Raw genomic sequence first — 56250 nt, 5'->3', positions numbered from 1 at the left:
GATGCCCGGCAGGGACATGATGACGTCGGAGACCCAGTTCGACACCGTCTCGAACCTGCCCCGGTAGAAACCGGCGGCGAGACCGCTCGTCACCCCGAGCGTGACCGAGACGACCAGGACGATCAGGCAGGCGAGCAGCGTCTGGCGCGTGCCCCACATGAGTCTCGACAGGATGTCCCGGCCGGTCGCGTCCCCGCCCAGCGGATGCTCGGACGTGAACGGCGGCGCGTTCACGCTCTGGAGATCGGTGACGTTCGGCCCGGTCGGCGCCAGCCAGGGACTGGCGAGCCCGAGGATCGCCACGGTGATCAGGAAGGCCAGGCAGATCGCCCCCTGCGGGTGGGTCAGCAGCCGCCGCAGGACGGACCGTTTCCGGGCGTCCGGCCGCTCCTCCGGGCCGGTGGCCTCCACGGGAGGAGTCGCGGTCATCGTTTCCTCGCCTTCGGGTTGACGGCGTAGTTCGCCAGGTCGCCCAGCAGGTTGACCGTGAGGACGATGAGGACGGTCACCAGGACGCACCCCATGACGAGCGGCACATCGCCCTGCTGGGCCGAGCCGTTCGCGAGCTGCCCGAGCCCCGGGATCGCGAACACGTCCTCGACGAAGATCGCACCTCCGATGAGCGCGATCGTCTGCAGGCTCAACACGGTGAGCCCGGGACCGGCGGCATTGCGCAGAACGTGCCGGAACACGACCCGCGACTCGGGGATCCCCCGAGCGCGCAGCGTCCGGACGAAGTCCCGGGAGAGGGTGTCCAGGACCGCTCCCCGGAACTGCGAGGCCGCACTGGCGATCGACCCGATGAGCAGGGCGAGGACCGGGAGCGTCACGGACTCGATCCAGCCTGGCAGGCCGTCGCTCATGGGCACGTATCCGGTCGCTGGGAAGATCCGCATGGAGACGGCGAAGGCGAAGATGAGGACGATCGCGGTGATGAACGGTGGGACCGCCGCGCCCAGCACGGCCAGGAACTGGACGACCCGGTCGATCCACCCTCCGTACACGGCCGCGGCGACGCCGGCGAGAACGCTCACCACGAACGTCAGCAGCAGTGTCACGATGATCAGCGTGAGCGTCACGGGTGCACGCGTCGCCAGCGCGGACGTCACGGACTGCCCCGTGAAGAACGAGCTGCCGAGGTCGCCGGTGAGGACTCCGCCCAGCCAGTCGCCGTACTGGACGAGCAACGGCCGGTCGAGACCGAGCCGCACCATTTCCGCCTGGACCTCGGCATCGGTGGCCCGGACGCCCAGGACGCGCGCGCGATGCCCGGCCCGTTCCCGTACATCAGCGCGAAGGTCACGAAGCTGACGAGGAACAGCACCGCCACCGAGCGCCCGAGCTTCAGAAGCACAGAACCGAGCATCCGCGGCTCCAATCGTTCTTCGTCCCCCGTGCGTCTAGCGGAAGTCCCGGAGGAGCGGGTGGAGCGCCGCATAGTCCGTCGCCTTCTGCACGATGATGTCCGGGTTGTACGCATAGAACCCGTCGGGGTAGACCATCGGGACGAACCACGCCTGGTCGATGATGTAGCGGTTGATCTCCTGCTGGGCCTTGGCCGACTCCTGCTCACCCGTGGCCGTGGCGACCTGGTCGTACAGCTTCTCCACCGTCTTGTCGGGCTGGTGCATGACGTTCCAGATGCCGTCGGGAAGGACGTAGTCGTAGATGTCGAGCAGCGAGTCTCCGTAGTTGCCGAGCGGCCACAGGGGTATCGGGTACTTGCCGCTGAGCAGTTCGCTGATGGCGTTCGGCCCGGACAGCGTGACCTGCTTGACTTCGATGTTGAGCAGTCCCAGCTGCTGCTTCACCACCGGCATCAGGGTCTCGAGGCCCTGCCCCTGCATGACGGGGATCTCGACGCTGAACCCGTCGGCGTACCCGGCCTTCGCCATGAGCGCCTTCGCGGCCTCGACGTTGTAGGGGTAGGGGTCCTGCAGCCCCTCGATGTACGCGGCGCTGCCGGGCCGGAAGATCTGGAACGCAGGCTCGGCCCGCCCCTGGTACAGCTGCTGCGCCATGGCCTTCTTGTCGAACACCATGTTCATCGCGCGACGGACGTCGACGTTGCCCAGCGCGGGGACCTTTTTGCCGAGGTGGTCCGTCAGCAGCAGCCGGGTGGTCGCCCCGCGCAGTGTCTGCGTCTTCAGCCCGGCCGACTTGGCCTCGTTGTAGGTCGTGTTCTGGATGAGAGAGCCGTCGATCTGTCCTGTCCGCAGAGCGTTGACCACCGCCGACTCGCTCGTGAGCACCTTGATGACGAGCTTCTTGTACGGGTAGTTCTTCGCGTCCCAGTAGGACTCGTTCTTCGTGAACGCGTACACGGAGCCGCGAGTCGTGCCGGACTGGTCGAGCACGTAGGGGCCGGACCCGACGGGAGCGTTCTCCGTTTTCCCCGAGGCCAGGTACTTCGGGCTGGCGACCAGGAAGTCGCACAGGCGCAGGGACAGCAGCGGGTTCGGCTCCGCGATGTCGATCTTCACTGTTCGCTCGTCCGGCGTGCTGACCTCGAGACCGGCGAGACGGGCGCGCCGGCGGCGTTCTCCTTCGCGTAGTCGTAGGACTTCTTGACGGCCTCCGCGTTCACCGGGGTGCCGTCGGAGAACTTCATCCCGGCGCGCAGCTTGAACGTCCCGCCCGTGTTGTCCTTCTTGAACGTCCAGGATTCGGCGATGTCCGGCAGCGGTGCGCCGCCGGCGTCGCATTCGATCAGTGTGCTGTAGACGGCGTCGGCGGCCCAGCCCTGGTATCTGGGCTGGTCGGCCGGGTCCCAGCCCGGGATGTCCGCCGTCATCCCGAGGGTGAGGGTGCCCGTGCCTCCGGCATCCTCGGCCCCGCCCGAACCACAACCGCCCACCGCCGCCAGTGCGACCAGCGCCGTCGCCATCGCCAGCGCGGCGCGGGCGGGTCGTTGCCTGCTTCGCATTGTTGCTCCTTCGGACCCGAGTGACGCTCAGGGCGAGGACCTGCCCGACCAGCGCGGGAGCGTCCTTTCGGCGCGTCGAACTGTATGCCGATGACTATTGTGAAACGTTCTACACAGTCAGGATGACGATAGGTCGGACAGGTGAGATGTATAACGTTCTACGGAAGAACGTAGAGACTGGACCGCGAAGACGTCAAGAGCATGTCCGGAAACCGCGATGTAACGGTTCCGCAACGTCCCCGCCATGCGCTGGGACGACGGCGGCGCTACGACGGCGACGCGCTCGTGCTGCGGGGGATGAGGCGAGGCGCGACGATGTAGCGCACCGGCTCCCTGCGTCCGTCGATCCGTTCGAGGAGGAGCCTGGCGCTCTTCGAGCCGGTCAGGTGGCCCGACTGGTCGACCGTCGTCAGGGATATCCGGCCGATCGTCGCGATGTAGATGTTGTCGTACCCGACCACCGAAACGTCCTCCGGCACCCGGAGACCGAGTTCTTCCGCCGCCCGCAGCACGCCGAGCGCCGTAATGTCCGCGCCCGCGAAGACGGCGGTCGGCGGCGCGGGCCTGGAGAGCAACTCCAGGCCCGCGCGGTACCCGCCTTCCTCGGTGTAGGACGTCTCGGTGATATCGGGAACAAGGCCGTGCCGCTGCGCGGCCTGGACGTAGCCGTCGCACCGCGCGGTGTGGGAAAGGACGAAGGGCCTCTCCAACCCTCCCGACGAGAGACTCGTGAACGCGATGCGCCGGTGCCCGAGGTCCACGAGGTGTTTGACCACCAGCCGCGCACCCTCGTGATCATCGTCCACGACCGTGTCGTATCTGTCGGCCCCGCCATGTCTCGCGACCACGACCGTGGGCAGACGAGAGCCCAGCCGATCCAGATACGACTTATCCATCCAGGGGGCGATGAGGATGAGACCGTCGACCTGCCGGTCGACGAGCGCCTCGATGCTGCGCTTCTGACGCTCGGGCGACATTCCCCCGGCGACGAGGATCTCCTGGAAGGGGGTCGCGTCCAGCTCGTCGGTGATCCCCTCGACGATCTCCGGCTGGAAGGGCGACGACAGCTCCACGAGCATGACGCCGACGGTGTAGGAGCGACCCCGCATGGCGCGCGCGCCGGCATGCGGCCGGTACCCGAGGTGCTCGATGGCCGCGGTGACCTTCTTCCTCATCTGCGGGCTGACACCGTAGGCGTCGCGGAGCACCTTGGAGACCGCGGAGACCGAGACCTGCGCTTCCCTCGCGACATCCTGGATCGTCACGCGACGCCCGCCGGTGGACCGGGCCGTAAGCGCCCGGTCGGCCTCTGGCACAGTCGCCGCGTCCCCCTGGACGGCGTCGTCCCGGCCGCTCTCCTCATCGTCCACGCATTTCATCCTACAGGTGCGTAGAACGTTGCACTCGACGATCATTACACTATTGACGCCACCCGAGACTCCTCCATACACTTTCTGTAGAACGTTATACATACGGTCCGGCACGCGAGAACCGTCTGGATTCGCGCGCGAAGTTCCGAGCAACGCCTGCCTTTTGCACGCCTCGGTCCGGCCATCCTCAACGAGAAGTTTGGAGACCTGCATGGTCGTGGCCGTCGCTCCCAGCGCGCCCCGTTTCGAGCACCGCACCGACGCCTCGCCGGTTCTCGGCGTGAACGACAGCGCTCCCCGCCTGTCCTGGACGGTCCCCGAAGCGGCCCCGTCATACGAGCAGACCTCCTACGAAGTCGAGATCACCCGGGACGGGCGCAGCGACCGCTACCGCGTCGACAGCGTTGAGCAGGTGCTGGTCCCCTGGCCGGCGGAGCCGCTCGCGTCCCGCGATGCCGCCGCGGTCCGCATCCGGGTCGCCCACAAGGACGAGTGGAGCGGCTGGAGCGAGACTGCCGTGGTCGAGGCGGGACTACTCGACTCCGCGGACTGGACGGCGGACTTCGTGAGCCCCGCCCGCCTCGGCGGCATCAACATGCCCGCTCCGGTACTGCGCGGTTCGCTCATCGTCCCCGGCGAGGTCCGGAAAGCCCGCCTCTACGCCACAGCGCACGGTACGTACGTCCCCACGCTGAACGGACGGCGCGTCGGCGACGACGTTCTCGCACCGGGCTGGACGTCCTACCGGCACCGCCTGCGGTACCAGGTGTACGACGTCACGGACCTGGTGCACGACGGAGAGAACGCGTTGGAGGTCCTTCTGGGGAACGGGTGGTACCGGGGACGCCTCGGCTTTCACGGGCAGCGCGCCCTCTACGGGGACCGGCTGGCGCTGCTGGCGCAACTCGAGGTCACGACCACCGACGGGCGGGTGCACGTGCTGGCCACGGACGGTTCGTGGACCGCGCGCGAGAGCGAGGTCCTCGCCGACGACCTGTACGACGGCCAGCTGACCGACCTGCGCCGCCGCGGCGGCGGGTGGCGCCCGGCGACGGACCGGGTGGAGGTGGTGGGAGGCGACCGCGCTCGCCTGGTCGCTCCCCAGGGCCCGCCCGTTCGCGTCACCGACGTTCTCCCGGCGCGACGAGTGTGGACCTCTCCGACCGGCCGGACCCTGGTCGACTTCGGGCAGAACGTGGTCGGCTGGGTGCGATTGGAAGTCCGCGATCTGTCCCCCGGCGACGAGGTCGTCGTCCGCCACGCGGAGGTCCTGGAGGACGGCGAGCTCAGCACCCGGCCGCTGCGCTCGGCGCAGGCCACCGACACGTATTTCGTCGCGGGCGGGAAGGAGGAGGTCCTCGAGCCGTCGCTGACCTTCCACGGTTTCCGCTACGCGGAGGTGGACGGTGCGACGGGCTGCGCGCCGAGGATCTCGAGGCGGTCGTGATCGGGTCGGACCTGCGGCGCACGGGCTGGTTCTCGTCCTCGCACGAGCTGCTCGACCGTTTCCATGAGAACGTCGTGTGGGGCATGCGCGGCAACTTCGTGGACGTGCCCACCGACTGCCCGCAGCGCGACGAGCGGCTCGGCTGGACCGGCGACATCCAGGTGTTCGCGCCGACGGCGACGTTCCTCTTCGACTCGGCCGGTTTCCTCGGCTCCTGGCTGGCCGACCTCGCGGCAGAGCAGGAACCGGACGGTTCGGTGCCGTTCGTCGTGCCGGACGTGCTGCACGACCCGTCACCCGCGGCCGCGGCGTGGGGAGACGCCGCGACGCTCGTTCCCTGGGTGATGTACCAGCGCACGGGCGACCTCGGCGTGCTGGAACGCCAACTGCCGAGCATGCGGGGCTGGGTGGACAGGATGGAGGCGCTCGCCGGGCCAGAACGGTTGTGGTCGGGTGGCTGGCAGTTCGGCGACTGGCTCGACCCGCAGGCCCCGCCGGAGGCCCCCGGCCGCGCCAAGGCGGATCCCGACGTGGTCGCCACCGCGCATCTGGCCCGCTCGGCCGAAGTCGTGGCCGAGGCCGCGCGGGTCCTGGGCCGTCCCGGCGTCGCGGCCCGGTACGCCTCCCTGGCCGCCGAGGTCCGCGAAGCGTTCGCCCGCGCCTACGTCACCCCCGCGGGCCGGATCCTGTCGGACGCGCAGACCGTCTACGCCCTCGCGATCGAGTGGGCGCTGCTTCCCGGCGAGCGGCAGCGGGCGGCGGCGGGCCGGCGGCTGGCGGACCTCGTCCGCGGCAGCGGTTTCCGGATCGCCACCGGATTCGTGGGCACTCCTCTCGTCAGCGACGCACTGACCTCGACCGGCAACGTCGAGGTCGCCTACCGGCTGCTGCTGCAGACGAAATGTCCCTCGTGGCTGTATCCGGTGACCATGGGCGCGACCACGATCTGGGAGCGCTGGGACAGCATGCTCCCCGACGGGACGATCAATCCCGGCGAGATGACGTCCTTCAACCATTACGCGCTCGGCGCGGTCGCGGACTGGCTGCACCGCTGCGTCGCCGGTCTCGCCCCGGCCGCGCCCGGCTATCGCGAGATCCTCGTCAGGCCGTTGCCGAACGCCGCTCTCACCCGCGCCGCGGCACGGCACGTCACGCCGTACGGTGAGGCGGGCGTGGCCTGGGAGCGGGTGGACGGACGGTTCCGCCTGGACGTCCGCGTCCCGGTCGGGGCCACCGCCCGGGTGCACCTGCCGGGCGGCGACGAACCCGTGGTCGTCGGGCACGGAGTGCACGAATGGGACGTCGCCGTCCCGGACTCGCCCGAGAAACCGGCCCCGGCCACCGTCCGGGAGGTGCTCGACGACCCGGACATCTGGTCCGCGGTGGTCGCAGCGGCCGTCGCGGCGGGGCTGACCCCGGGGGGCGAGGCCCAGGCGGCCGAACGGCTCACCGCGTACTTCGACGCGCCGGTCGCCGGCCTCGTCCGCGCCCTCGCCCCGAATCACGCCGATCCCCTGGCGACGGCACTGCAGCGGAAGGTCGACGCGATCCTCGAGTCCCGCCGCCCCTGACACGATCGCGCCTGACGAAGAGCGGAGGGCACCGAGCATGTCCGAACTTCCCAATCCCCTGATTCCGGGCTTCAACCCGGACCCGAGCTGCGTCCTCGTCAACGGGACGTACTACCTGATCACGTCATCCTTCGAGTACCTGCCCGGCATCCCGATCCATCGCAGCACCGACTTCGTCGACTGGAAGCAGATCGGCAACGTCGTGACTCGGGAGGAACAGGTCGGCCTGGCTCGAACGCCTTCAGGCGCCGGGGTGTGGGCGCCGACGATCCGCCATCACGACGGCCTGTTCCACGTGATCGTCTCGATGGCGGCGAGCTCGCGGAGCTGTGTCGTGTTCACCGCGGCCGACCCCGCCGGTCCCTGGAGCGACGGGCTCTCCATCGCCGGGGTCAACGGCATCGATCCCGATCTCGCCTGGGACGAGGCGGGTGCGGCCTACGTGACCTGGAGCGACCTCAAGTTCGAAGGGACGGCGGTGGTCGCTCACCGGGGCATCCTGCAGTCCCGGGTCGATCTCACCTCTGGAACGCTCCTGGAAGTGCCCCGGCCGCTCTGGTCCGGTACCGGGCTGATCGCGCCCGAAGCGCCGCACCTCTACAAGCGCGACGGTCACTGGTACCTGCTCATCGCGGAGGGCGGGACGGGCTGGGCCCATGCGGTGAGCGTCGCGCGCGGCCCGACCATCGAGGGCCCGTTCGAGGGGGCACCGGGCAATCCCGTGCTGCGTCCTTCGGGCACGGGCAGCCCTGTCACCTGCGTCGGGCACGCCGACCTGGTCCGCGCCCCGGACGGGCGGGACGTGCTGGTCCTGCTCGCCACCCGAAAGGCGGGCGAACACTCTCCACTGGGGCGAGAGACGTTCGTGACCGGCCTGGAATGGATCGACGGATGGCCCATCCCGGCACCCGTCGTGCTCAACCCTCGTCCGGAAGACCTGGAAGAGCACTTTGACTTCGCGGATGGCTCCGCCCTCGCGGATCCCGGCTGGATCTCGGTGGGCCGAACGCCGCACGACGTCGCGTCCCTCGGCGAGAAACCCGGTTACCTCACCATCCGTGCCGAGCACGGTGGCCTCGACGCCTTCCGGCCGGATTTCGTCGGCCGCGCCAGCGCCACCACCGGAGCGTCTTCGAGACCGGCGTCGACGCGTCCGAGGGCAGGGGCGGCCTCGGCCTGCGCTACAACGAGGAGTTCACGATCACCCTGACCGCCGAGAGGGCTCCGTCCGGGAGCGGAACGCGGATCACGGCGGGCGCGAGCCTGCCCACGCTCGAACAGTCGTGGAGTGCCGAGGTCGGTGGCGACAAGGTGCTGCTGCGGATCGAGACCGACCTGCCGCGCGGAACTCCCCCATGGTCGTCATCGGGCGATCGCATCCGGCTGGTCGTCGCGGACGACACCGGCACCGAGCACCGGCTCGCCGAACTCGACGGGCGCTTCTGGTCGGTGGAGACGGCGGCGCCCTTCACCGGGCGGGTCACCGGCATGTTCGCCGAAAAGGGCGTCGTCCGCTTCGCGGAGTTCCGGTATCGCGGGACGGGCCGCTCGTGACGCTCGAAGCCGTCGATCGGCGGTGATCCGGCATGCCTACCGCCGTCTACCGGGAACTCCTCCGCACACCGTCCGTTCCATGGCTCATCACGACGTCCATAGTCGGCCGTTTCAACCAGGGCATGACCGGCCTGGCCGTGCTGATGCTCACCACCGAGCACCAGTCCTACGCGGTGTACAGCGCGGTTTCTGCGGCCGGCGTGCTCGGGGGGTGCATCTCCGGACCGCTCCTCAGCCGGCTGGCCGACGTCCATGGGCACCGCCGGGTGCTCTCCCTCACCGCGATACTGCACGCGCTCGCGATGGGTTCGCTGGCGCTGGCACCGCCGGAGCCGCTGCTGCTCACCACGTTCTCGCTGCTCGCCGGGCTCTGCACACCACCCATGACGGCGTCGGTTCGGGCGGTGCTCCCCGCTCTCGCCGGTCCCGGCAGGCGCCGGAGCGTGTTCGCACTCGAATCGACACTCCAAGAACTGATCTTCGTCGCCGGTCCCCCGACCACGGCGGTCTTCGCCGCACTCGGGGGCCCCCGGCTCGCGGTCGTGGCGTGCGCCGTCCTCGTCCTCATCGGAACCCTGGGCTACGTACGCGACCGCAACGTGGACACCCGCGAGCAGGTGAACGCGCCCGCCAAGGGCGGGCGGGTGCTCCGGTCACCGGGTGTCCCGCGCCTGCTCGTGGCGGGCACCTTGCTGGTCGGCGCGCTGGGCGGCGAGGTCGTCGGAGTAGTGGCCATGGTGAGCGGTCCGCAGGCGTCGGCGAACGCCGGTTTCGTCCTCGCGTGCGGAAGCCTCGGCTCTCTCGTGGGCGGGTTCGTCTACGGTTCGCGCACCCGCCACCGGGCCCAGTTGCGCCACCTGATGCTCTTGGTCGCGGGCGGGCTGGCGATGCTGCTGCTCGCTCCCAACCCGGGTGTACTGACCGCTCTGCTGTTCTGCTGGGGGCTCACGGTCGCCCCGGCCATGTCCAGACTGTTCGAGCGGCTGTCGTCGGTGGCGCCGCACGAGTCCACCACCGTGGCGTTCGGCTGGATGAGCAGCGCGTTCGCCGTCGGCAGCGCCGCCGGATCCGCACTCAGCGGAATATTGGTGACCGCTTACGGCGGCCGAGCGCCGATCGTGGCCGCCTGTTGCCTCGCCGCTCTGGCTGCGCTGCTCTGCGAACCATGGCCGGGCCTCGGGGGACGGCGCGCCGCACCACCTCAAGACACCCGATCGTGAACGGCTCACCGATCCGTCGTCCGCAAGCACTCCGGTGGCTATCCCTCCGCTTCACAGAAAGACAACAACATCTCATGAAGTACAGCCGTGATTCACGCATCCAAGACATCCTCCGCAGCGCCGAAGGCCGAGCCGTGCTAGGGGAAGCGATGCCCGACGTGCTCGAAAATGCGCAAATCGAACTACTCCGCGTCATGCCGGTCGAGTGGGTAGCCGAACGCCATTCCGTCCTCCGAAACGAGGGTGGCAGGGCCGAACGGCTTTGGCGCGATCTCGCCTCGATCGACGTGGTCGCTCCACCGCAGGAGGCGGAGCCGGTTCCCGCGGCGCGACCGGACTACGAGGGTGAGGATGTCGCCGAGGGATCGGCGGTGGTGACCGTTCCGTCGCGGGCGTCGCGCTGGGCAGCAGTGGAGATCCGGCTCGACGGTCCCTCGCACGGCAACCCCTTCACCGACGTCGACCTCACGGCCAGGTTCAGTATCAACGGCGTGGAGAAGACCGCCGGCGGGTTCTACGACGGGGACGGGCAGTGGATCATCCGGTTCCTGCCCGAGGAGACGGGCACGCTGCACTTCACCACCACGTCGACGGCGCGGAGCCTGAACGGCATCTCCGGTGAGGTCGAAGTCGGCGAGGCCCTCGACGGGGAACATGGTCCGGTGCGCGTGGACGGCTTCCACTTCGTCCATGCCGACGGCGCTCGCCACCTGCCGCTGGGCACCACCGCCTACGCGTGGCTCCACCAGCCGCAGGACGTGCGGAAGGCGACCCTGCGCACGCTGAGCGAGGGGCCGTTCAGCAAGATCCGCATGACCGTCTTCCCGAAGTCGATGGTGTACAACTCCAACGACCCCGACCTGTATCCGTTTCCGCAGGCGACGATGGCGCCTTCGACCTCACCCGGTTCGACCCGCGTTTCTTCCAGCGCCTGGAGGATGCCGTCAGGCGGCTCGGAGCGCTGGGCATCGAGGCCGACATCATCCTTTTCCACCCCTATGACCGGTGGGGCTTCGCCGACATGGGGCCGACCGCGGACGACCGCTATCTCTCCTACGTTGTGCGCCGCCTCTGGGCGTTCCCCAACGTCTGGTGGTCGATGGCCAACGAGTACGACTTCGTCGCGTCCAAGACCGAGTCGGATTGGGAGCGGCTGGCGCAGGTCGTCGTCGGCAACGATCCCTGCGGTCACCTGTGCTCCATCCACAACGGCGTCGTCCCCTACGACCATTCGAAGGAGTGGATCACCCACGTCAGCGTGCAGGGCGCCGCGGAGCGCATCGAGGAGTGGCGCCGGACCTGGAAGAAGCCCGTCGTCCTGGACGAATGCGGGTACGAAGGCAACATCGAGTACGGCTGGGGGAACATCACCGGCCAAGAGTTGACCAGGCGCTTCTGGGAAGGGGCCGTCCGCGGCGGATACGTCGGGCACGGCGAGACCTACCACCGCGACGACGAGCGGCTCTGGTGGGCCAAGGGCGGCGAACTCACCGGCGACTCGCCGGAACGCATCGCCTTCCTGCGACGCGTCGTCGAAGAAGGCTCGGGAGTCCTCGAACCGACCGGCCTGGGCATTGACGGGCTGGCGGCGAAGGGAGCGGACGGGAGCGACCTGCTCTACTTCGGAATCGCTCGTCCATTGTTCAGCACCCTGTCGCTGAGTGAAGGCAGGTACCGGGTCGACGTGATCGACACCTGGAACATGACCATCGACTCTCGCGAGGAGGTCTGCCGGGAGGGCACGCTTCGCGTCGCTCTCCCCGGGCGGGAGTACATCGCGCTCCGCGTCACCGCCCACTGACCGCGAAAGCGGCGGAACGAACTCTCCGGAGCAAGCAGGGGCGGCGGACCGACCCGCACCTCGCCGGCGCGCTTCAGGCCGCGTCCGGTCCGGCAGCACAGCACGTCCAGCGCGCCAGGGAGAGGAGATCGACCATGCCCGAGGACAGCCACCGCAACGCCGACCTGCCCGACGACGTCCGAGCCGAACTTCTGCTGCGGGAGATGACTCTCGAAGAGAAATGCGGCCAGCTCAGCTCCGTCTTCCCGTGGGCGCTGGTCCAGGCGGACGGCTCCGCCGCGACGGGCGCGGAGGAAACACTCCGACACCCGCCGGGACACATCGCCGCCCTTTACCTCGACGATCCCGCGCAGCAGGCGCGGCTGATCGGCCGGCTCCAGCGGCAGTTCGTGACGCGGACCAGGCTCGGCGTCCCGGCGCTGGTGCACGGCGAGGCGGTCAACGGACTCCTCGCCGGCGGCCACATGATCTTCCCGACCCCCACGGGGCTCGCGGCGACCTGGAGTCCCGAACTCGTCGAGGAGATGACGGACCTGATCCGGCGGCAGATGCGCCGCGTCGGCGTTCTGCAGGCACTGTCGCCCGTGCTGGACGTGGCGTTCGACCCGAGGTGGGGACGTGTCCACGAGACCTATGGCGAGGACCCGTACCTCACCGCCGCGTTCGGAGTCGCCTTCACCCGGGGCCTTCAGGGAGAGGACCTACGCGAAGGCGTCATCGCCACGGCCAAGCACTTCCTCGGTTACGCCCTGGGCGCGGGAGGCGTCAACCAGTCGGCGTACGAGGGCGGCGCGCGGCGAACCCGCGACCTGTTCGCCTACCCGTTCGAGGCCGCGATCCGGCTCGCCGGTCTGCGGTCGGTCATGAACGCCTACGGTGACGTCGACGGCGTTCCGGCCGGCGTCTCCCACGAGGTGCTGACACGGCTGCTGCGAGAGATCCTCGGATTCGACGGCTTCGTGTCGTCGGACTACGCGACCCTTGAGCAGGTGGTGACGCGGCAGAAGGCGGCGTCCGGGCCCGGCGAGGTGGCGCGGCTGGCGATCACCGCGGGGATGGACGTGGAGCTGCCGACCCCGTACGCCTACGGCGATGTCCTCGCCGAGCAGGTGCAGCTCGGCAACGTGAACGTCCAAGACGTCGACGTCTGCGTCCGACGCGTGCTCAAGGCCAAGTTCGAACTGGGACTGTTCGAAAATCCCTACCCGGCCGAACGCATCGACCTGACCGCGGCGGCCACCGACGGCAAGGCGCTGTCAGAGCGGCTCGCACGGCGGTCGGTCGTGCTGGTCGAGAACGACGGGATCCTCCCGCTGGCCTCGCGGACGCCGTACGGGGCTCTGAACGTCGCCGTGATCGGACCGCACGCGCAGCCCGCCAACCTGCAGTTCCCGGCTTACACCTACCCGGCTTGGCGCGAGGCGTCCCTCCGGATGATGGAAGGCGAGGTCGGCACCATGGTCGGGGCCGAGCGGCCCCAACTCGCGTGGCTCAAAGAACTGGTTCCGCACGTGGACCCCGAGACGTTCGTCCGCGACCGGTACGGCGCCCGTGGCCTCGCCGAGGAGATCGCCGAATTCGCCCGCTGCGTCCGGTCCGAGCAGGGAAGCGGTCTGACCCGGCCGCTCGGTGCGGACACGCTCGAGCGAGCCGTGGCCGCCGCGCGCGAATCCGACGTCGTCGTGCTCGCTCTCGGCGGCGCGAGCATGTGGTTCAACGGGGAACGCACCGAGGGCGAGGGCAGCGACTCGGCCGACATCTCGCTCCCCGCGGCGCAGACGGCCCTGGCCGAGGCGGTGGCGGCCACCGGGAAGCCCATCGTCGCCGTGCTCGTCCAAGGGCGCGCCTACGCGCTCCCAGAGGTGATCAAGAACGCGTCCGCCATCGTGGTGGCCGCCTACGGCGGACCTTTCGGCACCAAGGCCATCGCCGACGTGCTGTTCGGTGCCACGAACCCGAGCGGGAAACTCCCCTACGGCATTCCCCGCCACAGCGGGCAGATCCCGGTGTACCACCACCAGCACGCCGGCACCGGCTTCCGCAACCCGCTGCCCCCGGACACCGACCACCACTACCTCGACATGGAGGCCACGCCGCTGTACCCGTTCGGGCACGGCCTGAGCTACACCGGCTTCACACTCGGTGACCTGTCGGCCGACGCGGAGGTCGACACCGGCGGAGCAGCCGAGATCAGCGTGACCGTCCGCAACGACGGCCCCGTCGACGGCGCCACCGTCGTGCAGTTGTACGTCCGGGTCGACGCCTTCGGCGTCACCCGGCCGGCACAGCAGCTCGCGGGCTTCTGCCGGGTCGACCTGCCGCAGAACGAATCCCGCCGGGTCACTTTCACAGTCGCGGCCGCACAGCTCGGGCACACGGGTCTCGCGCGCGACTTCACGGTCGAGCCTGCGGCCGTCGAATTCTTCGTCGGCCTCAACTCCGACGACCGGTGCCTCACCGGCTCGTTCACGCTGACCGGTGATGCGCGCGTGCTCACGAGCGCGGACCGGTCCTTTCTCTCCGAAGCGGAGATCGACCTAGTCCAAGGGGGGATGTCACCCGGGCATGAGTGAGTGCCCGGTCACCCGCTCGTGAGAAGCGACTTGGCGGTATCGGCGTCGGTGATGAGGACGTTGATCCAGGCACCGCGCGCCGCACCCCGTATCGCGGCGATCTTGGACGCGCCTCCGGCGACGCCGATCCGCCGATCGACCGCTCGTAGCCGCTCGGGGTCGATCCCGATGATGCGGTCCTCGAAATCGGCATTGACGGGCCGCCCGTCGGCGTCGAAGTAACGGGTACAGACGTCCCCGACGGCGCCGAGTTCTTCGAGCCTGCGCTTGTCCTGCGAGGTGATCGCGTTGCCTGACCGGCGCAGCAGCGGGGACGGCTCCAGGGTGCCAATACCGACCAGGGCGAGGGTCAGCCGTGACCACGCCTGCATGACCTCGGCGACGTCCGGTTCCTTCGACAGCAGGTCGCGCAGTTCGCGGCTGTGCACGAGCGCGGCGCTGGGCGCGAACACCGGCCGCGCCCCGGTGAGTTCGGCGAGCCGGCTCGTGAGCCGGGTGGCGTGCAGCTGGACCTCGGGACTGCCCGACCCGCCGACGATCTGGACGACCTCGCGCGCGACCGAGTTCGTCTTCGCGGGCATGACGTTGACGGATTCCAGCAGGGTGGCGCTCCAAGAGGAGATGCCTATGACGTCGCCTCCCTTGAGGGTGGCATCGAGGTAGGTGGCGGTGGCGGACGCGAGTGCGGGGATGACCTCGGGGCCGACGCCGCCCGCGTCGGCGACGACGGCGTCGCGCAGACCGTACTCCTCGATCAGAGCGTCTTCGAGCTCCGCGTGCACGCCCTCGGGAGACACGACCACCGTGCGGACGACGGCCCGGTCGGCGGCCTCTTTGAGCAGGCGGGAAACCCGCGCCTGGGACATGTTGAGCCGCTCGGCGATCTCCGGTTGCCGTAGCCCTCGCTCGTGGTACATGCGCGCCACCTTGACCAGCAGACGCAGATGGTCGGTGCTGGGCGTCGATGCGATCACCACGGATTCAGCTCCTCGTACACGGCGCTGCGGTGCCGAGCGCCCGCTGGCGATGGTAGACGCAGCACGCGTGCGAGGGCGAAGCCGCCACGGGCATCACGCTCGTCCGGGGCGGGACCGGACCTCTCAGGCCGGTGTACCAAGTTCCCGGGCGGCGCGGAGACGCCGCCGCCACCGGGCCACCGCTCGAGCGCGCTCCTCCTCGCTCCACGACGGGCCGAACACCTCGAGGCCGCGGTCCGCCCGTGCCTCCAGATCCGGGATCGTCCACCAGCCCAGCACCAATCCCGCGAGGTCGCCGACACCCCCTGCGGACAGCTGATGATGTCGTGTGCGCGCGACCTCGATGCCCCGGAGGTCGGACTGCAACCGCAGCAGGGCGGTACTGCGGGCCAGCCCGCCGTCGGCCATGACCCGCCGCAGGCCGGGGACCGCGGCGAGGACGTCGTCGACCTGGTGAGCGACCGATTCCAGGGCGGCGCGCGCGAGCTGCGCGCGACCGGTGCCGTAGTCGAACCCGGCCAGGATTGGTACCGCACGCGCGTCCCACCAGGCGCGCCGAGCCCGCCGAACGCGGGAACGAACGCCACGTCGCCCGACTCGGCCTGCGCCGCCATGTCCACGATCTGTTCCGTGGAGACACCGAGCAGTTCGGCCAGCCACGTCAGAGTGCGCCCGCTGGAGCGAATGTTGGCCTCGTTCGCGTACGCTGCCCCCTCGATCGACCAGGCGATGGTGTCGCAGAGCGTCCCGCCCGGCCGGGGGGCGTCGGTGACGCTCATGACGGACGAGCCGGTGCCGTAGGTGACCTTGACGACTCCGCGCCGCCATCCGGCGTGCGCGAACAGCGCGGCGTGAGAGTCGCCCAGCACCGCCAGTACCGGCACGCCCGGGGACAACGGAGCCAGGTCGCCGACCTCGCCGAACGGCCCCGTAGAGGAGACGACGTCCGGCAGCGCCTCCCTGGGAACGTTGAACAGTTCCAGGAGTTCGGCGTCCCAATCGCCGCTGCGCAGATTCAGCAGCTGAGTGCGGGAGGCGTTGCCGATCTCGGTGACGAAGGCGCCTGTCAGCCGGGCGAGCAGCCATGCGTCCACGGTGCCGAGCCGCAGGTCGCCGCGCCTGGAACGAATCCGGGCAGGGTCGTGCTCGTCCAGCAGGGCCGCCATCTTCAGCGCGGAGAACATCGTGTCGAGGGGCAGCCCGGTCCGTTGCCGGACGAGATCGGCATGGCCTTCGTCGGCCAGTTCGGCCGCTCGCGCGGCGCCGCGCCGGTCCTGCCAGCCGACCAGTGGGGCGACCGGCCGGCCGGTCGCGGCCTCCCACAGCACCACCGACTCACGCTGGGTGCTCAGCCCGATTCCCGCGACCGAAGCGGGGTCGATACCGTCCATGCAGGCGGCGACGGCGGCATGGACGCTGCCGAGCACTTCCCCGGCGTCCTGCTCCACCAGTCCGGGCCCCGGATGGCGGGCGCCCACCTGGACGCCCGACTGAGCGGCGACGGCTCCGTCCGAGTCCACGAGCAGCGCCTTGGTGGAACCGGTGCCCTGGTCGATCGCCAGCACGAACGGTCCCATCAGGTCCGTCCCAGCGCCTCGCGCGCGGCCGCGGCGATCCCGGCCGCGTTGAGCCCGAAGTGGTCGAGCAGGAACGCCGCGCCACCCGTCGGTGCGAACTCGGGTACCCCCAGCATGCGCACCGGTAGGGGGCGATGCTCCGCGACGACCTTGGCGACGGCGGCGCCCAGCCCGCCGGAGAGCAGCCCCTCCTCCGCCGTGACGATCGCCCCGGTCTCCTCGGCCGCGGCGAGTGTCTCGCCCACGTCCAGCGGCTGGACGAACGTCATGTTGACCACGCGGGCCGCCAAGCCGTCCCGGCTCAGCAGTGCCGCCGCCTCGAGGGCACGCGAGACCATCGTCCCGATCGCAATCAGGGTGACGTCACCGCCATCGCGCAAGCGCACCGCCCTTCCCTCCTGGAAGGGGGTGCCGACGGGTGTGACCTCGGGAACCTTGAACCGCGGGATCCTCAGGTAGGAGGGGCTTCCGCATCCGGCCGCCCACCGGACGGCGTCCCGGGTCTGCCGGGGATCGGCGGGCACGACGATCCGCAGGCCCGGGATGGCCCGCATCCAGGCCAGGTCCTCGATGGCGTGATGGGTTGGGCCGAGGGCGCCGTACGCCATCCCTGGGCTCTGCCCGCACAGGACGACGTGCCGGTCGCTGTAGACGACGTCGGCCTTGATCTGCTCCAGGGCGCGCCCGGTGAGGAACGGCGCGGCGGCCGATGCGAACGGGACGAACCCGGCGTTGGCCAGGCCCGCGGCGACGCCCACCATGTCCTGCTCGGCGATGCCGACGTTGACGAGCCGACCGGGGAACTCCTCCCGGAACTTCGCCAGGTTGCTGGATCCCACGGAGTCGTTGCAGACGGCCACGATGCGCTCGTCCGCCCGTGCCAGGGCCGCGAGCTCGTCGGCGAAGTCGGCGCGGCAGTCGAAGGTGGGCGCCTGTTCCGCCACGGCGGTCATCCGGCCAGCTCCGCGAGAGCCAACCGGACCTGCTCGTCGGTGGGCACCTTGTGGTGCCACTCAGCGCGATCCTCCATGAACGACACTCCCTTGCCCTTGGTCGTGTTGGCCACGACGGCGACCGGGCGGCCGCTCGTCGACGGTTCCAGTGCCTGCTTGATCGCCGCGTGGTCGTGCCCGTCGATGACGCGGGTCTCCCAGCCGAAGCTCTCCCACTTGGCGTCCAAGGGGTCCAGTGCCTTGGTGTCCTCGGTGCGGGCGCCCTGCTGCAGCCGGTTGCGGTCGACCACGGCCGTGAGATCTGCCAGACCGTGGTGGGCGGCCGTCATCGCCGCCTCCCAATTACTGCCCTCCTGCATCTCCCCGTCGCCGAGCACCACGATCGTGCGCCAGGTCTCGCCGCGCAGCTTCGCTCCCAGCGCGCACCCGGTGGCGACCGGGAACCCGTGGCCGAGAGGCCCGGTGTTGGTCTCCACGCCCGGGACCTTCACCCGGTTGGGGTGCCCGTTCAGCGGCGACAGTGGTGCCATGAACTCGCTCAGCCGCTTGCGCGGAAAAAAGCCGCAAGATGCGAGCGTGGCGTACAGGGCAGCCGCGCAGTGACCCTTGCTTAGCACGAACCGGTCGCGCGACGCGCTGGACGGATCGCGCGGATCGAGCCGTAGGACGGACCACATCGCGGTCACCAGCAGGTCCGTCACCGAAAGGTCACCGCCGACGTGCCCCATCCGGGCCGCCTGAATGGTGGTGAGCACGTCACGGCGGATCCGCTTGGCGATGCCCGCCAGTTCCGGGGCGGCCTGTGCCGGTGTCGCCGACCGCAGCCGTGCGCTGCACTCCGCGTAGGCCAGAGCGGCCGCATCGTCCGGACGCAGTGGAGTTTCCAGCGCCATCACTCGTCCTCGCTTTCCGCGAGAGCCCGGAACAATGCGCGCTTCGCGATCCGCTGGGCCCTGAGGGCGTCCTGCGCGGCCTGCGCCTCGGCGAGTTCCCCGCGGTCGAGGTAACCCAGTGCCCGATGGAACGCCCGCATCGTGCGGATCCCCGTGCGCGCCGCCTCGACCGGATCCTCGCGGAAAGGGAACTGGTCGAGCTGCCACACCCCGTCCCAGCCGGCATCGTGCAAAGCGAAGAAGAACTCGAACGTCTCCAGCAGATGCACCGACCCGACGACCATGTCGTCGTCCCACCCGCGGAAGTTGTCGTTGACGTCGATCGCGAACAGCCTGTTCCGAGCGATCGCCATCCGCGCCGACTCGGCAGGCGTCTCGCCCCCAAACAGCGAGTGGCCGAAGTCCAAGAGCACCCCCACGTTGCCGACGCCCATGTCGTCGATCGCCAGCAATGTGCGCGCGACGGAGGAGAGCACCATCCGGTTGCGCGGTTCACGCGGCTTGTACTCGATCGCGAACCGCAGGTCGGGAAACGCCAGTGCCAACTCCCGGACAGCGCTCACCGACATGTCCCATAGGTCGGCGTAATCGGCCTGGAACGGGTAGTCGTACCCGTCCTGCCCGGGCCACAGCTTCACGTAGTCCGACCCCGAGCTCGCGTCCGGCCTCCGCGGAAGCGGCGACCAGGTCGATGGCGGCGCGCCGCACCTGCGGATCGGGGTTGGTGAAACCTCCTTTGGCGAACACGCCGGTGTAGATCTCCGGCGTGACGGCGATGGCACGCAGGTCCCGCGCCGCGAGCGCCTCCTCGACCTCCACCGTCCGAATCCCGCCTGGCGGGAACGGCCAGTTGAGGTCGACGGCCGAAAGTCCCTCGACCTGCCCGGCGAGCTCGATGGCGTCCAGCACCGTCCTGGCCGGACCGTAGCCGTCCGTGGCATACCGGTCGACATAGCTCGCGAAGTGCCAGATCCCCGCTCCGAACACCGGATCCCGCGTATTGTGAATTTCTATGCGGTCACGATCAGACATGCATTGGAAGGTAAGGGAGTGGCAACCCGGCCGTCAAGGATCAACCTGGACACATCACGCCCACCCCCGCGGGCCGTTCGCAACGCCCGCCGCACCGTGGCCGGAGTCAGGACGGTTCGAGGGACGCGAACGCTTCGTCGAGTGCGGCGTCGAAGTCGAGGGCGCCGTCCGAGTCGGTCCACGCGTCGGTGGCGGCATCCAGGCACCCCAGCGCGGCGGCGGCCAAGGCGGCGGTGGCGAGATGAGAACGCCCTGGGGCGCGGCCCAGCAGCACCGAGGTGAGGGCGTCTCGCCATGAGCGCCGGTGCTGCCATTGGGCTCCGCCGAGCGAGGCGTCGCTTTTGAGCAGCTTGGTGAGATTGAGCGCGGCGGTGTCGTCCTGGTTCTGGGTCTCGGTGATGAGATCCATCGCGCGCCGCAGCGCCTGCCAGTCGTCTTCGGCGGCGGGACGGGCTCCCAGCCGTTCGGCGAGGTCCTCCCCAATGGCCGACAGACCGACCAGGACCGCGTTCTCCTTGGAGCCGAGATAGCGCAGGTACGTGCTGCGGGAGACGCCCGCGGCGGACGCCAGCTCGTGCAGGGTGACGCCGTCGAAGCCGTGCCGCATCACCTCCTGGAGGGTGACGTGCGCCAAGCGGGTCCGGATGGCGTCGTGCGCGATCTCGCGGGTGGACAAGGCGGCCATGGCCCTCATGCTAGTTGAACTCCGGATTCAAAGTCGGAACTGGTGTGCTAAAAATGAAACTCCAGTTCCAACACAGGGAGTGAGCATGACTCAGGTCGAAGGCACGCTGGACGGCAAGATCGCGATCGTGACTGGGGCGGGCCAGGGCCTCGGCAGGGCGATCGCGGTCGAGATGGCGAAGGCGGGCGCACGGGTGGCGGTCGTGGACCTCAACCCCTCTACCGCGGAGAGCGTCGCCGCCGAACTCTCCGAGTACGGCGAGCCCGGTCTCGCGATCACGTGCGATGTCGGCGACAGAGGTCAGGTGAAGTCGGTCGTCGAGCGGACCGTCGCCGAATGGGGCGGCATCGACATCGTCGTCAACAACGCGCAGAACCTCCGTGTGGTCCAGATGCCCTTCATCGAGACCGATGAGGAGCTCCTGCGGCGCCACCTGAACAGCGGGCTGTTCGGCACTTACTACTTCCTCCAGGAGTCCTACGAGCACCTCAAGTCGGGCCGGGGATCGGTGATCAACATCGGTTCGGGCGCCGGGGTGGCCGGGCTGAAGGATCACTTCGCCTACGCCGCGACCAAGGAGGCGATCAGGGCGACGACGCGGGTGGTGGCCCGGGAATGGGGCCCCGACGGGATCAGAGTCAACACGATCTGCCCGGCGGCCTACGACACCCCCTCCATGAACGAGTTCCTGTCGAAGGCCACCGACGAGATGAAGGGCTACATGACCGGCCAGATCCCCCTCGGACGCTTCGGTGGCGCCGACGAGGTGGCCACGGTCGCGGTGTTCCTGGCCGGGAACGCCTCCTCCTACATGACCGGGCACACACTCATGGTCGACGGCGGCTCCAACATGGACGCCGGTCGCTGAGCCCGCCCGGCGGGTCCGGCCGTCCACGGGCGAACCCCGCCGCGCGACCGGGTCGACAACCAGAACGGAGACCGAACATGAGGCTCGAGAGCGGCCAGGTGGCCGTCGTAACGGGTGCCGCCAGAGGCATCGGGCTCGCCCTGGCCGAGGCGTTCGCCACCCGCGGCATGCGGGTGGTCCTGTCGGATCTGCGCACCGAGGAGGTGACCGCCGGTGCGAGCCGGGTGGCGGACGGCCACGGGGTCGAGACGCTCGCGGTCACCACCGACGTCCGCGCCCCGACGCCGTCGAAGCCCTCGCTTAAGCGACCTTATCCAACTCCGACAGACCCGCCAGCGACGGTAGCCTCGGGTCCGCATGCAGGCGTTTCGGCCTGCATGGCGGGATCGATACGACGGCGGTTGCCCGACTATGCGCCAACCGGGATGCGGTACGGCGCACCGATCGGGGTGCCGGTGGGCCATGTGCTGTCGGTGCGTGTCGCCCCGCCGATATGAACCCCCATGGACGCCTACACGGTCGCGCTTGCCCTGCCGCGCGGCGCTATGGGGCTCCGACTGTGAACGAGCCGGTGATAGTCAGGGTGCCGCTGGAGGGTGTGGGGCGTTCCCCTGTGTGTGGGGTCCCCCAGGGGGCACCTCCACCGGACCAGCGGAGCCACCTCGCTGACCAGCACAGGCACCACGAAACCAGGCGGGTACTCAGTCCAACTGAGTCCCGCCCGTTCTCACTGTCTAGCAGTGCTCACGAGAGAGCCTCTCGCGGGTGGGCGTCCTAGGCGTCGGCCTCCAGCTCAGCGGTGCTTTCGCGGTGCTTTGCGACCAGGGCGCGCAGTTCGTCGGGCGTCGGCCAAGGGGAAGCCCGATGGATCATCCGATGGCAGTTCGCGCATAGTAGGGCCAGATCCTGCAGGCGCGTCTTGGTCTCGCCGGAGACATGGAGCGGGACTACGTGATGGCACTCGATGTAATCGGCCCCGCGAGGGCCGTAGGTCCGTTCGAAATCGAAGCTGCAGACCTCACAGGCGAGGTCTCCGTGTTGCTTACGTGCCTGCTCAATCCGCTTCTTGCGGAGCTTCGGGTCACGCTCCCGCACGAAGTGCTTGCGAAGCAGAAGGCTCCCATCGGGCGCGCTGACGTCCTCGTCGACCACGGCATCAGGCCAAGCGACGTCGAAGAGGCCCCTGATTTGACTCCCGTTCGGATCAGCGCTGCAGAAGCGTGCATCCTCGCTGGGTCATCAAGGAACGCTTGCAAGACTTCCAAGTCCAGGACGCCGCCATTGGTTGGTTTGCCCTGGTAGTCGGGGTGCCGTGTGGCGATGTCCGAGGTCTTGTGCGCTACTCCGTTGGGGTTGCGGAACTTCTCTCCGCGTGCGGCGAGCGGATGGATTGGCAACCGCTGGAGAAGGTCGGAAAGCTCAAGTACGCGTTCGTCATTCGGCAGGAGCCGGCGCCAGCCGTTGGAAGCGACCAAATCGCAGGCGAGGACAAGTTCGTCCCATTCCCACGGCGGGTTGCGCGTGGTGCGTACCTCGAAGCCGAGCCGCTTGAGCGCCCGAACCGCGTGTTTCGCGCCACCGGAGAAGTCTCCCGCCGTGAGCGCGGTCCCGGTGGCGTACCGGTGCGCGACGCCCGCGATCGCCTTGGAGTCGTAGAAGCCCTCTTCGTGTACGAGGAGGTACTGGCGTGCTTCTCCGAAGCCGTAGCGGCTCAGGAACCGATCACGACCGAGTTCTCGGTACTCGGCAATTGCCCTGAGTACATCCACACGGGAGATCTCTGCCAGCGCCATGGCGCCGAGCGTATGCCATGGACACCGCGTACGCGGGAGGCGCCCGATCGGATTCGGGCGCTCCTTGCAAGCCGTCTTCTTGGTCCCTCTCGATGTGGTTGCCTCGGCTGAGTTGCCCGGGGGCTTGGACACATCCGTCGGCGAAACTTCGCTGGTCGGCGCCGCGACGTCGATCGTCGGATGTCCGCACGCTGCCTCAGCTCGAACTCCAGGCGCGTGAATAGGCCTGCGCTCGTTGTAACGCTTCGGCTACCAGGTCGGGCGAGTTCACGCCGGGGTGGTGCCCGGGTCACTTCGATGTCGGAAGTGCGCATCGGGGAGACGCGGCCCGATTTGGGAGATTGACGCCTGGCCGATTGCTCCGCCGGGTGGCCGAAATGCTGGGCGTCGGGACAGTAAACCGTGGGTGGGCGTGGGCCGTCTCCTCTGTGAAGCCGATTGCCCAGGGAGGTCGTGCACATGACTCGACGCGATTGGCGCCTGCGCGGCGCGACACTCACTACGGTCGTTGTCGTGGCGGCCGGTCTCGTCGCGGTTCCGGCGCAGGCGGCTCCGCGCGTTTCCGCGCTGCCCGGTGACTTCGACGGGGACGGTCACCGCGACCTCGCGCTCGGCAGTCCGTCCGGCACCGCGGGCGGCGCCCGGGGGGCGGGGTTCGTCACCGTGGTCTACGGTGGCGCGTCCGGTCCGGACGCCGCGGACCGGCAGGTCATCACGCAGGAAAGCGCCGGCGTTCCGGGTGCCTCGCAGGAGTGGGACCGGTTCGGCGCCTCGCTCGCCTCGGCCGACTTCGACCTCGACGGCTACGCCGACCTCGCCGTCGTCGCGGCTGGGGAGGATTCCGGCGGCGCGCCCCTCGAAGGCGGTCGCATCACGGTTGTTTATGGTGGTGTGAACGGTTTGTCGTCCCGGGCGGTTGCGTTCGGGAGGACGTCGGCAGCGTCACCGTCAGCGCGGGCGACGTCGACCACGATGGCGCGCCCGACCTGGTCTCCGGTGGCCGCGGCTCGTTCACCGTGTACGGCGGCCTGGCCTCGGGCGACCTCACCGGAGAGACCACCGTCGTTGGTTCGGGCGAAGGCGAGACCGTCCGGGTGTCCACCACCGCCGCGGACCTCACCGGCGACGGCTACGCCGACTTCGCGATCGCTTTCACGTGGTCGCCGATCGACGGTGACGACTACTGGCTGCGGCTGAACGTTTATCGGGGCTCGGCGTCCGGACTTTCCGGCTCCCCGGCGTTCACCACGTCCGACCTCGCGGTGCGCTCGCTGGCGGCGGGCGATGTCGACGGCGACGGCAGGGACGACTTGGTCGCGGGCGTCGAGTCGCTGGGCGGCGAGATCCGGGTGTTCCCCGGGACCGCGTCCGGCGTCGGCCCCGCCACCGTGATCGACCAGGACACCGACGGTGTCCCCGGCACGCAGAGCCCGGCGACTCCTTCGGCGCGTCCGTCGCGACCGGCGACGTCAACGGCGACGGCAGGGCGGACATCGCCGTCGGCGCCCCCGAACGAGGACATCGGCACCGTACGCGACGCCGGCGCGGCGACCGTCCTGTACGGGGTCGACGCGCAGCAACTCGGCCAGAAGAGCGCGGGGGTGCCCGGGACGGCGGAGGCGGGCGACCTGTTCGGTTCCCAGGTCTCGCTGGCCGAGCTCAACAGCGATGGCAACGCCGACCTGACCGTCGGGTCTCGCGGCGAGGACGGCTCGGAGGGGGCGCTGGTCCTGCTGAACGGCGGCGCGTCCGGCGTGACGACGGCGGGGAGCAGGGCGTTCGGCGCCGGTACCCTCGGCGTGCAGGGGCGCTCCGCGGAGATCGGCGGAGTCGTCCTGCCCTGATCAGCGCGTCCGGGCTGCGCCGGTCGGCAGCAGGCAGACCATTACGTCTGTTTGCTCACGCAGTGCTTCCGCGAGCAGCAGGCTCCACGGGTCGTGCGTTGACTCGACGAACGGGATCAGGACGACGATCGACCGGTCGTCTCGCGCCGAGGTCCTGTTCGTGTAGTCCACGATGGGGCGGATCCTCGCCTCGTGGGGGCTGGTGAGCGCTTCCAGCGGTACGCCCGGATCCCAGCGGTTCCACTGGTCGCGCAGTGTCCGGGCGCGGTGCTCGTCGGAGCAGACGATGACCGCTACGGCGTCGCCCAGACCGAGGGCGGTGCTCAGTGCGGGGCCGGTCATGGCACCGACCTCTTCCATGGGGACGAGGACCAGCTTTCCGGTGCGGTCGGGGGACGGGACGGGCCGTGGGGAGGTGCCCCAGGTCCAGTTCCGTCCTGATCCGGTCGTAGTGGCGGCGGATCCGGCTGAACAGGAGCATCAGCAGGGGTATCACGACGACGACCGCCCAGGCGCCCTCGTCGAACTTGCTGATGAGCAGTACGAGTGTGGCGATCCCGGTGAGGACCGCCCCGGTCCCGTTGATCAGCACGGTGCCCGCCCAGTTCGGCGGGCGCAGTCGTGTCCAGTGCAGGACGAGCCCCGTCTGGCTGATCGTGAACCCGGTGAAGACGCCGACGGCGAACAGCGGGAGGAGACGGTGCGTGCGGGCGTCGACCGCGACGAGCAGTGCGGCGGCGGCGACCGCGACGGCGAGGACGCCGTACCGGTGGACGGGGCGTTCCCCGCGGAGCGCGAACAGGTGCGGCAACCGGTGGTCCTTGGCGAGCAGGCTGAGCAGGACCGGGAGGCCGCCGAAGCTGGTGTTGGCGGCGAGGATCAGGGCGAGCGCGATGATGAGGCTCGCCGCCTGGTAGAGCCAGCTCGTGCCGAGGGATCCGGCCGTGAGCTGGGCGAGGATCGTCACGTCCGCGCGGGGGAGGACGTGGTCGCGCCGGATCAGCAGGGCGATGCCGATCAGCATCAGGGCCAGGAGTCCGCCGAGCATGAGTTCGGTGCGTTGCGCGTGGGCGACGCGTGGTTTGCGGAACATCGGCACGCCGTTGGCGATGGCCTCCACGCCCGTCAGCGCGGTGCAGCCGGCGGAGAACGCTTTGAGGATCAGCAGCACGCCGATCGTCTCATGCGCGTGGACGGCCATCTCGGTGCCCACCGTCGCGGCTGGACGGGCCCTGATCAGCCCGACCGCGACGATGCCGAGGACGGTCACGATGAAGAGCACGGTCGGGGCCATCAGGAAGCGGGCGCTGTCGGCGATTCCGTACAGGTTCACGGCGGTCAGGACGAGGAGGACCGCCAGCGAGGTCTCCAGCAGGTAGGGCAGCAGCGCCGGAAAGGCCGAGGCCAGGGTGGCCGCGCCGGCCGCGAGGCTGACCGCCACCGTGAGGACGTAGTCGATGATGAGCGCGGCGGCGGCCAGGGTTCCCACCCGGGGGCCGATGTCGTCCTTCGCCACCGCGTAGGACGCGCCGCCGTCCGGATGCACGGCGATCACCTGCCGGTACGACACCACCAGGACGGCCAGCAGGCCGACGATGACCAGGACGACGGGCAGGGTGAGGCGCACGCTGGAGGCGCCGGCGGCGACCAGGGCCAGGGCGACCGCCTCGGGCCCGTAGGCGACCGAGCTCAGGGCGTCCAGGGAGAGCGCGACCAGGCCCTGGAAGCTCGTCAGGCGGCTTCGGTCGCCTTCACCGTGGCGCAGTTGGAGCCTCGGCCGACGGGACGTCGCGAGCGGGCCGTGCGCGGGCACGATCGCGCGTCCCGGAGGGAGGACTCGCCCACCGGGGCGTTCAGACCTCGACAAACCGCCCCTTCCCGGATGGTCCTGGAACGTTCCTCCCCCGGAGCGGTTCCGGCTCGCCCGGGGCGGCTCAATGATTCGGCAAGGAGATCGTTTCGGCGTCCGCCCGTACCGCGGTGATCAGCTCGTTGACGTCGTCGACCAGGGCGGCGAGGATGTGGCGGGTCGTGGCGAGGGAGCGCAGTTGCGCGTCCGGGAGCGGCGACTCGATCCGCGCGTCCAGGGCCGCGAACTGGCCGGTCAGGTCGAGCCGGACGGACGCGGCCTCGATGCCGTCGGCGACGCGGTCCAGGATCCGGGCGACGGGGTCGTCGCCGCCCGCGTTCTCCTCCGCGACGTCCACCACCGCGATCAGGCGGTCCCGGACGTGCACGGACGTGCGGATGATCGTGTTCAGCCGGTCGATCCGGGCGGTGTCGGGGGACGGCTCGTTCTCCAGCCTTTCCCGCAGGTCCGTGGCGCCTTCGATGGCCGCCTTCGAGGCGGCGAGCCGGTCGGGCGAGGCGAGAGGTCTGGCCGTCCACCACGGACGCGACCATGCGGGACAGTTCGGCGTTCGCCGACAGCAGTTCGGCGGTCCGGGCCGGGATCTGCTGTTCGGCGCCCCTCGGCCACAGCACCCGGGCGCCCACCACCGCGATCGCGCCGCCCGCCGCGACCAGGACGACGCGTTCCAGCGCCGCGTCCCAGTCGGACAGGTGGGTGAGGTCCATGAGCATCATGATCAGCGGTGTGCTGCAGACCGACCAGTAGAGGAAGCTGACCGGCCGGAGCGCGAACCCCACACCGGCGAACAGCGTCATGATCAGGGCGATGTGCAGCGGCTCGGGGGGCAGCGCCAGCAGGACGGCCGCGATGGCGCTGCCGATCACGCCGCCGCCGACGCGTTGCCCGACCCGCGTCATCGTCCGCCCGTAGGTGTCGCGGAGGCTGAGCAGGACGGTCACCGGCAGCCACTGCCCGTGTTCGAGCCGCAGGCCCGTGGAGATCGTCATCGCCGCGGTGACCAGGACGGCGACCCGTGCGGCGTGCCGGAACAGCGGCGACCGGTCCCGCACCGCGCGCGCGACCACGGCCGCGTCGCCCGCGGCCGGACGACGGGACGGAGCCGCGGCCGTCGGGTGCGCGGACCCGGCGGCACGTCCTGGGCACGGCGGGCCGATCGCAGGATGCTGTCGAGCCGGTCGATCGACCGGCTGATCTGTGCGGTGATCGCCGCGGTGATCCGGTCTCCCCCGCTCCCCGTTCCGGGCGGCGTCGTGTCGGCGTCGGTGTCGCCCGGCGAGCGCGCGCGGACGGCGAGTCCGGCGATCGCCGCGCGGGCGGCGGATCGCCAGGCGTCCCCGGACGGGTAGCCGCGGGAGTTCAACGCCTCGATCTGCGTGTGCAGGCCGACCGTTTTCCGGATCGTTCGGTAGTAGACGTCGATGAGCTGCTGTGGCCGGGTGGCGAGCTGCTCGCCGTCCTCGCCGGCCTGGTAGAGGCGGCAGGTGGTGGCGGCGTCCTGCACGGCGGCGACCGCACGCCCGTGCCGCCGGTCCCACTGGACGTCCGGCCGGGAGCGGGGCTCCACCTCGGCGGCCGTGGCGTCCAGCAGCGCGGCGATCGCGCGGGCCGCCCGCGTCAGCGCCCCGTCCAGCGGACGCAGCCGCCGTGCGGGCCACGGGATCAGCAGGAGCAGGCCGAGCCAGAGCCCGCCCGCGCCCATGAGCAGGAGGTTCTCCAGCGGGTGGCCGGGCGGCGGGCGGATCGCGGTGAGCACCACGGCCATCACCGCGGTCGGCCTCATCCAGGACACCGAAACGGCGGCCGGGACGACCGCCGCGATCGCCGCGACCGCCGCCCAGCGGTGGCCCGCCAGCAGCCCGCCGAGGGCGCCGCCCGCGGCGATCACGATGATGGAGAGGGCCAGCGACCTGGCGCGGGCGCTGTAGGGGCCGCTCGGTGCGGTGAAGGCGAGCAGGAACGCGCCGATGGCGGCGAGCGTCCCCTGGTCGAGCCGCCGGAAGTGGACGCCGAGGAGCAGCGGCAGCGCGATCCCGAGGGCGGCGGCGAGCCCGTAGTACGGCGCGGCCTGTTCCTTGATCCGGGTGAGCGTCCTGTTCAAGGCCCGCCGATCCGGCCGTTCTGTTTCGCGGCCGTCCGTCCGGCGATCACCGGTGGTACCTGCCGACGGCGTTTCCGGAGAACCGGTTCATGGTCTAAAACCTCGGTGCTCGTCCGTTACCGTGCGGGGCCGTCAGGTGAGGTGGTCGAGAAGGGTGTAGAGGGCCAGGAAGACCCCGAAGCCCAGGAGGACGCTGCCGGCGGCGTTGATCGCCGCTTTGGTGTATTTCCCGTCCTGGATCAGGTGGACGGTGTCCAGTTCGAAGGTGCTGAACGTGGTGAGGGCGCCGCACAGGCCCGTGCCGAGGAGCGCTTCGACGTTCGTCCCGGTGCCGGCTCCGTGGAGGGCGCCGAGGAAGGCCGCGCCGAGGATGTTCACGGAGAGGGTGCCCCACGGGAACGATTTGCCCGCGAACGACTTGACGTAGCCGTCGATGACGTAGCGGACCGGCGCGCCCGCGGCACCGCCGACGAGGGCGAGGATCGCCGCGACGAGGGTCATCGGTTCCTCCTCGGGATGCGGCGGCCGAGGACGAGGCCGACGGCGATCGCGGCCCAGCCGAGGAGGACGCTGGCGACCGCGTAGCCGATGCCCAGGGGCGTGTGTCCCGATTGGGTGAGGTTGTGGATGTCGTCGATCAGGTGCGAGAAGGTCGTGAAGCCGCCCAGGTAGCCCGTCACCGCCAGCGGACGCGCCCACGGGTGCGGCCTGCCGCGGAGGAGGTAGCTGGTCAGGACGCCCATGGCGAGGCAGCCGAGCATGTTGACGGTGAACGTGTTCCACGGGAAGCCGGTCTTCTCGGTGGGGATCGCCTCGCCGAGGAGGTATCGCGCGAGGGCGCCGAGCGCGCCGCCCATCGCGACCTCGGCGATGACCCGCGGTTTCAGTCCCGGGGGCGGCGGTTTGCCCGCGTGCGGGTGGAGCGCGGCGGCTTCCGCGTGTTCGCGGTGGCCCAGGCGCCCCTCCAGCACCGGCTTCATCGCAGCGTCTCGCGGACGGCTTCGCAGGTGCGAAGGTACGCGGCCTCCACTTCGGGCGACCGGTCGCCGAGGATGCGGGCCCACGCGCCGCAGTCGTCGGGCAGCAGGCTCGCGCCGCCGTGCAGGCCCGTGGCTGCGATCGTGTCGTGCATGGCGTCGGCCGTCTCGCGGGCCCGTGGCGTCAGCACGTAGAGGGACGCCGTCACCCCGAAGTCGTCCATCGTCGCGGGCCCGGCGGGCGAGTGCTCGGACGGGACGAGCCGGAGCGGGTCCGCGAACAGGGTCCGGCCGTCCGGGTCGCGTACCTCCAGGTCGGTGCAGTAGACGGTGTACGCGTGGCGTTCGCCCCGGGCCAACCGGCCGATCATCAGTTTCTCTCCGATGACGACCGTCGCTTCGGGGTCGGCGATGACGTCCATGTGCTGGTAGAAGCGCGATCCCCCGAAGGGGATGGTGGTCTCGGGCAGGTACTCGACGTAGCTGTTGCGGGCGGCGCGCAGTTCGACGGTCTGCGTGGCGTAGTCGTGCTCCATCCGGTAGAGCCGCGTGGCGGTCTGGGTGGTGAAGTGCACGGCGGTGTCCGGGCCGCAGTCGAGTTCGATGCGGTAGCGGTCCCCTTGGAGGATCCCGCCGCCGGACGACATGAAGAGCACGTGCGGCATGTGCGGGCGGTCGGGGTCCGGGTAGAGCGGGCGGGTGGTGTGCAGGGGCGCCTTCTGGACGTGGCGGGTCAGTTCCGTGCGGCCGCCGACGTGGGCGAAGCCGAGTTCGAGGACGCCGACCTTGCCGGGCGCGCCGACCGGGAGCGTGTCGGGCACGGCGGCGTGCCTGCTGACGGTGCCGGGTGTGAGCCCGTCGGCGGGCACGGCGGCGTGCCTGCTGACGGTGCCGGGTGTGAGCCCGTCGGTGGGCACGGCGGCGTTCCTGGTGACGGTGCCGGACGTCAGACCGTCGGTGAGCACAGTGCCTCCCGGCGGTCCAGGACGAAGTCGGCGACGTCGGTGATGCCGGTTCCGGCGAGGCAGTCGGTCAGGATGACCGGACGGTCGCCGCGGACGGCGCGCGCGTCCCGTTCCATGACCGTGAGGTCGGTGCGGACGTAGCGGGCGATGTCGATCTTGTTGATGATCAGCAGGTCGGAGTCGGTGGTGCCGGGGCCGCGCTTGCGCGGCATCTTCTCGCCCTCGGCGGTGTCGAGGACGAACACGTAGACGTCGGCCAGGGCAGGGCTGAAGGTGAGCGTGAGGTTGTCGCCGCCGCTCTCGAACAGCAGGACGTCGATGTCGGGGAACCGGTCGAGCATCTCGGCGGCGGCCGCGAGGTTCATCGTGGGGTCGTCGCGGACGGCCGTGTGCGGGCATGCGCCGGTCTCGACCCCGGCGACGCGGTCGGCGTCGAGGGTTCCGGCGAGGGTGCGGCGGACGTGCTCGGCGTCCTCCTGCGTGTAGATGTCGTTGGTGATGACGCCGGGGCGGTGGCCGCGGGCGACCAGGACGGGGACGAGCGCCTCGATGAGCGCGGTCTTGCCCGACCCGACGGGGCCGCCGATGCCGATCTTGTACACGTGCTGCGGTTCCATGTGCGTCCTTTCAGGTGATGAACAGCCGGGCCTCGGCGCGCTCGTGGGCGGCGGAGACGGCGTCCGCCGCGGGCGTCGAGGTGTGCAGGTCCCGCGGGTCCGTCGCGGCCAGCGCCGTCTCGGTGGCGCGGGCGACGTCGGGCCGGATCTCCCGCAGGAGCCCTTGGGCCCGCCGGAAGTCGACGCGGCCGAGCCGGACGGTCGCCGCGGTGCAGCTCGCGGCGAAGGCGAACAGGTCGCAGGCGACGGCGTCCCGGACGGGCGTGCCGAGGCCCGCGTGGACGGCCCCCACGACGACGGCGTGGTTGCCGGGCGTCGCGCGGTCCGCGACGAGTCCGGCGAGCCGTGCCGCGGGGGCCGATTCGAACGCGGGGCCGGCGATGTCGAGCACCTGCCGTCCGGTGCGCGCCGACGCCGTCCGCTGCTCGCGGTTCAGCTTGATCGCGTGCAGCCTGCGGTCGACCTCGATCAGCCGGTCCCAGTCGCCGTCGGTCACGGCGCGGTGGGCGAGGGCGAGCGCGGCGGCGTCGCCGGTGCCCGCGGCGCGGACGAGGTCGCGCAGCAGCGCGGGCAGGTCCGGCTCGCCGGACTGGAAGTGGCCCTCCAGCCCGTGCGACAGCGTGTAGAGCCGCTGGGGAAGCCGGAGTCGGTGAGCTGGAGCTGAGCGAGCAGCGGCATGGGCGTCATGCGATGTAGTACAGACGGTTCAGCGGGAGCTTCCGGGCCGGTTCGATGGTGGCGGGCTCGCCGTCCACGGTGACCCGGTAGGTCTCGGGGTCCACGACGATCTCGGCGAGCGTCGAGTTGCGGATCATGTGCCGCTTGTCGACGGTCCGGCACTGCCGGACGGGCCGGATCAGCCGTTCGAGGCCGAGCTTTCGCGGGACGTCCGCCGCGATCGCCGCGTCCGACATGAACGTCACGCAGGTCTCGCGCAGCGCCCGGCCGAAGCAGCCGTAGGTGGGCCGCAGGTAGACGGGCTGCGGGGTGGGCAGCGAGGCGTTCGGGTCGCCCATCTGCGCCCAGCTGATCATGCCGCCCTTGACGACCATGAACGGCTTCACGGCGAACGAGTGGATCGGCCACAGCACGATGTCGGCGAGCTTGCCGTCCTCCAGGGAGCCGATGGTGTCGGCCATCCCGCTGGCGCGGGCCGGGTTGATGGTGAGCTTGGCCAGGTAGCGCAGCACCCGGTTGTTGTCGTTGCGCGAGGAGTCCTCGGGCAGCGCACCGCGCTTGTCCTTGCAGTGGTGGGCGATCTGGAACGCCCGGGTGACCGATTCGCCGACGCGTCCCATGGCCTGCGAGTCGGACCCGATGATGCTGATGACGCCGAGGTCGTGCAGGACGGTCTCGGCGGCGATCGTCTCGGCGCGGACGCGGCTCTCGGCGAAGGAGAGGTCCTCGGGGACGTCGTAGCTGAGGTGGTGGCAGACCATGGTCATGTCGAGCAGCTCGTCCGCCGAGTTCGCGGTGTACGGCAGCGTCGGGTTCGTGGACGCGGGCAGCGCGTTCGGCTCCGAGGTGATGCGCAGGATGTCGGGCGCGTGGCCGCCGCCCGCGCCTTCGGAGTGGTAGGTGTGGATGGCGCGGCCGTTGATGGCGTCGATGGTGTCCTCGACGAACCCGGCCTCGTTCAGCGTGTCGGTGTGGATGGTGACCTGGACGTCGTGGTCGTCGGCGACGCGGAGCGCGCAGTCGATCGCGGCGGGGGTCGAGCCCCAGTCCTCGTGCACCTTCAGCCCGGCGGCGCCCGCGCGGAGCTGCTCGTCCAGCGGGCCCGGCAGGCTGTTGTTGCCCTTGCCGTAGACCGCGATGTTGATCGGGATGTCCTCGTACGCCTGGAGGATGCGGGAGATGTTCCACGGTCCGGGCGTGCAGGTGGTGCCGCGGGTGCCGTCGGCGGGGCCGGTGCCGCCGCCGACCAGCGTGGTGATGCCGTTGCTCAGCGCGTACTGCGCCTGCTGCGGGGCGATGAAGTGGACGTGCGTGTCGATCGCGCCCGCGGTGGCGATGAGGTTCTCCCCGGAGATCACCTCGGTGCCGGCGCCGATGATCAGCCGCCGGTCCACCCCGTTCTGGGTGTGCAGGTTGCCGGACTTGCCGATTCCGGCGATCTTCCCGTCCTTGATCCCGATGTCGCCCTTGACGACGCCCAGCACCGGATCGATGATCACGGCGTTGGTGATGACGGTGTCGAGCGCGGTGGTGGCGTTGCGCGAGGCGGGGTCGGCCGACATGCCGTCCCGGGCCGTCTTGCCGCCGCCGTACTGGGATTCGTCGCCGTAGTGGCCCTCGGTGTGGTCCTTCTCCACTTCCACGATGAGGTTGGTGTCGCCGAGGTGGAAGCGGTCGCCCACGGTGGGGCCGTACATGCTCGCGTACTGCTCGCGAGAGATCGTCGTCATCGGGGTTCAGCCCTTCTTCGACCGGGATCCGCCGGCCGAGCCCTTCGACCGCTTCTTCTTGGTGGCGGAGGCGTCCTCCTCGGACGTCTCCAGGTAGCCGCGGGACCGCATCCGGTGCAGTGCCCTGGCCTTGGCGGCGGCGGACCGGATGCTCCCGTCGAGCAGGCCGCCGAACCCGACGATGCGCATCCCGCCGCCGTACTCGACGAGCCGCACCTCCTTGGTGTCGCCCGCCTCGAACCGGACGGCGGTGCCGGCGGGAATGTCGAGCCGCATCCCGAACGCCTTCTCCCGGTCGAATTTCAGCGCCCGGTTGACCTCGAAGAAGTGGAAGTGCGATCCGATCTGCACGGCGCGGTCGCCGGTGTTGTGCACGGTCAGGGTCTCTCTGCGCTGCCCGGCGTTGAGCTCGATGGAGCCCCGTCCGAACATGTACACGTCATCGGCCATGAGCGGCCGCCTCCTTCAGGGTGTTCTCCGTCGTTCGTGGAAACGGGTCGTGCGGAGGTTCCGCGGACTCGTGGTGGTGGTGATGGGCGTGGTCGTGGTGATGGTGGTGGTGCCCGGACGCCGCGACGCCGAGGCCGTCGTCGCCGTCGCGGCGCCACCGCTGCTCGGCCTCGGCGGCGCGGCGCCGGACGAGCGCGGCGAGCGCCGCCGGGCCCGATCGGCGGCCCGGCGGTCCGGACGTCCGGACGGTCCGGCGGCGGGACGACCGGGGCGAGCGCGGCGGGCACGAGCACGACGTCGCGGGTGCGCCCAGCCGGCGGCAGCGGTCCACGCCCGCGTCGATCCCCGGCTCGCCGTCGCCGAACGCGACCTCGATCCACGGGGCGCGCAGGTGCCGCCAGACGAGCCGCGCGACCTTGCACAGTTCGGCGTCGTCCTCGGGGGCGCCGCGGGCGCACCAGGAGCACCGCGCGGTCCGTGCCGCCGCGCAGCGCCCGCGTCACGGCATCGCGGAGCCAGCCGACCAGGTGCGTCGTGGTGCCGCCGCGCGCGAGGAGCAGGTCGCCGCGGGCGGGACGGTCACTTGCCGCCGCCGACGGGATCGTGGCAGGAGACCAGCTTGGTCCCGTCGTCGAACGCGGCCTCGACCTGGATCAGCTTCAGCATCCCGCGCACACCGGGGAGCACGTCGTCCGGGCCGACGACCTGCTTGCCCAGCTTCATGCAGTCGGCGACCGTCTTGCCGTCGCGGGCCGCCTCCACGATGGCGGAGCTGATCAGCGCCACCGTCTCGCCGTAGTTGAGCTTCAGGCCGCGCTTGCGGCGCCGCTCGGCCATCTCCGAGACGGTGAAGATGAGCAGCTTGTCGATCTCTCGTGGTGACAGGTTCATCGGAGTCCTCTCTGGACGCGCGGGCCGGTGCTCTAGCCGGCCCGCCGTAGCCTCGACATGAGCGGGACGGCCGCCAGGAACACCCAGGTGACCAGCACGAACGGCCAGGTCAGGGTGTGGCCGCCGACCGTGTTGAACAGGTCGGTGATGCCGGCGGTCAGCGCGGCGGCGGTCGCCGCCCCGATCGCCGCGAAGACGACGCCCGTCCGGCTCAGGGCGACGAAGGTGCCGGTCAGCGCGATTCCGGTCAGCACGGCGTTGTAGCCGTACAGTCCGGCGCCGAGGTCGGCGGCCTGCGCGCCGAGCCACCAGCCGACCAGCAGGCCGATCAGGCTCGACACGGCCGCCGCCGCGGCGACGAGCCGGCTCGCCACCGCGAGGCCGATCAGGAAGATCAGGCCGACGTACCAGTCGTCCTGGAAGAACACCTGCCCGACCCCGTTGAAGAAGCCCTGCCAGAAGTCGTGCCAGGACATCGCGGTGCCGGGGTCGGTAGCCGAGGGCGGGGCGGTGTTGCGGTGGTCGGCCCACACCCGGTCGAAGGACGGTGCGCCGATCACCATCACCAGCGTGACGACGCAGAACGGCGCGGTGAACGTCGGCAGGTCGTACGGGTCGAGAACGGTCCGCATCGCCGCGGTGAGGATGCTCGTCGCGACGGCGGAGCCGATGACCAGGGCGACCGTCATCCAGTTCACGCCGAGGTAGAGCACCAGGCCGACGCCGACGAGCGTCCCGCAGAACCCTTCGAGGCCGAGCGTGATCCGGTCGCGGTCGACGCCGAGCAGCGACGCGGTCACGGTGCCCGTGATCGTGCCGAGCAGCCCGAAGACGCCGAACTCCCAGCCGCCGACGAACAGCGCGATGATGAAGATGAGGCCCGTCCAGTAATTGGACTGGAAGTCCACCTGGGCGACCCCGCGAGGGATCGTGAGGACGGCTTCCCGCGGGCGCTCGTGCGCCCCGGGGCCTCCCGTGCCCGATCCGTCGGACGGCGATGACGACACGGACACTCCCCTTGCGAACGAACTGACACGAACTGACACGAGTCGATTACTCTGAGTGATCTTCGTCGTCCGCGCGCATCTGTTCGTGCGATGACGACATGGGCGCTCTTCCCGGCCGTTCGCCGCCCAAATGGGAATTCCGTCAACAGTTGTCCAAGTAAGGACCGAGCGCCGTTGGTCTTCTCCCCGGCCGGACGGGTCAGCCCCAGCTCTCGGCGCCCGTTCGCGCGCGGCGGCGAAACTGGCGGCGGCGATGGTCAGGAGCAGCGCGGACGCCGTCCACAGGGGCGCGTGCGTCGCGAGGTGCCTGATGCACAGCGTGCCGGTCAACGCCCCCAGCAGCAGCGCCACGATCGACAGGCCCTTGCGCACGGCCTGCTTGCGGGGCTGCCCGCGGTCGGCGACGAGCGAGGTCAGCGCGGTGGTGATGACGATCGTCCGGAATCCGGGGACGTCGACGCGCCGCACGATCGCGAACTGCCAGCCCATCGACGCCGCCAGCAGCGGGATCAGCGCCCGGCGTTCGAGCGCGGGGGTGTGGCCCAGGATCGTCATGATCAGGGCCGCGGCGACGAAGGCGCACGCCTGGACGGCGGCGCCCGCGGACAGCAGGTGGCCGCGGTGCCTGAGCCGCGCGAGCTTCGGCCGTCCGCCGAACGCGGCCCCGACGCAGAAGAAGACGATCGCGACGGTCGTCGCCACGAACGTGCCCGTCGCCTCTTCCCTGCCGCCGAGCCGGAAACCGAGGAAGATGACGTTCCCGGTCACGTTCGCCACGAAGACGTTGCCGAACTCCAGGTAGCTGACGGCGTCGACCAGTCCGGTGATGCCGGTCAGGACGATGAGGAGCGCGGGCAGCGGCCCGTGGTCGCGCGCTTCGGGCATCGGCCGTCACTCCTCGACGAAGGCGGCGTCCGTTCCTCTGGCCTGCTCCTCGGGGGTCATGCGCATCCGGAACAACCGGTCGATGATCTTGCCGATGACGAACGTGACGATGAACGCGTACGCCCCGACGGCGAGCACCGCGACCGCCTGCTTGCCGAGGACGGACGCCGGGCCGCCGTAGAAGAGGCCGGCCGTGCCCTGCCGGTCCCAGCCGGTGGCCAGGAACCCGAGCGCGAGCACGCCGACGATGCCGCCCGCGCCGTGGATGCCGACGACGTCCAGCGTGTCGTCGTAACCGGCGACGAGCTTCATCTCGACCGCGTACGTGCACACCGCCGCGGCGACGATACCGATGGCGAACGCGCCCCAGACGCCGACGAACGCGCACGACGGGGTGATGGCGACCAGCCCGGCGAGCGCGCCGCTGGACGAGCCGAGCCGGGTGAAGTGCCGGGTGCGGAGCCATTCCAGCAGCCGCCAGGTCAGCATCCCGGAACAGCCCGCGATCATGGTGCTGACGAAGGCGCGGGCCGCGACCGCCCCGTCGCCCAGGGCCGAGCCCGCGTTGAAGCCGAACCAGCCGAACCAGAGCAGCCCGAGGCCGAGCATGACGAACGGGATGTTGCCCGGCCGCGGCCCCTCGCCGCGCCGGAACGCGACCCCGCGCCCCAGCACCAGCGCCATCGCGAGGCCCGAGATGCCCGAGTTGAGTTCGACGACGAGGCCGCCCGCGAAGTCCATCACGCCCCATTTGTTGATCCAGCCGGACGGCGAGAAGACCCAGTGCGCGATGGGCAGATAGACGAGCGTCACCCACACGCAGACGAACAGGATCCACGGGCCGAACCGCGCCCGTCCCGCGATGGACCCGCTGATCAGGGCGACCGTGATGATCGCGAACGTGAGCTGGAAGCACGCGTAGATCTGCTCCGGGATCTTCCCCTGGAGGGTGTCGGGGGTGACGTTGCCGAACCGCCAGTCGCCCCAGCCGATGAGCCCGGCGCCGCCCGCGTCCTTGCCGAACGCGATGCCGTACCCGTAGAGGAACCACAGGACGGTCACCAGGCTGATGCAGATGAAGCTCATGTAGAGCATCGTCAGCATGTTCTTGGAGCGGACCATCCCGCCGTAGAAGAAGGCGAGCCCGGGTGTCATGAGGAGCACCATCGCGGTGCTCACCAGGAGCCAGGCGGAGTCGCCGGTGTTCAATCCCGTGGGCATTCCAGACCATCCTCATTTTTCGACTTGGGCGCCGGTCCGCCCGCACGCTGGCAATTCCCTCGATCGCGCAGTGATCGCAGGTCGCGGGGCAAACGTCGCCCTTCGAAATCTTGAGCGCCGGTTGGCGTCCCGCCGCGGCGACCGGGTCCGCGGATCCGAAAAGTCCCGGGTTTTCGTTATCGCCGCCCTCCTCCCTGGTCTCCGTCTTGATCCGTAGATGGAAGGGACGTGGCATCGATGAGGGACCAGGACGGGCGCGGCGGCTCGGAGCGGACCGTCGTGTGGACGGCCGTCGGTGCGGCCGGGCTGCTCGTGACGGGCGCGATCGCCGGAACGCTCGTCGGCGTGTTCCGCGACGACCCGGGCGGGCGGCTCGCCGGGAACGAGTCGGCGCCGACGCCCGCGCGACCGCGACGCGGTCGGCCGGGGCCGCTTCGCCGGAGCCGTCCGCGACGCCGTCGCCGACGAAGGCGACACCGGAACCGAAGGCGACGGAGACGCGCGAGCCCGTCCAGCGGGACTCGCGTCCGCCGGTGCGGAAACCGGAGCCGACGCCGACCCCGGAGAAGGCGGCGCCGAAGCGGACGGCTCCGGCGGGCGGGACGGTCGCGGCGCAGGTGGTGGCGCTCGTGAACGACGCGCGCGCCGACAACGGGTGCGAGCCGGTGCGGAGCAACGCGAAGCTGGCGCAGGCCGCGCAGGGGCATTCGGCGGACATGGCCGCGCGGGGCTACTTCGACCACACCGCCCCGGACGGGGACGGCCCGGGCGACCGGATCACGGCGGCGGGATACCGCTGGACGGCCTACGGCGAGAACATCGCGAAGGGGCAGTCGAGCCCGGAGAGCGTGATGCGGTCGTGGATGAACAGCCCCGGGCATCGGGCGAACATCCTCAACTGCAAGTTCGACGAGATCGGGGTCGGTGTCGTCAAGGCGGGCGGGCCGTACTGGACGCAGGCGTTCGGGTCGCGCTGATCGCCGCGCTCACCGCGGTCACCTTGCTCACCTCGGCGTCGCGAACACCTGCGTCCACCAGGGCCCGCCGGGGCCGCGCGCCACGGCCACGCCGATCTGCTCGTAGCCGCAGTTGACGATGTTGGCGCGGTGCCCCGGGCTGTCCATCCAGGACGCGACGACGCTCCCGGGGGTCGGCTGTCCCTGGGCGATGTTCTCGCCGTAGGCCGACCAGCGGAAGCCGGCGGCGGTGATCCGGTCCCCCGGACCGGCGCCGCCGGCCCCCCGATGGTCGAGGACGCGGCGTGCCGCCATGTCGGACGAGTGCTCGCGCGCGGCCTCGTGCAGTGCGGGCGAGACGCGCAGCGCGCCGCAGCCCGCGCGGGCGCGTTCGGCGTTGACCAGCCGGACGACCTGCTGTTCGACCGTCGCCGCCGATCGGGTGGGCGTGGGCCGGTCGAGGCGGTCCTTCGCGGGCGTCGTCTCCGCGACGGGCGTCCGCGACGGCGCCGACGACGTGCTCTGCACGGGCGGAGCGGGGTCGAGCGCGGGGGCCGTCCGGTCGGGCGGGTCGTCGAGCGTCCAGACGACCACGGCCACCGCGACGGCGACGGCAGCACTCCCGGCCGCCCGCCGCGCCCCACCGTCCCGCCCGTCCGCCCTGGGCGGACGCGGTCGCGGCGAGGCCCGCCACCAGGTCGGGGTCGGGCGACGGCGGCGGGACCATGACGAGGCCCGCGAGGAGGGCTTCGGGCGGTAGGAGTCGCGGCTCGCGCTCCCCGCAGGCGGCGCAGTCGCGGACGTGGCGCGCGATGCGCTTGCGCCACAGCGGGGACGGGCGCCCGTCCCAGCGGTCGAGGACGAGCGCGTCGAGCGCGTCGCAGCGCGGCGCCGACAGTGCGCGGACGACCGCGCGGCACGTGGTGAGCTGGGCTTTCATCCGCTGCACCCGGACGGCGGCGTGCGCGGCGGACACGCCGAGGCCGTCGGCGAGCTCGCGCCGCGCGAGGTGGCCCGACGCCTCCAGCCACCACAGGGCCAGGACGTCGCGTTCGCCGGGGTCGAGCCAGCGGGTCGCCTCGGCGACCTCGCGGCGCTGCCCGGCGAGTTCGAGCCTGAGGACGGCCGTTTCCGCGAAGTCGGGGGCGGGTTCGGCCAGCCGCGCCAGCGCGTCCGGGTCGACGGGGGCGCGGCGGCGGAGCGTCGCCCACCGGGTGCGCACCTGGTTCATGGCGATGGAGACGAGCCAGGAGCGGAAGCTCGCGGGCTCGCGGAGCCCGGCGAGGTTGTTCAGCGCGCGCAGCAGCGACTCCTGCACGACGTCGTCCACGTCGGCGTGGCCGTCCAGGGCCCAGCCGACGACGTTGTAGAGGAGCGGCAGATGCCCGGCGACCAGTTCGTCCCTGGCCGCGTGGTCACCGTCCTGCGCCGCCCGCACCAGCGGGGCCACGTCCACGTCCTTCTGCACGGGCGTCACCGTCCTTCCGAGAGCTCCCTGGGAGACGTCCCGCAGCGCGGCGGATAACACGAAATGCCGATGATCGACGGATCGTCGGCCCGGACGTAGCATGCCAAATGCGACGACGAGCTTGGAGGCAAGCGTGACCGCTCCCGCCGGCATCGACCTGTCCAAGGGCCGCTTCTGGGCGGCTCCCCCGGACGAGCGCGCGGCGCGTTCGCGACGCTCTGGGGCGGGAGGAACCGTTCGCGTTCTTCGCCGAGCCGCGCCCCCCGTGGGCGGCGAAGCGGGGCCCGGGGTTCTACGCGGTGACCAGGCACGCCGACGTGGTGGAGGCGAGCCGGCGGCCGCGCGACTTCTCCAGCGCCGAGGGCATCAACCTGTTCGACCGGCCGCCGGAGTCGCTCGAATTCTTCGACTCGATGATCAACATGGACGATCCGCGGCACGCGCGGCTGCGCCGGATCGTGTCCCGCGCGTTCACCCCGAGCATGATCGGACGGCTGGAGGCGGAGATCCGCCGAGTCGCCGCGACGATCGTGGACGAACTGGTCGAGCGGGGCGCGGGCGACTTCGTCGCCGAGGTCGCCGAGCGGCTCCCCCTGACGATCATCTGCCGGCTGATGGGCGTCCCGGAGGACCGGCACCGGTTCGTCGCGGAGCGGACGAACGTCATCCTGGGCGCGGGCGACAGCGAGTACACGCCGCGCGACGACCCCGGGGCCGTCCTCAACGCCGCCGCCGACCTGTCGGGCATGGTCCACGAACTGGCCGCCGAACGGATCGAGGCGCCCGCCGACGACCTGACGTCCAGGCTCGTCAACGCGAACGTGGACGGCGAGAAGCTGACCGCCGGGGAACTCGGCTCCTTCTTCGGGCTGCTGCTGCAGGCCGGGAGCGAGACCACCCGCACGGCGATCTCGCACGGGCTGCTGCTCCTCACCGCGCATCCGGACCAGAAGCGGCGCTGGGCGGACGACTTCGAACGGTACGCGGCGACCGCCACCGAGGAGATCGTCCGGTGCGCGTCGCCGATCATCTACATGCGGCGCACCGCCGCCCGCGACTGCGAGCTGAACGGCCACCGGTTCGCGGCGGGCGACAAGCTGCTGCTCTACTACTACTCCGCGAACCGGGACGAGACGGTCTTCGACGCCCCGGAACGGTTCGACATCGCCCGGTCACCGAACCCGCACCTCGGCTTCGGCGCCCCCGGCCCGCACTACTGCCTGGGCGCGCACCTGGCCCGCAGCGAGGTGACGGCCGTCTTCCGGGAACTGCTCGCCCGCGCGCCCGGCGTGCACGCGGCCGGGGAGCCGGACCGGCTGCGCTCGAACTTCCTCAACGGCATCAAGCGGCTGCCCTGCGCGCTCTGATCAGGCCGCGGTGAGGACGCCCGCGGACCACAGCCCCCGGACGTGCTCGATCAGCGGCGGGCCGAGGGCGAGCAGCGCGTCCGCGTCCTGCTCGGCGACCGGCGGCGTCACCATCGCGCTCATCCCGGCGACGATCACCCGGCAGGCGAGCAGGACGGACTCGTCCGCGCCGCCCAGCAGGTCGGCGAGCGCGCCCGCGATGATCTCCTGCGTGCGGGCGCGGCGGTCGATCGCCTCGGGTCCGGCGGCGTACACCTCGACGAGGAAGAGCCGCGCGTAGGCGAGTTCCCCGGCGAGCGCCCGCAGGTAGGCGTTCATCGCGCGCTCGCACAGCTCCAGCCGGTCGGGGGCCGCGCCCGGGGCCGACGGGGACGGGGACGGGACGTCGCCGACGTCGGCCGCCAGCCGCTCCAGCAGCAGTTCGCCCGCGCAGTCGAACGCGGCGTTGAAGCAGTCGAGCTTGGAGTCGAACAGCTCGTAGAAGCTCTGCCGCGACACGGTCGCGCGCTGCAGCACGTCCGCGACGGACGTGTCGACGTACCCCTTCTCGGCCATGACATCGGCCATCGCGGCGCACAACCGTGCCCGCTGGATCCGGCGGACCTCCTCGCGGGCGAGCGCGTGGCGGCCGCGGGGCAGGCGGCGGGACTGCGTCTCCGGCATCGTCTCCGGCATCCGCCCACGATAGAACGTCCGCGGCCCGCACGGCAGGGGCGGCCGTGAACGGACCCGCGGTCAGTCGAGGTTCGGGGGTTTCTCGCCGAACAGCCAGCCCGCGCCGAGCCGCTCCTGGATGGGCGGCCACGCGCCGAGCGTCGCGTGCGCGTTCTTCGGCAGCCCGTCGATGTTGCCCGTGCCCATGACGACGAAGAAACCGATGATGACCAGGAAGATCAGGCCGACCGGCAGGAGCGGCGGGGCGCCCGCGACGATCAGCGCGACGGCCAGGGCGAGCGCCGCGGCGCCGAACCCGCAGCCGACGCCCGCCACCTTCCGGCCGCGGTCTCGGTGCGCGGCGGCGCATCCCGAGCAGCGCGGCACCGGGACGGCCAGTTTCTGCCAGCGGATCTGGCGCTGGTAGCCCCCGTAGCCGCCGAACTCCTCGCGGACGTTCCCGTACATCTTCTTCTCGTACGTCGCGTCGTCGTCGGCGGGAGTATCGCCGCAGAACCAGCAGGTGCCGTAGAGAAGGTTGTCACCGGCGGTGTCGAGGTTCTTCTTGATCCGCGTCTTGACGGTGACGGTCGCCGCGATCTCCCCGGCGCGTCCGAGGATCTCCTCGGACTTCGACCAGTCCTTGGTCTCGTTGCCGTAGACGATCGTGCACTGCTGGACGCGTTCGGCGATCTCGTCCCGGACGCCCTCCATCAGGGGGTGGGCCGGGGTCAGGATCTCGTCGAGCGCGTCGAGCGGGGCGGTGGAGTGGTCGAGGATGCGCACGGCCTCGTCGCAGGCGGTCTCCGGGGACTCCGTCGCGCGGTCGAGCGCGGACCGCGCGAGCGTCCGGAGCCGCTCCATCTCGGGGGCGGTCGCCGCGCGGAACGCGGCCTCGACGGCCGCCTCGTCGTACCCGGAGGTACGGATCACCCCGGTGAGGGCGAACCCGCCGAGGGTGTCGCCGCCCAGGGACGTCCGGACGGCGGCGTCGGCGGCGATCCGCAGGAGCACGGCGGGCAACCGTTCGCGCAGTTCGTCGGCCGTGCCGGGGCCGAGCCGCGGGTCGTTGGCCGCGCGGGCTCGGGCGGCGACCAGGTCCCAGAACGCGTCGGTGTCCAGGACGGTGCGCCAGTGCCGCAGCGCCGGTTTCCAGAGGTCCCGGCCGCCGGGGCCGTCGGCGGCGGTGTCCGCGTCCAGGTAGCCGTCGAGGGCCTGGGCGTGCTTGAGGACGGCGAGGTTGTGCGCGGCGACGGCGGCGGCGCGGCCGGGCCCGGGCTCGGCCCAAAGCCGTTCGGCGTCGTGGATCCGGCGCTCCCGCAGGGCGTCGAGGGCCTCGTCCCGGGCGCCCTCGACGGCCTCGTTGTGCGCGGGCCAGAACCAGAACAGTTCGTCCTCGATGCGGCGGACCGGGTCGCGGAGCCGCTGGAGCGCGTCCTGGACGGAGTCCGGCGCGGGCCGCCGCCTCAGCGGCAGCAATCCCGTGCCTCCCCCGGTGTCGGCGCCGGTGTCGGCGCCGAGCCTGGCCTTCACCCGCAGTTCCTCGGTGCGGCGCCGCACGTCGCGGGCCGTCGCGTGGACGGACAGGTCGGCGACGCGGAACGGGTTCCGCCGGTACAGGTGCGGGTCGGCCCGGGCGAAGAAGGCGGCCGCGTCCCGGTTCGGCGTGCTCATCGTGCCCCCGCGGCGGAGATGCGCAGGCTGACGGTCCGGTTGCGCGGGTCGCCGGGAGCGCCCGCGTCGTCGTCGCCGTACGGCGGCAGCATCCCGGCGAGCGTCGACAGCGTGAACCGGGTCGTGGGGATCCGCGCGGACGAGCGCAGCGCCTCGCGGGCGACCGCGGCCCGCATCGTCCCGATCTCGACGTTGCTCGCGTACTCGCCGCCGGGCCGGACGGCCGTCCGGTCGGTGTGCCCGATCACCGCGACCGCGAGCCGGTCGGCGCGCGGGCGCAGCCGTTCGCCGAGCGCGGTGAGCACGTCCCGTCCGTCCGGGGTGAGCGTCGCCCCGGCGTCGAACAGCCCCCGCTCGAAGGTGACCGCGATCTCGCCGCCGCGGCGTTCCGCCCGCACCCCGGGAACGTCCAGGTCCAACCCGGACAGCGGATCGGCCGGGGCGGGCGGCGGCGCGGCTGCACGGCGGCGGGGTGCGGACGGCGGGGGCCGCCGCGGGTTCGGGGTCGGCCTGCCGCGCGGCGGCGAGCAGGACGAGCGCGAGCAGCGCCGCGACCGCCGCTCCGCCGCGCGGCAGGAGCCGTCCGGTGAAGGCCCGGCCGAATCCGGTGGACGCACGCTCGCGCGCCAGTTCGGCGATCCGGGCGCGTCCCCGGGCGGCGTCGGCGTCGTCCGGGTCGAGCCTGGCCGCCTCTGCCCAGCAGCGGTCGGCGTCGTCGAACCGGCCCTGCTGCGCGTACATGCGCGCCCGCAGATCGAGGACGGACGTGTCCGGCTCGCCGTCGAGCAGGGCTTCGGCCTCCGCGTACCGTCCGGCCCGGGCCAGCGTGCGGGCCTGCGCCAGCGCCGCCTCGCGCACGCCCGGACGGGCCCGGACGGGCGCGGGTGCGGGGCCGTTCACCGGCCCCGCCGGACCGTGCTGATCACGCCGAGCGGGGACTGCGGGGTCGGCAGCATTTCGTTGAGCGCCGAGTTGACCTCGCGCAGCGTGTCGAGATCACCGGACTGGGCGGCGCGGCTGCCGGTGGCGATCAGCCGCCCGGCCTCGTCCCGGTCGCGCATCTCCGGCTGCAGGGTCCGCAGCTGCTCGAAGACGATGTGGGGCAGGTCCCCGGACTCGTCCAGCACCCGCGCCGCCAGCGTGTACGCCTCGTCGACGCGCTGCCGCAGCAGCCCGGCGTCGTGCGCGGTGATCGCCTCCTGGATGGCCTCCACGGCGGCCTCCAGCACCGGCCCGTCGGCCGGACGGCCGCGCTCGCGGGCGATCTCGCGCAGCATCGGGACGGTGTCGCGCGCGTGCTGGACGAGTTCGGGCCACTCCAGTTCGTCCTCGGCCTCGTCCACCGCGGCCCGCAGGTCGAGCAGCCGCGCGGCGGCGGCCGCGGCCGCGTTGGGGCTCGGACGGCGGCGGCGTCCACGTCGGCGTCGAGGTCGGCGACGGTCCGTTCGGCGTCGACCCGGGTCGAGCACCGCGCGGCGCGCGCGTCGCCGAACTCGTGGACCCGGCGGCGCACCGCCGCCAGCCGCGCCTTCTCCTCGGCGGCGTCGCGGGCGAGGGCGTCCGCGTCCGGGACGGACTCGGTCCGCAGGTTGAGGACGTGCTCGAACTCCTCGTCCAGGATCGGGACGTACGCGCGCGCGACCACGAGCCTGGACTCGTCGACCGTGATGGTCATCTCGACGTCGCTGCCCTCCGGGACGTCCCGCGTGACCTGTTCGGCGTCGACCTCCAGCCGGCCGATCCGGCGGTTGCGGTCGGCGCGGTGGTGCTCGCCCTCGACGACCGGGATGCGGATCATGCCCTCGCCGCTGCCCCGGCTGACGGTGACGGTCGTGCTCAGCCGGGTCCGGCGGCGGGCGGGCAGCGGGGTGCCCTTCCGGAACAGCCACTCGACCTCGTTGTCGGCGAGGCCGATCCCGATGGAGTGGGTGAGCGGCGGCTGCGTCTCGACGATCCCGACCGTGTAGGTCAGCGTGCCGGGCGTGATGGGGCGGCGGTCGCCGGTCGCGTTGGTCAGCTCGATCTCGAACGTGTTGGCGCGGCCCTTCTCCGCCCAGAGGGTCGCGGTGAACGTCCCGTCCGCCGCGAGCGGGATCAGGCCGCTGCGCCACGGCGGCTTGGTGCCGGGGTTGACGAACTGGATCGAGCAGCCCGCGGTGTCGGCGCCGGTCACCCGGCCGCCGACGAACGGCTCGATGTCGGGGCCGACCGGACGGTACTCCAGCTCGACGGCGTACTCGCCGCTCGGGGGCGGCGGTGGTGGCCCGGCCGCGGCGGCGTCGAGCCGCTGCGCGCCCGCGAAGATCGCGGCGCCGCGGGCGACGACGGTGAGCGGGTCCTGGCTGTGGTCAAGGGAGACGCCGAGGCCCTCGCGCGGGTCCGCGAGCCGTTCCCGCAGGTAGGGCATCAGGGTGGGGCCGCCGACCAGCAGGACCTTCTCGATGTCGCCGGGCCCGAGGCGGCTCTCCTCCAGCGCCCGGCGGCTGAGGTTGACCGAGCGGACGATCAGCGGCTCCATCAGCCGCTCCACCTCGGCGCGCGCGAGGTCGTAGATGAAGTCCTGCGTGTCGCCGGACGCGTCGACGATCGGGACCGTGATCGCCGCCTCGTCCGTCCGGGACACCTCCATCTTGGCGGCCTCGGCGACCGCCTTCAGCCTGGCGATGTTGCGGCGCTGCGCGGGGTTGCCGCGGCGCAGGTCGTCCACCCGGAACTCGCGGTCGACCGCCGGGATCAGCACCTTCTCGACGATCGCCCAGTCCAGCAGCTTGCCGCCGAGGTTGTTGTCGCCGTGGTGGTCGACGACGGTGAACTCGCCGTCCCGCACGTTGATCACGGCGGCGTCGAAGGTGCCGCCGCCGATGTCGTAGACCAGCCAGAACGCGTTGTCGGTGTCGGTCTGGAACCCGTACGCGGACGCGGCGGCGGTGGGTTCCTGCAGCAGCGGCGCGTACGGCAGCCCGGCCAGCTCGGCCGCGCGCCGGGTGGCGTCGCAGGCGCCGAGGTCGAAGGCGGCGGGGACGGTGATGACCGCCGCGCCGATCTCCTCGCCGTGCCGCTGGACGGCGTCCTGCCGCAGCGACCGCAGCACCTCGGCCGACATCTCCTCGGGCGTCATCGTGCGCCCGGCGGCGGCGAACTCCTCGGGCCTGCCGGTGGTGCCCATCCGAGCTTGAACTCGACGCAGGTGTTGTCCGGGTCGTCCTCGCTGCGCTGCTTGGCCTGCATCCCGACCTGGAGGCGGCCCCGCCGGTCGATCATCACCGCCGACGGCGTCGTGTCGGAGCCGAGGTTGTTCTTGACGATCTCCGCGCCGACGCCGCTGAGCATCGCGATGGCGCTGTTGGTGGTGCCGAGGTCGATACCGAAGTCGATCGTGGTCCTGGTCATCGTCCCCGCGTCTCCTCCATCGCTCCGGTCGGTTCCTCGGCCCGCTCGGCAGCCGGTTCAGGGGCCCGCTCGGGGGTGCCCACGATGACCTCCGCCATCTGGACCGATCGGTCGCCGAGGTAGACGCCCGGACGCACGGTCTCGATGATCAGCTCGCGGTGCAGCCCGGGGGTCGGCTGGTAGGCCGCCACGGACATGGCCAGGCCGTGGTCGAAGGGTTCGCCCGCGTGGTCCTTGATCTCGACGCCCGCGTCGGCGAAGGCGTCCCACGCGGACTCCAGGTGCCGGACGAGCGCGCGCGGCGGATCGTCCATCCGCTCGATGCGCGCGCGCAGCCGCCACAGGCTCGTCGCCACGTCCGCGAGCGACCGTCCGGTGAGCCCGGCGGGCTCCGGGACGGGCGTGTCGACGACGGTCGCGGCGGCGGGCGGCGGCGCGGGCTCCGCGACGGCGGCTCGCGCCGCGGCCCGCTCGCGCGGCTTCCGCTTCCGCCTCCGCCGCCGCGGCCTCCAGGCCGGCCAGTTCCAGGCGGGCCAGTTCGGTGAGATCGGCGAGGGCGTCCGTCGGCCACGCGGGCGCCGGGATCCGGAACTCCCGGGGGTACCGCCATTGCCGCAGCGCGCCCCGGCTTCCCGCGACGAAGCGTCCCATCCGGTGCTTTCCTCCCCGATCACGGCTGATCCGGGGAGTGATTTTGGTGCGGGTGAGATCGGCTGTCTAGGTCGAATTACCTTTTAGCCGGAACATTCCGGAACTATGGCCGGATGCGGCCAGAAATGCACCTGGACAGAATGTTATTCGGTTGCCGGTCACCCGATATACCCCAAATGACTGATCAAGGAGCCGGGTCTGGTTCCGTGAGAGTCTCGGCAGCACTCGGGTCCGGCGCCCGGGCTCGGCGGGCGCTCAGCGCGCGACATAGCCGCCGTCCACCGGAAGGGCCGTGCCCGTGACGAACGACGACTCGTCCGACGCGAGGAAGAGCGCGGCGGCGGCGAGTTCGGACGCCAGGCCCCAGCGGTTCATCGGCTGCATCGGCATTTTCGCGTCCGACGGCGGGGCCGGACGCTCCGCCGAGGCACCCGCGAGATCGGTCCATGTCATTCCCGGACATATGGCGTTAACCCGAACGCCATCTTCGGCATAGTCGAGGGCCGCGCACTTCGTCATTTGGACGACGCCGCCTTTGGCCGCCGCGTAGACCGAGTGTTTCTTCCAGCCGACGAGCCCGGCCGACGACGCCGTGTTCACCACCGACCCGCCGCCCGTCCGCAGCATGGCCTCGATGCCGTACTTCATGCCGAGGAACACGCCCTTGAGGTTCACCGCCACGACGTCGTCGAACGTGCTCTCGTCCTGCTCGACGATCCGCTTGCGCGGGCCGCCGAACCCCGCGTTGTTGCACAGCACGTCGAGCCGTCCGAACCGGGACTCCGCGGCCTCGATCATCGCCCGGACGTCCGCCGCGCGCGACACGTCGCAGTGGACGCCGACGGCCGCGGCGCCGATCTCGGCCGCGACGTCGTCCTGCCGCCCGCTGCGGTCCGCGCACACGACCTTCGCGCCGTGCTCGGCGAACAGGACCGCCATGGACCTCCCGATCCCCGCGCCCGCCCCGGTGATGACCGCGACCTTCCCGGCGAGCCGCTCGCTTCCGGACTCCATGGCGTCCTGCCCTTCTTCCTAAGGTCTCGTGCTGATGGTCCGGTGCCGCGTCTTGGCCGCGAGCTCCGGGTCGTGCTTGGCGACGAGCTGGCGGACGCGCGCCTCGGCGAGCGGCCCCAGGCCGTCGTAGACGCGCACGAACAGCCGCCGCGCGCGCCGTCCGGGCCAGCCCGGCGGCAGCAGCGCCTCGGGCAGCTCCGGATCGACGCTCAGCAGGTCGCGCCAGCTCTCCTTGACGTCCGTCCGGGCCACGAGCGCCTCCGCCGCCCCCACCCGGCCGTGCTCGACGCGGTCGAGCAGCGGTCCGAACCGTGCGATGTACTCCGCGTAGCGGGCGCCGATCGCCTCGACGTCCCAGGCGGCGAGCGGATCGCCGCCGCCCGCCGCGTACGTCACCTCCGAGCGCAGGACGGTCGCGTTCGTGACGCCGACGCTCTCCAGCAGCTCGACGGTCTGGTCGCGGTCGGCGCGCGGCGACACCCACACGTTGTCGTACAGGGGCGCGTAGCCGAGGTAGCGCAGCCGCGTCCGGACCACGTACCGCAGCTCCCGCTGCTCGTCGGAGACGGAGAACATGACCGTCGTCCACGACCCGTCCCACGGCCGGTCCTCCGCGCGGAACCGCAGGACCCGCTCCTGGATCTTCTCCAGCGGGCGCGCCGCGGTCGCCGTCAGCCGGTAGTACGTCCGGCGTCCCTTCTTCGTCGACTCCAGGACGTTCCGCCGGGCCAGCCGGGCGATCGCGGCGCGCGCGCTGGGCGCCGTGTTGTCGAACTCGGTGAGCAGCTCGACCAGCGCCGCCGACGGCAGGTAGTCCTCGCGGTCGAACCAGTAGTCGGTCATGAGCCCCAGGACGAGGTGCTGCGGGTTCGACCCGGCCTGGACGCGCGGCAGGTCGACGACGGCCTCGACGGCCGCCTCCACGCCGCCGTCCGCGCCGGAGGCCGCGGTGCCGTTCACGGTGCTGTCCACGTGCGCTTCCATCACGCGGGAAGGCTATCCGCGCGGGGACGTCGCGGCGGTGCGTCCATCAGGTGTTGCGACCGCCGTTCACGCCGATGATCTGACCGGTGATGTACCCCGCGTCGTCGGACACGAGGAACGCGCACGCGGCCGCGATGTCCTCCGGCGTGCCCGGCCGCCGGACGGGCGTCCGCCCGGCGTGGTCGTCGACGGTGCCGCCGAACATCCCGCGCCGCTCCGACTCGCGCAGCATCGGGGTGTCGATGAAGCCCGGCGGGATCGTGTTGACCGTGATCCCCTTCGGGCCGAACTCCAGCGCGAGAGACTTGGTGAACCCGATCAGTCCCGCCTTCGACGACACGTAATGGGCCATGTACTCCTGCCCGCCCTGCGCGCTGGACGAGGAGATGTTCACGATCCGGCCCCAGCCGGCGTCGATCATGTCGGGCAGGACGGCCTGCGTGCAGTGGAACGGGCCGTCGAGGTTCACCGCCATGATCCGGCGCCACTTCTCCTCCGTGATCGACATGAAGTCCCGGAAGCCGGTGATCCCGGCGTTGTTCACCAGGACGAGCACGGGCCCGAGGCTCTCGCGGACGCGCCGGACCGCCGCGTCCACCTTCGCCCGGTCGGAGACGTCGGCGTCGCCGACGGCGAGCGCCGTCCCGCCGCTCTCCCGCACCTCCGCGGCGACCTTGTCCGCGCTCGCCGCGTCGATGTCGAGGATCGCGACCGCGAACCCGTCCCGGGCGAGGCGGTGCACGATCGCGCGTCCCATGCCCGAGCCGCCGCCGGTGACGACGGCGACGCGCGCCCCGCCGGTGTTCCGGTCCGTCTTGTCGGCGCTCACGCGACCGCCTCCTCGCCCGCGAGGCTGGTGCGGTGCATCAGCCGCCGGGACGTCTCGGCGTACGGCTGCGCGCGGTGCAGCATGCCCGTGTTGTCCCAGATGACGAGGTCGCCGGGCCGCCAGCGGTGCCGGACGGTGAACTCCGGCCGGGTCGCCCAGTCGAGCAGCCGGTCGAGCAGCGCCCGGCCCTGCTCGGCGGAGCGGCCGACGACCTCGCCCGCCGTCGCGCCGATCAGCAGCGACTTGCGGCCGTTGCGGCGCGTCCAGACGAGCGGGTGCTCGCGGGACGGCACCCGGTCCCACGCCGCCCGCTCCTTCGGGGACGGGTCGGGGTCGACGAGCGACTGCGAGGCCGCGAAGCTGTGCACGACGCGCAGCTCCGCCAGCTCCGCCTTCTCCCGCTCCGGCAGTGCGTCGTACGCGGCGTAGGTGTTGGCGAACTCGGTGTCGCCGCTGCCGTCCTCGGTCACCTGCCGCGCGGTGAGCAGCGTCGCCTTGTTCGGGACGTTGTCGGTGGTGCCGTCGATGTGCCAGTGGAACGTCGCCTCGCGGTACGCCGCCAGCTTGCTCTGCGACGCGTCCCGCGTGATCTTCTGGATCTCCTTGCGTTCGTGGCCGCCCATCGCGAGCCGCACGACGTCGCCGAGCAGCGCGCTGAACTCCACGAGGTCGTCGTCGCCGATGCCGGCGTCGCGGTAGACGACGACGCCGTGCCGGTCCAGCGCGGCGCGGCAGTCGGCGGCGACGGACCGGTCGACGAGCGCGCGGCCCCGCAGGCCCGTGATCTCCAGCCCGGTGGTCGGCCCGAGCGGGGTGGTCGTGATCGACATTCGTCTCCCCAGGTCAGGTTGCTGATCAGGTTGCTCGTCGGACGGTCAGACGGCCGGTTCGGCGGTCGTGTTGAAGAACGCGGCGCCCGAGTCGGGGATGCGCGGCTGCATGAACACGTTGACCGCGTACGAGACGAGGATCATCGAGTAGAGGAGCTGCAGCAGGCGCGCGTCGTCGTCCGCGAGGTCGGTGAGGTCGCGGCCGTTGAGGTAGTCGATGGCCTCCTCCGCGCGCGGCGCGATCGCGTCGTAGAAGTCGCCGAGCTCGTCGTACTTCTTCGACAGGCGCATGTCGTAGCGCTCCTGCCGGGTGGGGCGCGCCCAGTCGGCGACCCACCGTTCGAGGTCGGCGAACTGCGCGGGCAGGGTGCGGGCGGTTCCGGTGGTCGCGGTCCCGGTGGATGCGGTGGCCGACATCAGTCCTCCTTCGCGTCGTTCGCCCGGTGGGCGGCGACGGTGTCGCGGACGGTCTTGTGGAACTTGCGGATGAGAAGTTCCTGGTCGCTGAGGTGGAACTGTCCGTTGGCGCGGGTCGACAGGCCCTGCTGCGTGGCCTCGATGGTGTTCACGTCCTGCATCGCGAACTCGATGGTGCTGTCGACGATGAGTTCCTGCGCGAGCCGCTCCTGGGCGTTCTCCGGCGGGACGAAGTAGAGGTCGATGTCGTAGGTGTGCTTGTCGACCGCCTCGGGCCAGTACGTGTAGGTGATGTAGAAGCCGCGGGCCCAGATCTGCACCGACAGGTTCGGGAACAGCCAGAACTGGTCGTTGCCCCACGACTTGATGTTCCCGGCGTTGAGGAACTCGGGGAGCGGGCCGATGTCGGGCACGTCGTCGGGGCCGAACAGGCCGGCGCGGAACAGCCGGTAGACCCACTTCTGGTCGCGCGCGGCGGCACCGGCCGTCCCGGGCTCGCGCGGCGGGAGCGGCGGCGGGCCGGGCACGGACGTGAGCATGTGCGGCGTGAACAGGTCGTAGTGGTAGGAGTCCGGCGGCGGAACCATCTTCTCCGCCTTGGCGATGTCCTTGTCGATGAACCGCGCGTGGACGTACGGCGGGTGGTACCACTCGCAGACGGAGTCGACCGCGAGCTTCCAGTTGCCGCGGATCGGCGCCGAGAAGCCGTAGTGCTGCGTCATCTTGTCGAACGGGTACTTCTCCAGTTCGAGGAGGCGGTCGCCTAGGTAGGTGCGCAGCGGGACGGGGTCGGGCGCGAGGTTCACGAAGATGAACCCGGCGAACTCCTCGCAGTGGACCGGCGGCATCCGCAGCGAGTCCTTGTCGAGGCCGAAGAACTCCTCCTCGTTCGTGACGTGCGTGACGCGCCCGTCCAGCCCGTACCGCCAGCCGTGGTACTTGCAGGCGAACTCGCGGCACGAGCCCTTGGACTCCTCCTGCGGGTGCTCCTGCCAGACGACCTTGTTGCCGCGGTGGGCGCACACGTTGTGGAACGCGTTGACGACGCCGTCCTTGCGACGCGAGACGACGATCGACGCGAGGCCGTTCAGCTCGCGGGTGAAGAACGTGCCCGGACGCGGCAGCCGCTCGGACCGTCCGACGTACAGCCACGACCGCTTGAAGACCGCCTCCCGCTCGGCCGCGAAGAACTCCGGCGAGATCGAGTCCTCATAGGACACCGGGCCGGTGTCGAGGTCCTCGTACAGCGGCGTGAACTTGCCCTTCCCGGTGGCCAGGCGCTGTTGCAGCTCCGTCATGACCTGTCTCCTTGCCTTGGCGTCTCGCCGATACTAATCACTTTTCCATCCTGAGGATAGAGTTCTGTCTTCTTTTCGGTCCGCGTCACGTCCAGGGCTTGTCGTTCCAGGCGCGGTCGAGCGGCGCCATCCCGCCGCCGAACGGGAAGAACTCCTGCTGCGCGTACGTCTCGCGGGCGAGGCCGTGGCCGAGTTCGTCCAGGTAGGCGCGCTTGAGGTTCTGGGTGAACAGCTGCCGCGTGTAGCGCAGGACGAGCGGCGGCTTCTTGACGAGCTCGCGGGCCAGCTCCCACGCCCGGTCGAGCACCTGGTCCTTCGGCAGCACCTCGTTGACCGCGCCCCACTCCATGGCTTCCTGCGCGGACAGCTGCTTGCCGGTCAGCAGCAGGTAGCGGGCCCGGTTCGGGCCGACGATGTGGTTCCAGATGACGTGCTGGCCGTCGCCCGGCACCTGACCGCGCGGGAAGTGCGAGACGTCCTGGAAGTAGGCGTCCTCGGAGGCCAGGACGATGTCGCCCATCAGCGGAACCTCGGAGTGGATGTTGCACGGCCCGTTGACGACGCTGATCATCGGGACGTCGACGTCGAGGACGTTCCACTGCAGGTTGCGGTTGTACCAGGCCTTCTCGTCCAGCTTGTGCAGGCCCTTGATGCCGGGCATCGCGTCGTAGACGGGCGGGTCGGGCAGTTCCCCGTTCGGCATCAGCCCCCAGTCGGCGTTGTAGTTCTCGCCGGTCCCGGTGTGGATGAGCAGCTTGATCTCGCGGTCGCCGGCGACGTCGGCGAACGCGTCCGACATGTCGTCGTGCGACTTCCAGTCCCACACGAGGCTGCCGCCGTCGGTGTGGCACTGCATGAGCAGGATGCCGTCGTCGCTCAACTCGAACCGGTAGTTGGGGTAGCTGTCCTTGTACTCCGCGTACCTCGCGCGCTTGACCATCGGTCGCCTCGCTCCCTGTTGTGCGACAAACTTCTGATGTACGGTGCCAAATATGCATCCTTTTCGCTTCGCCGTCCAGGCGACGAAGGCGACCTCGGGAGCGGAGTGGCGCGACCTCGCCCGCAAAGCCGAGGACCTCGGGTACGCGACGCTGTTCGTGTCCGACCACTACCTGGGGCCCGGCCGGGCGGCCCGCGAGTCCCGGCTGCCCCCGCAGCACCTCGCCCCGATCGCCGCGATGGCCGCGGCCGCCGCCGCGACCCGGACGCTCCGCGTCGGGTGCCGCGTGTTCTGCGCCGACTACCACGTCCCGGCCGTCCTGGCGAAGGAGGCCGCGACCATCGACCTGCTGTCGGACGGACGGCTCGAATTCGGCATCGGCGCGGGCTGGAGCCCCCTCGAATACGCGGCGATGGGCCTGGAGTTCGCCGCGCCCGGCCGCCGCGTCGACAAACTCGAAGAAGTCGTCGCCCTGGTCAAGGGGCACTGGAGCGGCGAACCCCTCGACCTGCACGGCGAGCACGCGACCGCCGCCGGGTACGCGGGCCTGCCGCGCCCGGTGCAGCGCCCCCGGCCGCCGCTCATGATCGGCGGCGCGCGGCGGCGCGTCCTGTCCCTCGCCGCCCGCGAGGCCGACATCGTCAGCATCAACAACGTGCCGTTCGACGCGGTCAACGACGCCGGACGGACGCCGCCGCAGGAGGCCGCGCACCGGTTCGGCCTCGTCCGGGACGCGGCGGGCGACCGGCTCGCGCGGATCGAGATCGAGGCGTCCCCGTTCTTCACCGCGATCACCGACGACCCGGACGCGGCCGTCAAGCGGGTCGCGGACGTCATGGGGGTGCCGCCGGACGGCCTCCCCGCGCACCCCAACGTGCTGGTCGGCCCGCTCGACGAGGTCGCCGACCGGCTCACCGAACGCCGCGAGACGTTCGGCGCGAACTACATCAGCGTCCAGCAGCGGGAGATGGAGCGCTTCGCGCCCGTCGTCGCCCGGCTCACCGGAAAGTAGCGGCACCCGACGGCGGCGCGACGGCAGCCGACGGAACACCAGCGGATCATCGGACATCGGCGGATCATCGGGGCGCCGGCAGCGAAAGGAACGGAAACGAACATGGTCGAGCAGAAGCGGCTGTTCATCGGCGGGGAGTGGGCCGATCCGGCCACCGACCGCGTCATCGACGTCGTCTCCCCGCACACCGAGGAGGTCATCGCGTCCGTCGCGGGCGCCGCCCCGGCCGACGCCGACCGGGCCGTCGCGGCGGCGCGCACCGCGTTCGACGACGGCCCGTGGCCCCGGCT

At 71.1% G+C, this 56250-nt stretch carries 55 protein-coding genes and 8 pseudogenes (1 of these 63 only partly in view); 18 read left to right on the top strand and 45 right to left on the bottom strand.

The window, feature by feature from the left end; translation table 11 throughout:
- From BJF79_RS17445 to BJF79_RS17430, 5 genes are all read right to left on the bottom strand, one after another.
- Positions 1–429 carry the 5' portion of a dipeptide/oligopeptide/nickel ABC transporter permease/ATP-binding protein gene (locus BJF79_RS17445; RefSeq protein ID WP_075898755.1) on the bottom strand. Its footprint begins 1347 nt before the window's first position, so 429 of the gene's 1776 nt are visible here — the first part of the coding sequence; it begins with the start codon at positions 427–429; the stop codon falls past the left edge of the window.
- The gene (locus BJF79_RS17440) at positions 426–1214 is read right to left on the bottom strand and encodes an ABC transporter permease (RefSeq protein ID WP_262402181.1); all 789 of its coding nucleotides are present in this window, start codon (positions 1212–1214) and stop codon (positions 426–428) included. The genes BJF79_RS17445 and BJF79_RS17440 overlap by 4 nt, the downstream gene beginning before the upstream one ends.
- 186 nt (positions 1215–1400) lie before the next feature.
- The gene (locus BJF79_RS17435) at positions 1401–2483 is read right to left on the bottom strand and encodes an ABC transporter substrate-binding protein (protein WP_143219989.1); all 1083 of its coding nucleotides are present in this window, start codon (positions 2481–2483) and stop codon (positions 1401–1403) included.
- Positions 2480–2926: an ABC transporter substrate-binding protein gene (locus BJF79_RS53400; RefSeq protein ID WP_143219988.1), complete on the bottom strand. Its 447-nt coding sequence runs from the start codon at positions 2924–2926 to the stop codon at positions 2480–2482. The genes BJF79_RS17435 and BJF79_RS53400 overlap by 4 nt, the downstream gene beginning before the upstream one ends.
- Before the next feature lie 266 nt (positions 2927–3192).
- Complete coding sequence (locus tag BJF79_RS17430) at positions 3193–4296, bottom strand: LacI family DNA-binding transcriptional regulator (protein ID WP_262402180.1); 1104 nt, start codon at positions 4294–4296, stop codon at positions 3193–3195.
- Between the two features lie 211 nt (positions 4297–4507).
- Here BJF79_RS17430 and BJF79_RS60470 point away from each other — a divergent pair, with 211 nt between their 5' ends.
- The 6 genes and pseudogenes from BJF79_RS60470 to BJF79_RS67010 all read left to right on the top strand — a co-directional run.
- Positions 4508–5743, top strand: a complete 1236-nt coding sequence (locus tag BJF79_RS60470; protein WP_262402179.1) for a family 78 glycoside hydrolase catalytic domain — start codon at positions 4508–4510, stop codon at positions 5741–5743.
- Entirely contained in the window at positions 5740–7314 is a 1575-nt protein-coding gene (locus tag BJF79_RS60465; protein WP_262402178.1) for an alpha-L-rhamnosidase C-terminal domain-containing protein, read from the top strand. Before BJF79_RS60470 ends, BJF79_RS60465 begins: the two co-directional genes overlap by 4 nt.
- Positions 7315–7351: 37 nt before the next feature.
- Positions 7352–8200: pseudogene (locus BJF79_RS60460) on the top strand (glycoside hydrolase family 43 protein); the annotation flags it as partial.
- A 101-nt stretch (positions 8201–8301) separates the two neighbouring features.
- Positions 8302–8868, top strand: a complete 567-nt coding sequence (locus BJF79_RS60455; protein WP_262402187.1) for a hypothetical protein — start codon at positions 8302–8304, stop codon at positions 8866–8868.
- A 32-nt stretch (positions 8869–8900) separates the two neighbouring features.
- Positions 8901–10088 carry an MFS transporter gene (locus BJF79_RS17415; protein WP_075898753.1) on the top strand — a complete coding sequence of 396 codons (1188 nt, stop codon included), beginning with the start codon at positions 8901–8903 and terminating at the stop codon, positions 10086–10088.
- Positions 10034–10666, top strand: a pseudogene (locus tag BJF79_RS67010) (DUF5060 domain-containing protein); the annotation flags it as partial. The gene BJF79_RS17415 and the pseudogene BJF79_RS67010, both read left to right, overlap by 55 nt.
- 152 nt (positions 10667–10818) lie before the next feature.
- Here BJF79_RS67010 and BJF79_RS60450 read toward each other — a convergent pair.
- The gene (locus tag BJF79_RS60450) at positions 10819–11082 is read right to left on the bottom strand and encodes a hypothetical protein (RefSeq protein ID WP_262402188.1); all 264 of its coding nucleotides are present in this window, start codon (positions 11080–11082) and stop codon (positions 10819–10821) included.
- Between BJF79_RS60450 and BJF79_RS60445 the strand changes: the two genes are divergently transcribed.
- Together BJF79_RS60445 and BJF79_RS17405 are read left to right on the top strand one after the other, a co-directional pair.
- Positions 11020–11889 carry a DUF5605 domain-containing protein gene (locus tag BJF79_RS60445; protein ID WP_262402186.1) on the top strand — a complete coding sequence of 290 codons (870 nt, stop codon included), beginning with the start codon at positions 11020–11022 and terminating at the stop codon, positions 11887–11889. The genes BJF79_RS60450 and BJF79_RS60445 overlap by 63 nt on opposite strands.
- Before the next feature lie 134 nt (positions 11890–12023).
- Complete coding sequence (locus tag BJF79_RS17405; RefSeq protein WP_075898751.1) at positions 12024–14462, top strand: glycoside hydrolase family 3 N-terminal domain-containing protein; 2439 nt, start codon at positions 12024–12026, stop codon at positions 14460–14462.
- An 8-nt stretch (positions 14463–14470) separates the two neighbouring features.
- On the opposite strand, the gene BJF79_RS17400 is transcribed toward BJF79_RS17405, so the two are convergent.
- The 7 genes and pseudogenes from BJF79_RS17400 to BJF79_RS17375 all read right to left on the bottom strand — a co-directional run bounded on the left by BJF79_RS17400 (position 14471) and on the right by BJF79_RS17375 (position 20579).
- Entirely contained in the window at positions 14471–15439 is a 969-nt protein-coding gene (locus BJF79_RS17400) for a sugar-binding transcriptional regulator (protein WP_262402177.1), read from the bottom strand.
- Between the two features lie 123 nt (positions 15440–15562).
- Positions 15563–16267: an FGGY-family carbohydrate kinase gene (locus BJF79_RS67005; protein WP_410050100.1), complete on the bottom strand. Its 705-nt coding sequence runs from the start codon at positions 16265–16267 to the stop codon at positions 15563–15565.
- Positions 16268–16290: 23 nt separating this feature from the next.
- Positions 16291–17016, bottom strand: a pseudogene (locus BJF79_RS67000) (FGGY family carbohydrate kinase); the annotation flags it as partial.
- Entirely contained in the window at positions 17016–17969 is a 954-nt protein-coding gene (locus tag BJF79_RS17390) for a transketolase family protein (protein ID WP_075898749.1), read from the bottom strand. The gene BJF79_RS17390 and the pseudogene BJF79_RS67000, both read right to left, overlap by 1 nt.
- Positions 17966–18862: a transketolase gene (locus BJF79_RS17385; protein ID WP_083733530.1), complete on the bottom strand. Its 897-nt coding sequence runs from the start codon at positions 18860–18862 to the stop codon at positions 17966–17968. Before BJF79_RS17385 ends, BJF79_RS17390 begins: the two co-directional genes overlap by 4 nt.
- Positions 18862–19803 carry a sugar phosphate isomerase/epimerase gene (locus tag BJF79_RS17380; RefSeq protein ID WP_262402176.1) on the bottom strand — a complete coding sequence of 314 codons (942 nt, stop codon included), beginning with the start codon at positions 19801–19803 and terminating at the stop codon, positions 18862–18864. Before BJF79_RS17380 ends, BJF79_RS17385 begins: the two co-directional genes overlap by 1 nt.
- Before the next feature lie 197 nt (positions 19804–20000).
- Complete coding sequence (locus BJF79_RS17375; RefSeq protein ID WP_262402175.1) at positions 20001–20579, bottom strand: TetR/AcrR family transcriptional regulator; 579 nt, start codon at positions 20577–20579, stop codon at positions 20001–20003.
- Positions 20580–20664: 85 nt separating this feature from the next.
- Between BJF79_RS17375 and BJF79_RS17370 the strand changes: the two genes are divergently transcribed.
- Positions 20665–21447 (top strand): SDR family NAD(P)-dependent oxidoreductase, encoded by a 783-nt coding sequence (locus BJF79_RS17370; RefSeq protein ID WP_075898745.1) that lies wholly within the window; start codon positions 20665–20667, stop codon positions 21445–21447.
- A gap of 77 nt (positions 21448–21524) precedes the next feature.
- Positions 21525–21944, top strand: a complete 420-nt coding sequence (locus tag BJF79_RS17365) for an SDR family NAD(P)-dependent oxidoreductase (protein ID WP_075898743.1) — start codon at positions 21525–21527, stop codon at positions 21942–21944.
- 277 nt (positions 21945–22221) lie between these two features.
- On the opposite strand, the gene BJF79_RS60440 is transcribed toward BJF79_RS17365, so the two are convergent.
- A complete protein-coding gene (locus BJF79_RS60440; RefSeq protein WP_262402174.1) occupies positions 22222–22599 on the bottom strand; it encodes an HNH endonuclease in 378 nt (125 codons plus the stop codon).
- Between the two features lie 98 nt (positions 22600–22697).
- Here BJF79_RS60440 and BJF79_RS60435 point away from each other — a divergent pair, with 98 nt between their 5' ends.
- From BJF79_RS60435 to BJF79_RS66990, 3 genes and pseudogenes are all read left to right on the top strand, one after another.
- Positions 22698–23351: a hypothetical protein gene (locus tag BJF79_RS60435; protein WP_262402173.1), complete on the top strand. Its 654-nt coding sequence runs from the start codon at positions 22698–22700 to the stop codon at positions 23349–23351.
- Between the two features lie 348 nt (positions 23352–23699).
- A pseudogene (locus BJF79_RS66995) lies at positions 23700–24107 on the top strand (FG-GAP repeat protein); the annotation flags it as partial.
- A pseudogene (locus tag BJF79_RS66990) lies at positions 23993–24562 on the top strand (FG-GAP repeat domain-containing protein); the annotation flags it as partial. The pseudogenes BJF79_RS66995 and BJF79_RS66990, both read left to right, overlap by 115 nt.
- Positions 24563–25139: 577 nt before the next feature.
- Here BJF79_RS66990 and BJF79_RS17350 read toward each other — a convergent pair.
- Together BJF79_RS17350 and BJF79_RS60430 are read right to left on the bottom strand one after the other, a co-directional pair.
- Positions 25140–26897, bottom strand: coding sequence for an APC family permease (locus BJF79_RS17350; protein ID WP_262402172.1), 1758 nt, complete (start codon positions 26895–26897; stop codon positions 25140–25142).
- Between the two features lie 121 nt (positions 26898–27018).
- Positions 27019–27321, bottom strand: a complete 303-nt coding sequence (locus BJF79_RS60430) for a hypothetical protein (protein WP_262402171.1) — start codon at positions 27319–27321, stop codon at positions 27019–27021.
- Positions 27322–27485: 164 nt separating this feature from the next.
- On the opposite strand from BJF79_RS60430, the gene BJF79_RS60425 reads away from it, so the two are divergent.
- Entirely contained in the window at positions 27486–27701 is a 216-nt protein-coding gene (locus tag BJF79_RS60425) for a hypothetical protein (RefSeq protein ID WP_262402170.1), read from the top strand.
- On the opposite strand, the pseudogene BJF79_RS66985 reads toward BJF79_RS60425, so the two are convergent.
- From BJF79_RS66985 to BJF79_RS17280, 13 genes and pseudogenes are all read right to left on the bottom strand, one after another.
- A pseudogene (locus BJF79_RS66985) lies at positions 27638–27943 on the bottom strand (FUSC family protein); the annotation flags it as partial. The gene BJF79_RS60425 and the pseudogene BJF79_RS66985 sit on opposite strands and share 64 nt — an antisense overlap.
- Positions 27940–29055 carry an FUSC family membrane protein gene (locus BJF79_RS17340; RefSeq protein ID WP_075898739.1) on the bottom strand — a complete coding sequence of 372 codons (1116 nt, stop codon included), beginning with the start codon at positions 29053–29055 and terminating at the stop codon, positions 27940–27942. The gene BJF79_RS17340 and the pseudogene BJF79_RS66985, both read right to left, overlap by 4 nt.
- Before the next feature lie 132 nt (positions 29056–29187).
- Positions 29188–29556 carry a fluoride efflux transporter FluC gene (locus BJF79_RS17335; protein WP_075898737.1) on the bottom strand — a complete coding sequence of 123 codons (369 nt, stop codon included), beginning with the start codon at positions 29554–29556 and terminating at the stop codon, positions 29188–29190.
- Complete coding sequence (locus BJF79_RS17330; RefSeq protein ID WP_083733527.1) at positions 29553–30035, bottom strand: fluoride efflux transporter FluC; 483 nt, start codon at positions 30033–30035, stop codon at positions 29553–29555. Before BJF79_RS17330 ends, BJF79_RS17335 begins: the two co-directional genes overlap by 4 nt.
- Entirely contained in the window at positions 30032–30997 is a 966-nt protein-coding gene (locus BJF79_RS17325; protein ID WP_262402169.1) for an urease accessory protein UreD, read from the bottom strand. The genes BJF79_RS17330 and BJF79_RS17325 overlap by 4 nt, the downstream gene beginning before the upstream one ends.
- A complete protein-coding gene (ureG, locus tag BJF79_RS17320) occupies positions 30979–31614 on the bottom strand; it encodes an urease accessory protein UreG (RefSeq protein ID WP_075898735.1) in 636 nt (211 codons plus the stop codon). Before ureG ends, BJF79_RS17325 begins: the two co-directional genes overlap by 19 nt.
- Positions 31615–31624: 10 nt before the next feature.
- Positions 31625–32176 (bottom strand): urease accessory protein UreF, encoded by a 552-nt coding sequence (locus tag BJF79_RS17315; protein ID WP_262402185.1) that lies wholly within the window; start codon positions 32174–32176, stop codon positions 31625–31627.
- A 121-nt stretch (positions 32177–32297) separates the two neighbouring features.
- Positions 32298–34022 (bottom strand): urease subunit alpha, encoded by a 1725-nt coding sequence (gene ureC / locus BJF79_RS17310; protein ID WP_075898733.1) that lies wholly within the window; start codon positions 34020–34022, stop codon positions 32298–32300.
- Between the two features lie 147 nt (positions 34023–34169).
- Positions 34170–34472, bottom strand: a pseudogene (gene ureB / locus BJF79_RS17305) (urease subunit beta); the annotation flags it as partial.
- Complete coding sequence (locus BJF79_RS17300; protein WP_075898729.1) at positions 34462–34803, bottom strand: hypothetical protein; 342 nt, start codon at positions 34801–34803, stop codon at positions 34462–34464. The pseudogene ureB and the gene BJF79_RS17300, both read right to left, overlap by 11 nt.
- 248 nt (positions 34804–35051) lie before the next feature.
- The gene (locus BJF79_RS17295; protein ID WP_075898727.1) at positions 35052–35363 is read right to left on the bottom strand and encodes an urease subunit gamma; all 312 of its coding nucleotides are present in this window, start codon (positions 35361–35363) and stop codon (positions 35052–35054) included.
- A gap of 32 nt (positions 35364–35395) precedes the next feature.
- Positions 35396–37255 carry an urea transporter gene (locus BJF79_RS51055; protein ID WP_083733526.1) on the bottom strand — a complete coding sequence of 620 codons (1860 nt, stop codon included), beginning with the start codon at positions 37253–37255 and terminating at the stop codon, positions 35396–35398.
- 6 nt (positions 37256–37261) lie between these two features.
- Positions 37262–38476, bottom strand: a complete 1215-nt coding sequence (locus BJF79_RS17280) for an ammonium transporter (RefSeq protein ID WP_075898724.1) — start codon at positions 38474–38476, stop codon at positions 37262–37264.
- A gap of 533 nt (positions 38477–39009) precedes the next feature.
- Between BJF79_RS17280 and BJF79_RS60420 the strand changes: the two genes are divergently transcribed.
- A complete protein-coding gene (locus BJF79_RS60420) occupies positions 39010–39453 on the top strand; it encodes a CAP domain-containing protein (RefSeq protein WP_075898722.1) in 444 nt (147 codons plus the stop codon).
- A gap of 27 nt (positions 39454–39480) precedes the next feature.
- Here the strand turns inward: BJF79_RS60420 and BJF79_RS60415 are convergent, their stop codons facing one another.
- Together BJF79_RS60415 and BJF79_RS60410 are read right to left on the bottom strand one after the other, a co-directional pair.
- On the bottom strand, positions 39481–39960 hold the full coding sequence (locus BJF79_RS60415; protein WP_262402183.1) for a CAP domain-containing protein: 480 nt from the start codon (positions 39958–39960) through the stop codon (positions 39481–39483).
- Between the two features lie 406 nt (positions 39961–40366).
- Positions 40367–41002: pseudogene (locus tag BJF79_RS60410) on the bottom strand (RNA polymerase sigma factor); the annotation flags it as partial.
- Positions 41003–41199: 197 nt separating this feature from the next.
- Between BJF79_RS60410 and BJF79_RS17265 the strand changes: the two are divergent.
- The gene (locus BJF79_RS17265) at positions 41200–42267 is read left to right on the top strand and encodes a cytochrome P450 (protein WP_316043373.1); all 1068 of its coding nucleotides are present in this window, start codon (positions 41200–41202) and stop codon (positions 42265–42267) included.
- Here the strand turns inward: BJF79_RS17265 and BJF79_RS17260 are convergent, their stop codons facing one another.
- The 14 genes from BJF79_RS17260 to BJF79_RS17205 all read right to left on the bottom strand — a co-directional run bounded on the left by BJF79_RS17260 (position 42268) and on the right by BJF79_RS17205 (position 54948).
- A complete protein-coding gene (locus BJF79_RS17260) occupies positions 42268–42942 on the bottom strand; it encodes a TetR/AcrR family transcriptional regulator (RefSeq protein ID WP_262402168.1) in 675 nt (224 codons plus the stop codon).
- Between the two features lie 60 nt (positions 42943–43002).
- A complete protein-coding gene (locus tag BJF79_RS17255; RefSeq protein WP_075898720.1) occupies positions 43003–44595 on the bottom strand; it encodes a hypothetical protein in 1593 nt (530 codons plus the stop codon).
- Positions 44592–45212: a flagellar motor protein MotB gene (locus BJF79_RS53395; RefSeq protein WP_158079203.1), complete on the bottom strand. Its 621-nt coding sequence runs from the start codon at positions 45210–45212 to the stop codon at positions 44592–44594. The genes BJF79_RS17255 and BJF79_RS53395 overlap by 4 nt, the downstream gene beginning before the upstream one ends.
- A 279-nt stretch (positions 45213–45491) precedes the next feature.
- Positions 45492–45656 (bottom strand): hypothetical protein, encoded by a 165-nt coding sequence (locus BJF79_RS60405; RefSeq protein ID WP_262402167.1) that lies wholly within the window; start codon positions 45654–45656, stop codon positions 45492–45494.
- Positions 45626–47761 carry an Hsp70 family protein gene (locus BJF79_RS17245; protein WP_262402166.1) on the bottom strand — a complete coding sequence of 712 codons (2136 nt, stop codon included), beginning with the start codon at positions 47759–47761 and terminating at the stop codon, positions 45626–45628. Before BJF79_RS17245 ends, BJF79_RS60405 begins: the two co-directional genes overlap by 31 nt.
- A complete protein-coding gene (locus BJF79_RS60400; RefSeq protein ID WP_262402165.1) occupies positions 47710–47985 on the bottom strand; it encodes an Hsp70 family protein in 276 nt (91 codons plus the stop codon). Before BJF79_RS60400 ends, BJF79_RS17245 begins: the two co-directional genes overlap by 52 nt.
- Entirely contained in the window at positions 47982–48659 is a 678-nt protein-coding gene (locus BJF79_RS17240; RefSeq protein ID WP_075898716.1) for a hypothetical protein, read from the bottom strand. The genes BJF79_RS60400 and BJF79_RS17240 overlap by 4 nt, the downstream gene beginning before the upstream one ends.
- A gap of 232 nt (positions 48660–48891) precedes the next feature.
- Complete coding sequence (locus BJF79_RS17235) at positions 48892–49650, bottom strand: SDR family NAD(P)-dependent oxidoreductase (protein ID WP_075898714.1); 759 nt, start codon at positions 49648–49650, stop codon at positions 48892–48894.
- An 18-nt stretch (positions 49651–49668) separates the two neighbouring features.
- Positions 49669–50622, bottom strand: a complete 954-nt coding sequence (locus BJF79_RS17230) for a PaaX family transcriptional regulator C-terminal domain-containing protein (RefSeq protein WP_158079202.1) — start codon at positions 50620–50622, stop codon at positions 49669–49671.
- Positions 50623–50680: 58 nt separating this feature from the next.
- Entirely contained in the window at positions 50681–51463 is a 783-nt protein-coding gene (locus BJF79_RS17225) for an SDR family NAD(P)-dependent oxidoreductase (protein ID WP_262402164.1), read from the bottom strand.
- Positions 51460–52293: a TauD/TfdA dioxygenase family protein gene (locus BJF79_RS17220; RefSeq protein ID WP_075898712.1), complete on the bottom strand. Its 834-nt coding sequence runs from the start codon at positions 52291–52293 to the stop codon at positions 51460–51462. Before BJF79_RS17220 ends, BJF79_RS17225 begins: the two co-directional genes overlap by 4 nt.
- A gap of 45 nt (positions 52294–52338) precedes the next feature.
- Complete coding sequence (locus tag BJF79_RS17215) at positions 52339–52710, bottom strand: hypothetical protein (RefSeq protein ID WP_075898710.1); 372 nt, start codon at positions 52708–52710, stop codon at positions 52339–52341.
- Positions 52710–54008 (bottom strand): aromatic ring-hydroxylating oxygenase subunit alpha, encoded by a 1299-nt coding sequence (locus tag BJF79_RS17210; protein WP_075898708.1) that lies wholly within the window; start codon positions 54006–54008, stop codon positions 52710–52712. The genes BJF79_RS17215 and BJF79_RS17210 overlap by 1 nt, the downstream gene beginning before the upstream one ends.
- Before the next feature lie 85 nt (positions 54009–54093).
- Positions 54094–54948, bottom strand: coding sequence for an enoyl-CoA hydratase/isomerase family protein (locus tag BJF79_RS17205; RefSeq protein ID WP_075898706.1), 855 nt, complete (start codon positions 54946–54948; stop codon positions 54094–54096).
- 52 nt (positions 54949–55000) lie between these two features.
- Between BJF79_RS17205 and BJF79_RS17200 the strand changes: the two genes are divergently transcribed.
- Positions 55001–55960, top strand: coding sequence for a TIGR03621 family F420-dependent LLM class oxidoreductase (locus tag BJF79_RS17200; RefSeq protein WP_075898704.1), 960 nt, complete (start codon positions 55001–55003; stop codon positions 55958–55960).
- A 102-nt stretch (positions 55961–56062) separates the two neighbouring features.
- On the top strand, positions 56063–56250 hold a 188-nt coding region (locus BJF79_RS17195; protein ID WP_143219985.1), incomplete at its 3' end, for an aldehyde dehydrogenase family protein.

Source organism: Actinomadura sp. CNU-125, assembly GCF_001942465.1.
In the GTDB taxonomy this organism is placed as follows: Bacteria; Actinomycetota; Actinomycetes; order Streptosporangiales; family Streptosporangiaceae; genus Spirillospora.
The sequence above is the reverse complement of the archived record's forward strand: the minus strand, read 5'-3'. Positions and strand labels throughout refer to the sequence as shown.

Bases quoted from the DNA above. Each gene is read 5' to 3' on its own strand.
- BJF79_RS17440 (WP_262402181.1), bottom strand. From the start codon at position 1,214: ATGGTGCGGCTCGGTCTCGACCGGCCGTTGCTCGTCCAGTACGGCGAC.
- BJF79_RS53400 (WP_143219988.1), bottom strand. From the start codon at position 2,926: ATGCGAAGCAGGCAACGACCCGCCCGCGCCGCGCTGGCGATGGCGACG.
- BJF79_RS60470 (WP_262402179.1), top strand. From the start codon at position 4,508: ATGGTCGTGGCCGTCGCTCCCAGCGCGCCCCGTTTCGAGCACCGCACC.
- BJF79_RS17415 (WP_075898753.1), top strand. From the start codon at position 8,901: ATGCCTACCGCCGTCTACCGGGAACTCCTCCGCACACCGTCCGTTCCA.
- BJF79_RS17405 (WP_075898751.1), top strand. From the start codon at position 12,024: ATGCCCGAGGACAGCCACCGCAACGCCGACCTGCCCGACGACGTCCGA.
- BJF79_RS67005 (WP_410050100.1), bottom strand. From the start codon at position 16,267: ATGGCGGCGCGGAGTCGTCAAGGTCACCTACGGCACCGGCTCGTCCGT.
- BJF79_RS17390 (WP_075898749.1), bottom strand. From the start codon at position 17,969: ATGACCGCCGTGGCGGAACAGGCGCCCACCTTCGACTGCCGCGCCGAC.
- BJF79_RS17385 (WP_083733530.1), bottom strand. From the start codon at position 18,862: ATGGCGCTGGAAACTCCACTGCGTCCGGACGATGCGGCCGCTCTGGCC.
- BJF79_RS17380 (WP_262402176.1), bottom strand. From the start codon at position 19,803: ATGCCACGGACGGCTACGGTCCGGCCAGGACGGTGCTGGACGCCATCG.
- BJF79_RS17375 (WP_262402175.1), bottom strand. From the start codon at position 20,579: ATGGCCGCCTTGTCCACCCGCGAGATCGCGCACGACGCCATCCGGACC.
- BJF79_RS17370 (WP_075898745.1), top strand. From the start codon at position 20,665: ATGACTCAGGTCGAAGGCACGCTGGACGGCAAGATCGCGATCGTGACT.
- BJF79_RS17365 (WP_075898743.1), top strand. From the start codon at position 21,525: ATGAGGCTCGAGAGCGGCCAGGTGGCCGTCGTAACGGGTGCCGCCAGA.
- BJF79_RS60425 (WP_262402170.1), top strand. From the start codon at position 27,486: ATGCGGGACAGTTCGGCGTTCGCCGACAGCAGTTCGGCGGTCCGGGCC.
- BJF79_RS17335 (WP_075898737.1), bottom strand. From the start codon at position 29,556: ATGACCCTCGTCGCGGCGATCCTCGCCCTCGTCGGCGGTGCCGCGGGC.
- BJF79_RS17330 (WP_083733527.1), bottom strand. From the start codon at position 30,035: ATGAAGCCGGTGCTGGAGGGGCGCCTGGGCCACCGCGAACACGCGGAA.
- ureG (WP_075898735.1), bottom strand. From the start codon at position 31,614: ATGGAACCGCAGCACGTGTACAAGATCGGCATCGGCGGCCCCGTCGGG.
- ureC (WP_075898733.1), bottom strand. From the start codon at position 34,022: ATGACGACGATCTCTCGCGAGCAGTACGCGAGCATGTACGGCCCCACC.
- BJF79_RS17295 (WP_075898727.1), bottom strand. From the start codon at position 35,363: ATGAACCTGTCACCACGAGAGATCGACAAGCTGCTCATCTTCACCGTC.
- BJF79_RS51055 (WP_083733526.1), bottom strand. From the start codon at position 37,255: ATGCCCGAAGCGCGCGACCACGGGCCGCTGCCCGCGCTCCTCATCGTC.
- BJF79_RS17280 (WP_075898724.1), bottom strand. From the start codon at position 38,476: ATGCCCACGGGATTGAACACCGGCGACTCCGCCTGGCTCCTGGTGAGC.
- BJF79_RS17260 (WP_262402168.1), bottom strand. From the start codon at position 42,942: ATGCCGGAGACGATGCCGGAGACGCAGTCCCGCCGCCTGCCCCGCGGC.
- BJF79_RS17255 (WP_075898720.1), bottom strand. From the start codon at position 44,595: ATGAGCACGCCGAACCGGGACGCGGCCGCCTTCTTCGCCCGGGCCGAC.
- BJF79_RS60405 (WP_262402167.1), bottom strand. From the start codon at position 45,656: ATGCGCGACCGGGACGAGGCCGGGCGGCTGATCGCCACCGGCAGCCGC.
- BJF79_RS17245 (WP_262402166.1), bottom strand. From the start codon at position 47,761: ATGGGCACCACCGGCAGGCCCGAGGAGTTCGCCGCCGCCGGGCGCACG.
- BJF79_RS60400 (WP_262402165.1), bottom strand. From the start codon at position 47,985: ATGACCAGGACCACGATCGACTTCGGTATCGACCTCGGCACCACCAAC.
- BJF79_RS17235 (WP_075898714.1), bottom strand. From the start codon at position 49,650: ATGGAGTCCGGAAGCGAGCGGCTCGCCGGGAAGGTCGCGGTCATCACC.
- BJF79_RS17220 (WP_075898712.1), bottom strand. From the start codon at position 52,293: ATGTCGATCACGACCACCCCGCTCGGGCCGACCACCGGGCTGGAGATC.
- BJF79_RS17215 (WP_075898710.1), bottom strand. From the start codon at position 52,710: ATGTCGGCCACCGCATCCACCGGGACCGCGACCACCGGAACCGCCCGC.
- BJF79_RS17210 (WP_075898708.1), bottom strand. From the start codon at position 54,008: ATGACGGAGCTGCAACAGCGCCTGGCCACCGGGAAGGGCAAGTTCACG.
- BJF79_RS17205 (WP_075898706.1), bottom strand. From the start codon at position 54,948: ATGGTCAAGCGCGCGAGGTACGCGGAGTACAAGGACAGCTACCCCAAC.
- BJF79_RS17200 (WP_075898704.1), top strand. From the start codon at position 55,001: ATGCATCCTTTTCGCTTCGCCGTCCAGGCGACGAAGGCGACCTCGGGA.